This is a genomic window from Prescottella sp. D32 (assembly GCF_037287305.1).
In the GTDB taxonomy this organism is placed as follows: Bacteria; Actinomycetota; Actinomycetes; order Mycobacteriales; family Mycobacteriaceae; genus Prescottella; species Prescottella equi.
Genome location: NZ_JARBSW010000002.1, coordinates 1 through 57671 on the forward strand (window position 1 = coordinate 1; position 57671 = coordinate 57671).

Consider the following 57671-nt stretch of genomic DNA (forward strand, 5'->3'; position numbering starts at 1 on the left):
TCGTCGTCGAGGTCGCCAAGGCCGGCAAGCTCCCGGTCACCCTGTTCACCGCCGGCGGCATCGCGACCCCCGCCGACGCGGCCATGATGATGCAGCTCGGTGCCGAGGGCGTGTTCGTCGGCTCCGGCATCTTCAAGTCCGGCAACCCCGCCGAGCGCGCCGCCGCGATCGTCAAGGCCACCACCTTCTTCGACGACCCCGACGTCCTCGCGAAGGTCTCCCGCGGTCTCGGCGAGGCCATGGTCGGCATCAACGTCGACGACATCCCGCAGCCTCACAGGCTCGCCGAGCGCGGCTGGTAAACGAAGCCCTCTGGCTCGCACTGATCCGCTTCGGCGGCGCGAGCCACCGCTTCTGTCCCTGCCCGGCTGGGGCCACTCGCCTGCTTACTGCGCCCGATGAGGCTCACCGGTCACTGACTCGAGCGCGAAGAGAACGAACTGCATGGGTTGATCAGCGTGCTGTGAATCGTGCGGACGCGAGGTCTGTCGCGGTCTCGATACCCGTGGACTCGATTAGGCAAGTCGATATTCTGGTCAGTCCCGCCAAGAATGCGGCGCCCCGCGCTTCATGTTTGCCGGGCTCTGCGCTGGTCGACATTGCGAGTTCCAGTGACACGATGTGCGATCGCGAACAAAGAGGTCCGAATAACCTGGTCTGCAGCGTACGCATCAGTCCAGTATGACTAGTTTCCGGTTGAGGGCCGGTAGAGTCCCATCCGGGGAGTCTGTGCTTCCCGAATTGCCTTGCAGCTGCCAACAGGAGGACGGGTGCACACCCTAACCAGCAAGCGCGTCACGAAGTTTGCTCGCGATTTCGGCTTCGAGGGCCCGGAGTCTGAGTTGTTCGAGCGTTATGTTGCCGCGAACTACCTCTTCCAGTACCTTCGTGACGACGTAGATTCCATCGAGCGTTCCGTCCTGGGCGGGGGCAATGATGAAGGCATCGACATCGGCGCAGTGATTGTGAACGGGCGAGTTGTGTTCGAGCCTGAAGAAATCGATGAGCTGATCTCTGAGCAAACTGCAAACTCCGCCAACGTCATCTTCATCCAGGCTAAGACGAGCGAATCTTACGACTCTAAGCTTATCGCAAAGTTCCTCCACGGCGTCGAGGCCGTGACTAAATACGCGATGAAGCCGGGAAGTATCGAGCTTCCCCCGCGGCTCGTCGATCTGGGGAACCTGATCGACAGGATCGCCGAGAGCGGCGACAAGTTTCAGGACAGCCGGATTCCTTGTGAAATCTACTACGTTACCACTAGCTCGAACGATGGCAAGAGCGCGCAAGCAGAGCTTCAGATCACCGAGGCTCTCGGCCGCATCCGCGAGATCGGAGCCTACTCTGAAGGCCTGAAGCTTCGAACCCACGGCCATGAAGAACTTGCGGCCAAGCAGAAGGAGCGACACGGCCCGCAGAACATCCAGTTCAATTTCGAAAAGCGCCAGACGATCCCTGCTACGGAACGAGTAAGCGAGGCTTACATCGGTCTGGTCTCGGCGATCGAGGTCATGAAGCTCCTGAAGGACGAGTCTGGAGATATTCGACCCGGCATATTCGACGACAACGTGCGACTAGATCTCGGTCCCCAGAATCCCGTGAACAGTCGAATCCTCGGCACTCTCCAGTCGGGTGAGCGCGAGCATTTTCCGTTCCTGAACAACGGTCTGACAATCATCGCGACCGATCTGCGAGGACTCGGAGACCGGTTCTTCATCTCCGGGTATCAGATCGTGAATGGCGGCCAGACCAGTCACCAGCTGATCAGGTGGTCCGAGTCTGACGAGGTGAGGAACGCGCCGCAACTAATGGCTGACCTTTGGATCCCCGTCAAAATTGTCAGTTCCAGTGATCCCGGCGTTCGAACCAGCGTCGCGATCGCCACCAACCTTCAGACCGCGATCGGCTCGACCGACATCCAGGCGAGCTCGCAAGTCGCCAAAGACGTCGAAGAGTACTTCGCGCAATCCGGCACCGATGGCCTTCGGTATGAACGACAGAATCGTGGCGCTGCACTTGAATTCGCGCGTACGCGGGTCGTCACAACACCGGAACTCAATCGTGCCGTTGCCGCAACGCTGTTCGGGGAGTCATCGCGCGCGATCGGGTCTCCGAAGGACCTCGAGGTCGAAGACTCATTCGTGTGGGGCGAGTACCCTGTCGAGACCTACTATTATGCGGCGTGGATCATCTATCGGATCGATAGGTACTTCGCGCGGACGCCTGAGTCCACCATCCTGAAGGCCGCAAAGTACCACATTGCGATGGTGGTATCTGCGTTGATCAATCCCGAGCTTGTCGCAATCTTTGAGGATGCTGACATTGAGGGCACGAGCAAGAAGCTCAAGAAGCCCAGGAAGCTCAAGTTCCGCGTTATGGAGAAGGCTCTGTCAGAGCAGATTGAAGCGGCCATCGTTACGGCCGCCGAACTTGCCGCCGACGCGTTCAAGGCTCCGCTTTCCGAGGGACGAAGCCTACGGAAGGACGACGTACGAAGCAGACGCAGCCAGGAGTCGCTTCTGGAAATGGCCAAAAACGCCGGCCAGTAGACGCATCCAATGACTGCAAGCCACGCACACTAAAAATGTGCAAAATAGATCACAGCGTCGGGCACAGGGCGGCTGTCAATCCGTGTTACGGCTCGGCAGCGGCTCCCTCGCGAGGGCTACGCCTGGCGGCCGACTCTGTTCCCGACGCGTCCCGCTTACCACACAGATGGTGTCGGTCACGGACCTCGGCCCCATGCCCCGCATCACGCGGCCGGCGGGTCGGCGCACCGTCACTGCTCTCTAGTCATGTGACAGCACCATCCAGATGACTGCGAGCGTCATTCGGAAAGGCCTGCCAGCCCTGCTCAGCCGGCGATGGTTGGTTGCCACAGCGGGCGTGGCAGGCCGTGGACTAGGTCTGCCGAACCCCAAGCACTTCCGACGCTCACCGCTGTGACGTCGGCGGATCTCTAAGCCGTCCGAGCTTTTGAAGCGGTCTTCATTCATTCTCAACCTGATGCACAACCCCTGAACATGCCCTCGCCAGCGATGCTGGCGCTCTAAACGCCATCGACGCGATCCTGACGCTACGCCTGATCAGCATGCGTGGACGATCCACGCGGTTGGGGTACTCCTCAGTCTTGGACCGCGAAGTCAACGTCGACGACATCCCGCAGCCGCACCGCCTCGCCGAGCGCGGCTGGTGATGTAGACCGGCTCGCGGGCGCTGCGCACCCCCGACACGCAGCGCCCGCGGCCTTCCCCCTCCTGACCGAGCATCCGGTCAGCCCGCCGCGCCTGCCAATCGCAGCACGTGCGTGGCCGATACCGGGAGCTCCGGGGGAAGTTCGGCGGAGAGTCGGCCGTCGAGCGTGGAGAAGTCCAATGCGGCGGCGGGGTCACCGAGCAGCTCGACACCGCGCACTCCACGCAGGTCGACGCCACGCAACTGCCCTCCGATGTCGTACCGGCTGCGGTCGTCCACGGCCGACTCCCGATCACCGCGTCGCGGTTGATCGCCATCCACTCCCCCAGTCCTCGCAGCGGGGCCTGCTGTTCCTCCGGCACCGTTCCATCGGCGGCGGGGCCGATTCCGATCAGCAGGTTGCCGTTCTTGCTGACGATGTCGACGAACGAGCGGATCAGTTCGGTGGCGGTGACGATGTCCTCGGGGCGTTCGTTCCGGTTGGCGGCGAACGAATGACCAACGCCGCGAGTGGATTCCCATTTCTCGTCGACGATGGTATCGAACTGGGCATACTCCGGTGTCTTGAAGTCGTAGTGCTCTGATCCGGGGAAGGCGAGTTCCTTCCTGTCATCGGGCACGAAGCGCCAGAACCGCTGCGCAAGCTCACCCGCGCCACGCAGCAACGACTCGGAAGTCCTGTCCCGCTTCACGTCCTGCTCGGCCCACCGGTCGTTGACCACGCCGTCCTCGACGGTGTTGTAGTAGTACGCGAACAACCCCGCCAGGTTGCCGCCGGACGGCCAGCAGATGTCGTTCCACAGCACCGAGGGGCCGTAGCGGTCGATCCGCTCACGCACGTGTGCGGTGGCGTACTCGCGATAGTCGTCGCCCGGAGGGCCACAGCGTGAACCCGTCGTGGTGCTTGGTGGTGAGAACGACGTAGCCGGCGCCGGTCTGCGCACACAACGATGCGAGCGCGTCCAGGTCCGCCGCCGACGACTCCCGATCGAACTGCTCAACGAAATTGTCGTACGGACAGTCGATTCCGTAGGTCTGCGCGTGATGGCGCTGGGTAGGGCTGCCCTCGATACGCATCGTGTTGAGGTACCACTCCGCGTACGGGTTGTTCCGCAGCATCCCTCGTGGCCCGCGCTCGCGCAGCAACTGCTGGATGTCGTCGACCTGCGGCGCCCAGGCCGGCACGGAGTACAGGACCCAACGCACGAAGATCCCCAGTTTGGCGTCGTCGTACCAGCCCGGAAGTGCTCGCCCGGACACCGATTCCCAGGTTGCGTCGAACATCGTCATCTCTCCTCGAATTCGTCGATCGTGCCGTTCGCCCCGAGGGACGGCGATCAGATACCCAGTCGCCGAGCCAGTTCGGAACCCCCGACGCGCGTGATCAGTTCGGGGTCGCCGCACACGACCAACTGGTCACGGGCCCGCGACAGCCCAACGTACAGCCGCTCTCTCGAACGCTCCTGCACCACAGCCTCGTTCACCGCCAGCACGACGGCGCGGCGCTCCAGCCCCTTGAAGCCGAGAACGTGCCCGTAGAAGACCTGGTCGGAGTCCCAGAAGCTCTTCCAGTACTCCTCGCTGCCCTGCTGCTGCCGCGACACCTGTTCGGGATGCCTGCTCCCGGTGGTCAGCAGGGCCACGTCCTCCGGGCGCCACCCCTCGTCGATCAGCGCGTCGATCTGGTCGTCGGCGACCCCGACGGCATCGGCGGACGAGCACGGCACGAACCGCACCTCCGGACCGTCGCCCCCGAGAAGCTTCATCCGCTGTCCCACCAGCGACGTGAACGATCCCGCGATCTGCCGGGTGTTGCGCAGGTTCTGGTCGAGCACCAGCGGAACGAGTTGCACCGGGGGCACACCCTGCCGGTCGAACACTCGCTGACCCTCGTCGCTGAACACGAACATGCCACCGTCGTCCTCATCACTGAGCGCAGCGAGCAACGGTTCCCACCATGCGTCCGCGAAGTCCTGCGCCTCGTCGACCACGACGGCGTCGAACCGCTGCTCCGGGGGAAGCTCCGTGGCGAGCGCCGCCATGTGCCGGGGCAGTTCGTTCTCCCAGAATCGCACGGTGTCGTCGTTGCGGATGCTCTCGTCCGGGCCGTCGGGCGCACCCCACAGTTGACCCAGAGCGTGGAACTCTCCGACATAGGCCGGACGGTGCTTGCGCGGCCACGTCGCGGTGAGCCGTTCGAGATACGACGCGAGGCCGTGCGAGTAGCAGATCAGCGCGACCCGCTCCCCCGACTTCGCCAGCCGCCGCGCCTGCTCCACCGCGAGGAACGTCTTGCCGCTGCCGGCACCGCCCCGCACCTCGACGCGGCGGAGCAACCGGATCGCGTCGAGGATCACGGCCTGCTGGGCGGTGAGCGCGTCTGCGGCATCCTCGTTGGCGATCGCACGTGCCACGACGTCTCGCTGCGGAAGCCCCCTCCCCGACAACGCATCGGCGAGACTGTCGATGCCGGCGGCGGTGAGCTCGGGACGGTCGAGCAGTTGGCCCGCAACGACCTTCCTGATCCTCTCGCCGATACGGTCCAGGTCGGTGCGGTCGACGACCTTCCACCGCGGGCAGTCCGCCACTGCGAAGTCCTGCGAGATCTCGGTGTTCGGGAAGACCACCATGTGATCCCACCGGAGCCGGCCGTGACTCCAGCGCGGATCCGCCTCGACGAACCTGCGCAGCGCGTAACACGATTCCCGCACCTGACGGACCGGGTGGATCGCCCTGGGCCCCTTGCGTTGCTGCTGGATCCAGTCGGTGCCGTCGTGCGAAATCAGTCCGCCCTTGACCTCGAGACACACGATCCCGCCGCCCTCCGTCGCGACGACGAAGTCGACCTCGTGGTCCTTCTGATGATCGGTCACGCGTTGATTGGCGACCACCAGATCTCCGGGGCCGAGCTGCGCGGTCAGCGCGGCCCACACCGCCGCCTCGGCGGTGTTTTCGAGCCTGGGGTTTTCGGGGATCTGTATCGGCACCCGACCAGCTTGGCATGCAAACTGCGCCAAACGGACAGCGGCACACCGGCGGTCGAACACCGGTCTCGATCGCCGTTCAGCGGGACAGCAGGCGCTCCACCTCTGCGACGGCGGGTTCGAGGTCCGTGGCCTGTACCGCGTCCGCGAGTTCGGTCAGGCCGAGGAATCCGAGCATGTGGGGCAGCCTCGATCGCAGGCGGCCGAGGGTCCAGTCCCTGGCGTCGCCCTCCGCGAACTGATCGAACCGCACCACGACGTTCTGCTGATCGGCCTGCCGGATGTAGTGGTAGTGCGGTTCGTTGTCGAAGCAGTCGAACCGCAGGTGCTCCGACCGATCCCCGGCGCTCAACACATGAACGCACGCACCTTCGTCGTCGATGCCGCTGTCGTACGTCGCGTCCGGGCGACCGCGCTCGACCGCGTTGGAATTGATCGCCTCGTCGGTCAGATGCCGAGACTCCACGACGAAGATGAGGGGTCCCGCGGGCACGTCCACGCAGTGCGCGGGGTCCATCGGGATCGGCATGACGTCGAAGCTGCGGCCGAGTCGGTACGCCTCGATTCCACTGGGGTTCACAACGACTCCGTTCGCTCACGGCGCCTCCCGGTGAAGGTCGCGAACGGATCGTAACTTGCAAAAGTTAAGAAGGATGACGCATCCGGTCGTTTCTCCCGTTCGGCGGGAATCGTGCGCCCTTCGGTTCTCGGGTCGACCGAACGGCTACGACTCGCCGCGAGCGGTGAGTTCGGCGATGTCGCCGCCCAGCGCCACGCGATACGTTCCCATCAGCTCTTCGACCCCACCGAACTGGTCTCCCACGTGATGGGTGTTGTCGGCGGACAGTTCCCGATCGCCGGAACGAGCGATGAGCTCGTCGATCCGGGTGTCGAGGCTGGTGGCCCAGCGCATCGATTCCGTTGCGCGCAGATGGGATTCGACCTGGTCGAGCAGATCCCCGATCCTAGCGAGGGCCGCGACCCGCACGACGAGCTGATCCCACACGGGGGTGAGCGCATCCCGGCGGGACTGGACGTGCTCACGCGCCTCCGGGCTGGACTGCACGGCATCGTCGAGTTCACCGACGATGCCGTGCAGTGCCACGGTGTCGACGGCGATCTGGGTGAGCTCCTCCCCCAGATCCAGCTGCGCGCGTTGGATCGCGAAGTGCTCGGAGTGCCAGACCGGCGCTCCTTCGATGCGGTCGTACAGGGTCCCTGCGAGGAACAGCAGCGTGTCGTAGCGGTCGACGAACCGGTCGTCGTCGGGTTCGACGGCGCGCTCCAGGGCCTCGGCGGCGCGGCGTCCCACGTCCTCGGCCCGGGTGAGGGCGGACACGCGCGTCACGCGCTCGGCCGTCGACTCGAGCACGGCGTTACGCAGTTCGTGCAGCTTCCGCCGGTGAACCGGCAACGGCGCGGGCGTCCGCTGCAGCGCCGCGAACAACGCGTCACGCTGCGCGGGATCCAAGTGCACCCCGTCCCGGCGCTCGCGGCGGATGGCCCGGACGCCGCCGCCGTAGTGCGCGGCGGACATCGTCACCGCCGATCGAAGGGCCGCGATTCGTTTCCCCAGTTCGGCGGCCCGGTACCGGTACGCCAGCTGGACCGGGCCGGGCTGCAGCGATGCGGCCTTGGCGGCGACGCCGGCGTACTCGTCGGACAGCAGGCGCAGTCCGCCGAATCCGCCGATCGAGGGAATGGTCCGACCCGCGCGGCGACGGGCTCCCAGGATCTCGCGGGTGGGCGCGTCGACGCGGGCCGCCGCGATCAGCACGGCAGCAGCGTCGGACAGTTGCGGGTGCCGGCCGTCGAGTCGCGCGCGCTCGCACGAGTAACGCACGTGCTCCTCGATCCGAGCCCGCCGCTCGGCCGCGGACGATTCGGGTGCGGGCATGAGGCCTCCTCGAGAGGTTTACGCCCACCACTGTTCCAGAAACCGCGCCTCGGTGTGCTCAGCCGACCAGAGATCGGCGCGACTCGAGGCGTCCGTGCGACTCGGCGCGGATGCGCAGGAGCAGCAACCCCGACACCGATGCGACGATGAGCGCCGCGACGGTGGTGTAGACGTGCAACTCGGCCAGTCCGACGCCGGCGGCGACCAGCCCGGCCAGGAACAGACTCACGAGAACGAACTTGACTGCAGCGGACTCCATGACAACTCCCTCACACGTTCCTGTCGCGTGATTTCGGCTCAGGTGTTCGGACAACGGCGGCTACGCGGTACTTCACGTCCAGCACTTCACGTCAGACGCGAACGGTATCCCCGCCGGTCGCCCCCTCCCTCGGAGCGACACGACGAGGACGACTCGCCGATACCGATCCGATACGAGTCCGCTGCAGATCGGTGTCCGCCGATTCGGCTGTCAGTCGATGACGGCGTCGGAGAACGCCGGCGGATTGCCGAGGAACTGACGGTGCGACGGCGGCTGCTTGCCTTCGAGGTCCTTCACACCGAGTTCCTCCGCGACCTCTGCTCCGACGAGCACCTGACCGCTGCGTTTCATCAGTTGGGGGTCGCGGGCGAGGGCGTCGATGACCCGGCCGGGGAACTCCGCCGACTCCGCCGTCGCGGCGAGCCCGTCGTACGCACCCGGGTTCGCATCGAATCCGGCCTTGGTGCGCTCGGTCATGAGCAGACCCATCCACAGCGAGACGACCGCGACGTTGAACGGTCGGAAGTCGACCGCCATGTCGTGGGCCATCTTGTCGACCGCGGCCTTGCCGGCACCGTACGCGGGACCGTGCATGTAGCAGGTGCCGCCGAACGACGACGTGTTGACGACGAGCCCCTCGCCGTTGGCGGCGAGCAGCGGCGCAGCGTAGTAGCTCGAGACGTAGCTCGACCGCATGCCGACGTCCAGCACGTCGAGCAGCGCCAGCGACTTCTCCCAGAAGGGTCCCTTCTTGGTCAGCTCGTCCGGCACCGCCAGTGCGTTGTTGACGAGGATGTCCAGGCGGCCGTGTTCCTCCTTCAGTCGCTCGAAGAAGGCCGCGACCTGCGCGTCGTCGCTGTGGTCGAGAACCACCGGCACACCCTCGCCTCCGCGCCGGGTGATCTCCTCGGCCGTCGCGAACACCGTGCCGGGCAGCGGGGCGTCGCCCTCGGTCTGCGTCCGCCCCGTGACGTACACCTTGGCGCCACTCTCGGCCAACGCCAGCGCGATGCCCTTACCCGCGCCCCGGCTCGCGCCCGTGACCACCACGATCCGATCCGAACTCAGACCCACCATCCACTCCAACCGTTTGTCGGGAGACCACACGAGCGGTGTGGCCTACGTCTCAGTCAGCACACCGTAGGCGCGACGACATGTGCATGTCACTTCCCGATGGACGGGAAAACCGCGGCCGCCGCGGCAACTGCTTGAATCGACTCATGACGCAGGACAACCCGACGCGGCCCCTCGACGGAATCCGTGTGCTCGAGCTGGGCAACTACATCGCCGCACCCACGGCCGGCCGGCTGCTCGCCGATTTCGGCGCCGAAGTGATCAAGGTGGAGCGCCCGCGCACCGGCGACGAACTGCGGAACTGGCGCCTCTATTCGGGCACGACGTCGATGCTGTACCGCACGATCAACCGGAACAAGAAGTCGATCGTGCTCGACCTGCGGTCCGACGAGGGCCGTCGCCTCGTCCTCGACCTCGCCGCTAAGTGCGACGTACTGCTCGAGAACTTCCGCCCCGGCACCCTCGAGAAGTGGGGTATCGGCCCCGAGCAGCTGAACGAGGTGAACTCCGATCTGGTCATCACCCGGATCTCCGCGTTCGGGCAGACCGGACCGCTCGCCGAACGGCCCGGATTCGCGGCCGTCGCCGAGGCTCTCGGCGGCTTCCGGGAACTGGTCGGTGATCCCGACCGCCCGCCGGTGCGCGTGGGCGTCTCGATCGGCGATTCCATCGCCGGCCTGTATGCCGCGTTCGGCTCGGTGATGGCCCTGTTCCAGAGGCAGTCCCGCGTCGGGGAGCGGCTCGCGCTGTCGCAGCGGACGATCGACGTGGCACTCAACGAGTCGATCATGTCGATGATGGAGTCCCTCGTTCCCGACTACCTCGCGTACGGCGTCAAACGCGAACGGGTCGGCGGCCGGATGGAGGGCATCGCACCGTCCAACGCGTATCCGTGCAACGACGGCACCAGCATCATCATCTCCGGCAACGGCGACGCGATCTTCCAGCGCTACATGGAGACGATCGAGCGACCCGACCTCGCGGCAGACGCGGAACTGCAGACCAACGCGGGACGCTGGGCGCGCCGCGACGAACTCGACGCCGCCATCGGCGCCTGGACGTCGCGTCACACCCGCGACGACGCCCTGCGCATCCTCGACGACGCGAACGTCCCGTCCGGGCCGATCTACACCGCCGCCGACATCGTCGAGGACGAACAGTACAACGCGCGCAACATGATCCAGACGTTCTGGGTGGACACGGGCGAGGACTCCGCCAAGCCGGTCGGATTCCCGGGCATCGTGCCGGTGATCGGCGACAAGTCGCTGCCCATCGACCACGTCGGCCCGGATCTCGGCGCACACACCCGCGACGTACTCGCGGCTGTGCTGGGGCTTTCCGACGTCGAGATCGAACGCATCGTCACCGAGACGGAGTGCTGATGAACTATTCGTATGCGCCCCGGTCGATTCTGCGCGACGTCACCCTGCGTGACGGCCTGCAGCTGACCGGCAAGGTACTCCCGACCGACCGCAAGCTCGAAATCGCGCGGAGCCTGCTGTCCCTCGGCGTTCCCGAACTCGAGGTCGGGTCGATGGCGCGGCCCGATCTGGTGCCGCCGATGGCGAACACTCTCGAGGTGATCGGAGAGCTGACACCCGAGGAGTTGGAGCGGTGCTGGGTGTGGGTCGCCACGCCGCGCCACGTCGAGAAGGCCGCGGCCGCCGGAGCACGCAACTTCCAGTACTGCTTCTCGGCGTCGGAATCCCACAACCGTGCCAACATCGGACGGTCCACCGACGACAGCCTCGCCGCGATGCCCGCGGCCGTCGAGTTGACCCGCGCGGTGGGCGGGCGGATCCAACTGTGTATCGCGACGTCGTTCACGTGTCCGTTCGAGGGTGACGTCCCGGCCGACCGAGTGCTGGCGATCGCAAACGATCCGCGCGGCGACGGGGCCGACGACATCGTCCTCGCCGACACCCTCGGCCAGGCGGTGCCCGCACAGGTGGCCGCACTGGTCGCCCGGGTGAAGACCGAATCGCCGCAGCGCCGCATCGTTTTCCACGGACACGACACGTGGGGGCTCGGCGTCGCGAACACCCTGGCCGCGATCGGCGCCGGGGCGAACGTGGTCGACGGCTCACTCGGTGGGCTCGGCGGCTGCCCGTTCGCGCCCGGCGCCAGCGGCAACACGTCCACGGAGGACATCGCGTTCGCGACCCGACCGGACTGGCTCAGCCCGAGGACACTGACCGGCCTGGTCGACACCGCGGCGCCGATGCTGGCCGAACTGGGCGAGCCCAATCGCTCCCGGACGGCCGAGGGCACCCGCTCGGAGGCACACGCCTTCGAATGGGTGCGCCCGGCCTGAGGAGCTACCGCCCCGCCGGCCCGGCGAGCCGGCGCAGCGCGCCCGGCAGCGGTCCGCGGTGCAGGACGCCGAGGCGTTGCGTGGCCCGGGTGAGCGCGACGTAGAGTTCGGCGGCGCCGCGGGGCCCGTCCGCGAGGATCCGATCCGGATCCACGACCAGCACGGCGTCGAACTCGAGTCCCTTCGTCTCCGACGCCGCCACTGCTCCCGGAACGTCAGGTGGCCCGATCACGACGCTGGTCCCCTCCCTCCCCGCTTCGTCTCGTACGAATTCGTCCACGGCGGCTGCCAGTTCGGTGTCGGTGACCTGCCTGGACCAGGGCTGGACGCCACTGGCTCGAACGGACTCCGGCGGTAAGACATCGGGAGCGAATTCGGCAAGCACGGCCGCGGCGACCGACATGATCTCGGCCGGTGTCCGGTAGTTCACCGACAGCGCCCGGTAGACCCAGCGACCCGGCACGTACGGCGCGAGCATCGCGTCCCACGACGTCGCTCCCGCTGCCGACCGACGTTGCGCGAGATCGCCGACCACTGTGAAGGACCGACTCGGGCAGCGGCGCATCAGCACCCGCCAATCCATCTCGGACAACTCCTGCGCCTCGTCGACGACGACGTGCCGATACGTCCAGTTCCTGTCCGCCGCAGCGCGTTCGGCGAGTTCGCGGGTGTCGTGTTCGACGAAGCGCTCCGCCAGATCCTCGGCGTACAGCAGATCGGTGGCGAACAGGTGGTCGTCGTCGTCCATGTGATCCGCGCGGCCGACCATGAGGTCGAGCACTCCGGCCGCGTACGCCGCTTCGGCCTGCGCCTGCGCCTTCCGCTTCCGTTCGGCAGCGCGTTCGACAGCGGGATCGGCGCCGAGAAGGTCTGCCAACTCGTCGAGCAGCGGAACGTCCGACACCGTCCAGGCATTCCCGTCGGCCCGCCACAACGCGGGGTCCGCGCCCGCCGCACGCAGCCGCTCAGGTGACGTGTACAACTGCGCGAGAAAGGTTTCCGGATCCAGCGTCGGCCACAGCTCGTCCAGCGCCGCCGTGAATCCGTCGTTGTCGGCGAGTTCCGCGAGGAGGTCGCGGCGCAGCCGCTCCCACGCGTCGCGATCCGAGCGGGTGAGCCAACCTCGACCGATGCGTCCGATTGCCCGTTCGGTGAGCACGTACGTGACGATGTCGCGGAACACTTCACGGGCCTCGTTGTGCGGAAGTCCGCTCGCCCGCGCCTCTTCCCGCCCCCACTGTGCGGTCTCCGCATCGATTCGCACGGTGACGTCGGCCAACTCGACGGACAGTGGGTTCTGCGGCAGCCGCTGCCGGTCGGCGACCGCAGCCGCCAGCACGTCCAGAATCTTCGCCGATCCTTTGCAGCGCGCGACGTCGGGCAGGTCCTCGCGGGTCGTGGTCACGTCCGGCACCAGATCGCCGATGGTCGTGAACACCACGTTCGACTCCCCCAGCGACGGCAGTACGCGATCGATGTGGTCGAGGAACGCCGGGTTCGGCCCCACGACGAGCACGCCGTGGTGCTCGACCCGATCGCGCTGGGTGTAGAGCAGGTAGGCGACGCGGTGCAGCGCCACCACGGTCTTCCCGGTACCCGGACCGCCCTCGATCACCAGGACCCCGTCGTGGTCGAGGCGGATGATTCGATCCTGTTCGGCCTGGATCGTCGCCACGATGTCGCGCATGCCGTCGGCCCGCGGCGCGTTGACCGCCGCCAGCAGAGCCGCGTCCACCCGGTCCACCGCGTCGTCGTGTCCGTCCGGGTCCGAGCGGGCGAGGATCTCGTCGGTGAAATCCACGACATCCCTCCCACGCGTGTGGAACTGACGGCGTCGACGCATACCCTCGGGGTGCGCGGCAGTAGCGACGTAGAACGCGCGGGCTGCCGGGGCCCGCCAATCGAGCAGCAGCGGCTCGAACTCGTTCGCCACGTCGAACAGTCCGATACGGCCGATGTAGGACGGTTCCCCGGCGACGCTGTCGAGCCGGCCGAAGCACAGACCGTGATCCGCCACGTCCAGCCGGGTGATCTCCCGGGCCAGCGCCCGCACTCCGGCGTCCCGCTCCACCAGCGTGCCGCCGTTCTCGGCGTCGATCGGCCTTCGCAACGTCGCGCTGTACCGGCGCTTCGCCCGCGCGCGCTCGGCGTCGAGTCGCGCATAGAGCCCCGCCACGTATGTCCGCTCGTCCCGCAATTCTTCTTCGTAGTCCCCTGTTGACACGTGCCCTCGCTTCCCCGTGCCGGACGTCACGCGTAGTCACGCCGACACAGCCGGCATGCTTCTCGACCTGAGAATTCCGGCTCAGAGCAGCGATTCTGCGGCACACCGGGGGCCTTGCCGCAAGCCCCCCGGTGCGTTATAAGTTGATAGTGGAAGGAAGTGGATTTTCCCTTCCGTTCTCACTCCGGCTTCGCACGGTCGGGCCGCTCGCGCATCTAGCGGGGACCGATCGGTCTGCCCAACAAGATCTCGCCCGTGCCGATGTTGGTCGACACGAAGGTGGCGATAGAGAAGTTGCCACGCCTGCGCATTGAACGGCCGCGCGGAGTACGACGCCAGCCGCATGGGACGCTCGCGCAGGATGGTACCGGGAGACGTCGACTCGAATCCGTCAGGCGCACGGTAAAAGTCGTCGACGCCCGGTGGCGCCGGAGCGGCACCTGCAGTCGCGGGAACCGTGACCACGCCCGCCCACACCGCCACCAAAGTCGAAAATGCCCCATTGCCGCCAAGATCGACGATCTGCGCAGCGCATGGCTCGCACACTAGCCGTCCAGCACGCCTACTCGAGTCGTTTCGACAACCAGCGATCCAGCGAGCGATCCGCCATTGACTCGAACATGCGTTCGAGCTAGGCTCGTGTCATGAATCCGGGGGGACTCAACAATTCGGGCATCGCAGCCACCCCGCTGCAACCGGGTGACGTGCGCCGACTCCCCGAAATCTCGCTCCTGCAGGGGACAGTCGACGTCTGCCGCGAGATCGAACGCCTCGAAGCCCTGCGGGTCGCGATGGTCGCCGAAATCGACGAACGTCCCGTCTCTTTCGACACCCTCGGCTTCCGCAGCGTCAAACAGTGGCTTACATCGAATTCGTTATTGGAAGTGCCGGCCGCGGCACGCATCCTCGCGCTCGGGCGCACGCTCAATCGTCAGCGCGAGATCGCCGACGCCTTCAACTCGGGGGCCGTTTCCGCCGAGCACGCTTCTTTTATCGGGAAGTTCTGCGAGACCCCGCCCCGCGGCATGCCCAACGAAGCACTTGATTCGTGCCGGAAAGTGTTGCTCGACAGCGCCGCCGGGCCCACCGCGACAACAACAACGGTCCGCAGCTGCATCGCCCGGCTGGAACGGATCTTCGAATCCGACGAACTCCCGCCCAGCGAGGACAGCGAGCGCAACGAGTTCCAGGCCTCGAAAACCCTGAACGGGCGGGTCGCCGTCAAAGGTGATCTCGACGCAGTCACCGGCGAGATGCTCCTGACCGCACTGTCCGCGTTGACGAAGCCACGCAACCCGATGGACGATCCCGCCGGTACCCGCACCCCGGCACGGCAGCGGGCCGACGCGTTCGCGGAGATCCTGCGCCGCTACCTCGACTCGGGTGAGGCCCCGATCGAAGGCGGCGAACGACCACACCTCTCGCTACACGTGAACGCGCAAGACCTTGCACAATCCGACGCCGATCACGAGTGGGCCGATTCAGACGGCGATCATCCGGACCTGTTCGGCAACAAAGACATCGCACGCCTGCCCCACGCCGGGCCCCTGTCCATCGCGACCACACGCAGGATCGCGTGCGACTGCCACCTCACCCCCATCGTCATGGACGACGGCGTCCCCCTGAATCTGGGGCGCACCAGCAGGACCGTGTCGAAGAAGCAGCGCCGCGCCCTGATCGCCCGCGACCACGGCTGCGCCTTCCCCGGCTGCGCCGCACCACCCGCACACTGCGATGGCCACCACATCACACACTGGGCCGACGGCGGACCCACCGACCTCGACAACCTCGTGATGCTCTGCCGCTACCACCACCAACTCCTCCACCACAGCCACTGGGACGTGAAAATCGGCGCCGACCGGCACCCGTGGTTCACACCACCCAGCACCGTCGACCCCCACAAGAAACCCATCCCCGCCAACGGCCGCGCCGGACCCCGAGCGGCCTGCCCGGCGGCGCCCAGGCTCGGGTCTTCACCGTCTCGAAAGGGGAATTCTGTCAATGCGATTCGGTGACCGGACCCTCGACGAGTTCTCCCAACAGCCGGTTGACTTCCTCGCGGGTCAAGTGGGCACCCATCGCTGCGTACTGCTCGTATTCCTTGTCGTCGAGCGCATCGTGCACCACGGCCGCCTCGATCGGGCCGTCGATCGCATCGATCCAGGCCGGCAGGAACCCCGCATGCGCGCCGAGAGCGTCGACGGCGCCCATCAGCACCGCACCATCGGCGGGACGACCGGCCGCCGCCAACACCGCCGCGGTCGAGTGGATCATCACCAGCCACGACGTGACGTCGCCTTCCTCCTCCAGATCGGCACGCATCACCCGCATCGTCGCGAGGGCGCCCTCGACGTCGCCCGCATCCGCGTCCGCCTTCATCAACGCCCAGGTCGACGACGTCACCGCCCACCGATGGCCACACCGCTCCCCGATCCGAATCGCCGCCCGCAACTCCTCCCGCGCGTCCTCGACCTCCCCCAGCGACCGCAGCTGCATGCCGAGCAACATCCGGGCCTCGGCCTCCGCCCACAAGGCGTCATGTTCGACCGCGAGCTTCACCGCATGGCGACAGATCTCGACCGCCACCTCGGGCCGACCCTGAATCGCCACGAAATGAGCTCGCCACGCCTCGTCGCGCGCCACCTCCCCCATCTCCCCGATCGACGACCACAACTGGGCACCACGCCGCACCGAGTCCTCCGCTGTCGACGCATCACCCGTCAGATACGTCAGCGAGGCCAAACCGTCGAGCGCCCGGGCCATCACCCTCGGCTCCGGCGGCCGCCAATCCCCGGCGACGAGATCCAGCGCTCTCCGCAGGAACTGCAAGCCCTCGCCGATATTGCCGATCCGGTACCAGAACCAGGCCAGACGGCCCGCCAACTCGAGGGCGTAATGGGCATCGTCCACGGCGAACGCCGACTCCAGCGCCGCGCGGTGCTCCGCCTGGTCGACCGCGAGGATGTCCACCGCCTGGCCGGCGCGGGCGCTGCGCAGCAACGGCGAGATCGCCTCCACCCGGCCCAGGACGTAGGCGCGGTGCGCCGCCCGGATACCGATCGACTCCGCGTCGTCGGCCTGTTCCCGCGCGAAGCGACGCACCGTCGCGAGCATGCGGTACCGGGTGGGCGCCGATCCGGGAACGACTCGGAGCAGCCCCCGCCGGACGAGCCCCGTCAGCACCATCGACACCTGGTCCACTGCCCCCAGCACACACACCGCGGCCGCGCCCTCCGCGTCGAAGGAGCCGGCGAACACCGAGATGCGACGCAGCAGACGCGCCTCACCGTCCGACAGCAGACGGTTGGCCCAGTCGATCGTGTCCCACAGCCGCCCACGCGGGCCGATGGCGGGGTTCGGCGTGCCGTGCAGCAGCGTGAAGTGCGTGGCGAGGCGCTCGACGATCTGTCGCTCGGTGAGCCACCGCAGCTGCGCCGCCGCGATCTCGATCGCGAGAGGCAACCCCTCCACCGCGCGGCAGATCGTCCGAACCGCGTCGGAGTTGTGCGAATCCAACTTCCACGACGCGGTCACTCCCGCGGCGCGTTCGGAGAACAACGCGACCGACGCACCGTCCACCGGCAGGGCCGTCACCACCAGGACCGCCTCGCCCTCGACACCGAGCGGGTCCGCACCGGTGACGATGATCCGCACGTCCGGGCACTCGGCGACGATGGCGCGGGCCACGTCGGCCGCGTACCCGGCGACGTGCTCGCAGTTGTCGAGAACCAGGACACACGCCCGCGCGGCCAACACATCCGCGAGATGAGTGGCCGACCCGACGCCGGGGAGCGCCAGCATCGTCGCGATCGTCGACGGAATGAGCGCGCCGTCACTGACTTTCGACAGATCCACCACCCACGGTCCGTCGGGGTCGTCTCGTCGACGGCAGGCCTCGACCGCGAGCCGTGTCCGACCGACACCGCCCGGCCCGACGAGCGTGACCAGCCGCCCCGTCTCGAGAAGTTCCATGAGCTCGGACACTTCCCGCTCACGGTCGATGAGGCGGGTCCGCGGCGCCATCAGGTTCGATCCGCGAGACTTCCGCGGCTCGGACACCCGGGCGGATTCGAGGTACACGGCGTCGTTCGCGAGGATCGCGGTCTCGATGCGCCGGAGGGCGGGACCGATCTCGCAGCCCAGCCGGTCGTCGATGATCGCGCGGCACCTGCGGAGCGCGGCCAGTGCATGCGCGTGCTGTCCCGACCGGGCCAGACCGAGCACCAGCACTTCCCACGCGCGCTCGTCGAGCGGGTGGTCCGCGACGAGCGCTTCGGCCTCCACAGCGGCCGCGGCCGGCGCCCCGCCGTCGAGTTGCGCCGTGGCCAGGGACATGCGCGCCCCGAATCTGAGGGTGGTCAGCCGGAACACTTCGGTTTCGATGAACACCGTTTCGGAGAAGGCCGTCGGCGGGATCCCCGCATAGGCGATGCCCCGCCACAGCCGCAGCCCCTCGCGGTAGGCGTCGGCGGCGGCGTCCGGCGCGGCCGACACCATCGCGTCCCCGCGGCGCACCTCGGCGACGAAACGCCGAGAATCCAACGCATCCGGGTCGACGAGCAACTGCACCCGTGTCCCGTCGCGGACCAGGACCCGCTCCCCCTCCGCAGCACCGGCCTCGAGTCGCTGCTGCAACCCCTCCAACAACCCGACGAGCGGATCGGGGCCTCCCTCGACCTGCCCGTCGCCGGCCGCCGCTGCCCCGGTGTACCGCACCTGCGCACGCAGCCGTTCGATGTCGACCGAGTGCGGGAAGGCGACGAGAAGCGCGGCGAGCAATGCACGCTGCTGGGTGTCGAGCGCGATCGGATTGCCATCGCGACGCACCGTGACGGGACCCAGGACCGCGAACTCGAGCCCGTCCGCCATCGGTGACTCCCTTCGATCCGATCACCCAGTGGTTTCGTCCGCTTGCATGTCCGTCAGTCGGTGACGTTCACCATGTCGTGGCCCGCGACGTCGGCCGCGAGCACCCGGAGGTGGTCGTCGACGGAACCGAGAGTGTGCTCGATCGCAGTCAACCTCGACACGTAGTGCCCCACCGAGTACTCCGCCGTCATGCCGATTCCGCCGTGCATCTGGATCGCTTCCTGCCCGATGTGACGGGCGGATCGGCCGACCCGCAACTTCGCGCGGGACGCCACCATGGGATCGACCACACCGTCAGCGAGAGACATCGTGGCGTACTGACTCATGCTGCGCGCCAGTTCGAGTGAGACGTACATGTCGGCGGCGCGCTGCGTGAGTGTCTGGAAGCTGGCCAGCGGAACACCGAATTGCTTTCTGGTTCTCAAGTATTCGGTGGTCAGGCGCAGCGCCTCCTCCATCGCACCCACGGCCTCCGCACACAACGCCACCTGCGCGCGCACCTGCGCCGCACCGATCGCGGCCACCGCATCGTCACCGCTTCCCAACGGTTCCGCCGGCGCGTCGTGCAGTTCGATCTGTGCGCCGCGGCGCCCGTCGTGGGTCGCGTACGGCTTCCGGGACACGCCCGGGGTGCCGGCGTCGACGAGGAACAGACCGATTGCGCCGTCGGGAAGCTGTGCGGACACCACCACGGTGTCCGCACAGTCGCCGTGCGGAACGGGGTTCTTGGTTCCGCTGACCGTCCACGAATCGCCCTGCCGCACAGCGGTGGTGCGCACAGCCGTGGTCGGCACCCGTTGCCCGGGTTCGGCGTGGGCGAACGCGAGCAGGATCGCGCCGCCCACCGCATCGGGAAGGATCTTGCGGCGCTGGGCCTCGCTGCCGACGTCGGCGATCAGACTGCCCGGCAGCAGCACGGCGTCGAGGACCGGTTCGGGCGCGAGCCGCCGCCCGAGTTCGGTCATGACGATCCCGACCTCCACCGGACCGGCGCCCGAACCGCCGTCGTCCTCGTCGAATCCCAGTCCGAGGAGACCGGTCTCGGCCAGCCGACGCCACACGTCGTCCCGCCAGCCGCGGGGCGTCTCCTGAGCCGCGGTGAGCTGCTCGAGGTCGTAGCTGCGGTCCAGCAGTTCCCGCGTCGTGTCACGCAGTAGCTTCTGCTCGTCGTTCAGATCGAAATCCATTTCGCCGCCTCACAATCCGAGGATCGACGACGCGATGATGCTGCGCTGCACTTCGCTCGACCCGCTGTAGATGGACACCTTGCGGTAGTTGAGATAGGTAGGCGCCGCGCGCTGAGCCCACACCGGGGAGTCGATCTCCTCCCCCGCATCGAACGGCAGCGAGTCCGGGCCGGCGATGTCGACGAGCAGTTCCGTCGCGGCCTGCTGCAGTTCCGACCCGCGCAGCTTGAGCAACGACGACGCCGGGTCCGGTTTGCCGTTCGCGGACGCGGCCACCACCCGGAGCTGGGTCAGCTCGAGCGCGAGCAGTTCGTTCTCCAGCTCGGCCACCCGCGCAGCGAACAGCGGGTCGTCGAGCAGCGACCCCGAACCGAGCGGAGTCTGCGCGGCACGCTCCTTCGCCCGGGCGAGCCGAACCTTGGTGCGGCCCACGCCGGTGACGCCCGTCCGCTCGTTGCCGAGCAGGAACTTGGCGTAGCTCCAGCCCGCGTTCTCCTCTCCCACCAGATTCGCGGCGGGGACGCGGACGTCGTCGAAGAACACCTCGTTGACCTCGTAGCTGCCGTCGATGAGCTTGATGGGCCGGACAGTGACGCCCGGCGACGCGAGATCGATCAGCAGGAACGAGATGCCCGCCTGCTTCTTCGGTGCATTCGGGTCGGTCCGTACCAGACAGAAGATCCAGTCGGCGTACTGCGCGAGTGTGGTCCACGTCTTCTGTCCGCTGACGATGTAGTCGTCGCCGTCACGCACCGCACGAGTCTGCAGTGACGCGAGATCCGAGCCCGAGCCGGGCTCCGAGAAGCCCTGGCACCACCAGATGTCCAGGTTCGCGGTGGCCGGGAGGAAGCGCTCCTTCTGCGTCTCGGATCCGAACGCCGCGATCACCGGCCCCACCATGTTCGCGTTGAACGCGAGCGGTTCCGGGACGGCGGCGAGCTGCATCTCGTCGAGCCAGATGTGCCGCTGAATCGCCGTCCAGTCCCGTCCGCCCCACTGCACCGGCCAGTGCGGTACGGCGAGACCCGCCGCGTTGAGGATGCGTTGCGTCGCGACGAGATCGTCCCGGCTCACCGAGCCGCCGGAGGCCACCCGCTCCCGGATCTCGGACGGAATCTCCGTCCGGAAGAACGTGCGCATCTCGTCCCGAAAAACCCGTTCTTGCGGGGTCAACGCCAAATTCATCGATGGTTACCTCCACGCGCGCGGATCCGGACCGGTCCTCGATGCGAACGTTACCCTCCGGGCATGCGCAAACAGGAGTCTTTGCGTACGCGTCGGCCGATCACCCGGAGAGGTCGCCATTGCACGGTTGGTGACCAACGACCCTGCCCCCACGGCGACCACCGGAGTCGAATGGAGGAGCAGCCGGTTCCGCGGCTGTGAGCCGAGCGAGGAGTAGTGGTCATGTCCGACGTTCCAGCCCGCCGCCGGTCGGTCTTCCCCGACCTGACCGAACTGTTCGATGCCCTACCCGTCACAGGGTTCCGTCCGCCGTTCGGCGGCAATCTGATTCGAGTCGAGGACCGCGTCGAGGACGACAAGTACGTTCTGCGTGCCGAGTTGCCCGGGCTGAACCCGGAAGACATCGAAGTCAGCGTCGAGGACGGACGACTGACGATCGAGGCCGAACGCACCGAGGAGCGATCGGAGAGCGGCCGCTCGGAGTTCTCCTACGGATCGTTCAACCGATCCGTGACGCTGCCGGCCAATGCCGACGAGGACCGGGTCGAGGCCAGTTACGCAAAGGGGATCCTCGAGGTGACCGTCGGTCTGTCGACGTCCGGATCCGGCGCACGGAGCATCGAGGTCAAGTCCGGCGACTGACGGGCATCACTGTCGGCGCCGAGGCGCTGCTCACTTGGCGCTGCTCACTCGGCAGCCGAGACGGTGCGCGCGTGATCGAGGAGAATCCGCCGCTCGGCCGCAGCGACGACGCGGCGGGTACGGACCGCGGAGTCGGGGGTGACCGACACGGAAGTGATCCCCCGACGAACGAGATGCTCGGCGAGCCGCGGATCGGTGGAGACCGCCTGACCGCACAGGGACGTCGTCATACCCACCCGCCGCGCGCGATCGATGATCCGGTCGATCGCATCGAGTACCGCCGGATCCATCGTGTCGAAGAGGTCCTTGCAGACCTCGGAGTCGCGGTCCACCCCGAGCATCAACTGGGTGAGGTCGTTGCTGCCGATGGACACCCCGTCGATCCCGAGGCGGGCGTACTCGGGGATCCAGTACGCCACCGACGGCACCTCCGCCATGATCCAGCGGTGCATGCGGCGGTCGGAGCCCAGTGGATGCGCGTCGAGTTGGGCGAGGCATTCGGCAAGCTCCCAGCGGGTGCGCACGAACGGGATCATCAGGTGCACGTTCGGCAGGTGCTTCCGCACGCGATGCAGAACGTCGAGGTCGAGCGCGAACAGGTCGGGATCGCGCACGTACCGGAAGCAACCGCGGTACCCGATCATCGGGTTGTCCTCGTCGGGTTCGACGTCGCCGCCCTCGAGTTCGGCGAACTCGTTCGAGCGTAGGTCCACCGCCCGGTAGACCACCGGCCGCGGCGCGAAGGCGCCGGCGATGTGCTCCACACCGGCGGCCATCTCGTCCACGTACTCGTCACGTCGCCCCGCGGCGACCATAGCGGTCGGGTGCTTGCCGCCGAGCGCGCCCGTGATCATGAACTCGGCGCGCAGCAGGCCCACCCCGTCGACGTCGGAGGCGGCCACCGACTCGGCGGCCTCGGGCGTCGCCAGGTTGACGTACAGCGCGGTGGCCGTCGGCTCCGACACGGCTCGAGTGGACGCGGTGGGAACGGCGGGCTCGGTGCGAGCGGGGCGGGACGACGTCGCCGCCCCGGCGTACACCGCCCCGCTGTCGCCGTCGACCGTGATCACGGTGCCATCGGTGACGACCTGCGTGGCGTCGTGGGTGCCGACGACCACGGGGCGTCCGAGCTCGCGCCCGACGATCGCCGCGTGGCACGTCACTCCCCCGCCGTCGGTCACGATCGCGGCGGCCCGGCGCAGCACCGGCAGCCAGTCGGGACGGGTCATCGGTGCGACGAGGATGTCACCGTCGCCGAGCCGGCCGGAGTCCTCGAGCGCGGTCAGTACCCGGGCGGTACCCGTGGCAGTGCCCGGACCGGCGCCGAGACCGCGGACGAGTGGTGTCCCGGTTCCACCGGCGGGATCGGCGGACGGCACGCCGTCGGCGTCTCCCAACGTCGTGATCGGTCGCGTCTGGACGAGCCACACGTGGTCGTCCTCGACCGCGAACTCGAGGTCCTGGGGTGCGCCGTAGTGCCGCTCCACGGCGGCGGCGATCTTCGCGATCTCCCGCACCTGTTCCGCGTCGAGCACCTGCCGGGTGCGCTCGTCGGGAGTCAACTCCTCCCGCCGATCGCCGTCGGGACCCGGTCGGATGGCGAACGCCTGCGCGCCGATGTGTTTGTCGGTGAGCGTCGGACCGTCCTTGTCCACCACATAGGTGTCGGGCTCGACCTGTCCGCCGACGATCACCTCCCCCAGCCCGAGCGCGGCCTCGACGACTATCCGGTCCCGGTTGCCGGTGCGGGGGTCGGCCGTGAACGCGACCCCGGAACGGTCCGAGCGCACCATGCGCTGTACGACGACCGCGATGGACGGCTCGTCGGTGTAGCCGCGCAGACTGCGGTACGTCAGGGCTCTCGGAGTCCACAACGACGCCCAGCACGCTCGCACGGCGTCGATCAGGGCCTCGTCGCCGACGACGTCGGTGTAGCTCTCGTGAATGCCTGCGAAGGATGTGTCGGCGGCGTCCTCGGCGGGCGCCGAGGACCGCACCGCGACGGGAACGTCCGAGCCGAGATCGGCGTAGGCCCCGCAGATCTGTGCGCGCATGTCGTCGGGCAGGGCCACGCCCCGAACGAGATCCTGTAGTTCACGCGATTCCCTGGCGAGGACCGCGTCATTCTTCGACCGCGCAGCGGCGTTGCGTTCGACGAGCTCCGCTCGGATTCCCGCGGCGTCGACGGCCTCGAGATACGCCTGGGCGGGAATCGCGAAAGCCGGCGGTACCGGGAAGCCCGCGCGACTGAGTTCCCCGAGATTGGCGGCCTTGCCACCCACGGAGCGGGCGTCCGCCGGCCCGAGTCGGTCGATCGACGCGGTCCACCGCGGTCGGGTGTCCGGGGCCGGCTGCGCAGTCATCTTCGCTCCTCGACGAGGGTGCGGTGTCCTGTCCCTTCCCAGGAAACACCTGTGGCGGGCGGTCGGACAGGGCCCAAGGTCCTCGGCCGTACCGCGACCGCGAGCCCTGGGAGATCGCGCCCTGGGAGATATGGGAGGAGTGGGAACGAAGAGCGGTTCGGTAGGGCCGGAAGTCCCGAGAAGGCTTGTCGAGCGGCGGATCGTCGTACCATCAGGTCGTACGCACCCGGGAGGTGCCGAAGATGCTCACAGTGTTCCTCGTCGACGATCACGAGATGGTGCGCCGCGGTCTCACCCAACTGCTCGAGGCCGACGACGACATGCGGGTGATCGGCCAGGCCGAGAGCCGCTCCCAGGCACTCGCGCGAATCCCCGCACTCCACCCCGACGTCGTGCTGCTCGACGTCCGCCTGCCCGACGGCAGCGGCATAGATGTCTGCCGGCAACTGCGGGCCGACATGCCGGATCTGCGCTGCCTGATGATCACCGCGTTCCCCGACGAACGCGCCGTGCGGGAAGCGGTCGCCGCGGGCGCGAAGGGCTACCTGGTCAAGGACATTCGCGGAATGCAACTCGTGCAGGCCGTACGCGAGGTCGGTGCGGGCCACGAGATTCCGTTTCCCGTGACGCCCACACGACAGCCCGGCGCCCCCGGCGAACTCACGGCGCAGGAACGCAGGTTGCTGGCGCTGCTCGGCGAGGGCCTCACCAACCGTCAGATCGCTGCACGGATGTTCCTCGCCGAGAAGACGGTGAAGAACTACGTGTCACGGTTGCTCGAGAAGCTCGGTGTGGAGCGGCGCGCGCAGGCCGCCGTACTGGCCGCCCGGTCGGGTCTGGACGCGTGCAGCGGTCTCACCCCACGACTGCCCCGCTGAGCGAACCTCACCCGCGGGCACGGATCCGTTTGCTCCAGTAGTCGACCGCGAGCAACACGGGCATCCCCGCGACGGCGATCGTCCAGCCGGCCGTCGACGGGGGCGACTGACCCAGCACCGCCGCCACCGGACCGATCGTCAGCAGGCCGATCAGAATGACGAACTCCGCGACCACCGCCCACACCAGCATCCGGTTGCCGAACCAACCCAACTGCCACACCGGTCGAGTAGCGCTGCGACACGCGAAGGCGTTCGCGATCTGGCCGAGGACAACTGCCGTGAACGCCGCACCGGACGCGGTGACCAGGGCGCTTCCGCCGGGCGCCCCACCGCCCAGATGCCACCCGGAGATCGTGAGCACGGCGAGAAAGGCCGCCATCTCGGTGAGCGACTCGACCGGACCCAGCACCGCGAACACCCGGGTCAGCAGTGCACGATCCATGAGGTGGCGACGCTCCGGTCGACGTTCCATCACGCCCTTGCTGGGCGGTTCCCCACCGAGGGCGAGCGCAGGCAGTAGATCGGTGACGATGTCGAAGCAGAGCACCTGGAGGACGCCGATCGCGAGCGGGATTCGGCCTCCGGACAACGCCCAGACCACGAACGGGGTGAGTTCGGCGACGTTCGCCGTCAGGTGGTACGTGAGGAATCGCCGGATGTTCGCGTACGTGGCGCGCCCCTGTTCGACAGCTGCGACGATCGTGGAGAAGTCGTCGTCGAGCAGCACCAGATCCGCAGCCGCACGGGCCACGTCGGTGCCGCCCCTGCCCATCGCGACACCGATGTCCGCCTCGCGCAGTGCGGGACCGTCGTTGACGCCGTCACCGGTCATCGCGACGACGTGCCCGCGGGCCTGCAACGCGCGGGCGACCGCCAGCTTCTGTTCGGGTGAGACCCGGCTGACGACGGCTCCGTCGTGGTCCAGCAACCGGCCGAGAGCCTCGTCGTCGGCGGGAAGGTTGCGTCCCTCCACGACCACGGGATCGCCCCCGGAGCCCACCAACCCGATCTCCCGCGCCACCGAGACCGCCGTCGCAGGGTGGTCACCCGTGAGCATGACGACCTTGATGTGGGCGCGGCGCGTGGCCTCGAGCGCGTCGGCGACGGTCGGCCGCGGTGGGTCCTCGATCGCGAACAGACCGAGGAGCGTCAAGTCCCGCTCCGTCGTCGCGACCGATCCGGCGTCCCCGGCGCGCGTGGCCGCGGTCGCCGACAGGTCCCGTTGCGCCACCGCCAGCACCCGCAGCCCCCGCCCCGCCATCTCCTCCACGACGTGGCGTGCGGTGTCGAGCGTGGCGGAGTCCGGGTGCGCACAGAGCGGGAGAACGGAATCCGGCGCGCCCTTGAGCATCAGGACGTGGTTGCACACCACCGATTCGCGACGCCGCCGGGGATCGAACGCGTAGCGACGGTCCGCGGATAGGCGGACCGGGTCGGTCCGGCCCGTCGTGCGGCGGGCGAACGCGTCGATCGCGCCCTCCATCGGGTCGCCCACCACCGTCCAGGTACCGCCGTCACGAACGATCCCCCCTTGCGAAGCGGAGACGGCGACCTGCCCGACGTGCTGCGCGGCCTCGCGCGCGGCGGGTGGTCCGGAGACCTGACCGGTGGGCTCGTACCCCTCGCCCACGACGGCGACGGTCCCGGCGGGCGTCCACGCTTCGACCACCGTCATGCGGTTCTGGGTCAGGGTCCCGGTCTTGTCGGTGCAGATCACCGTGGTCGATCCCAGTGTCTCGACCGCTTCGAGGTGACGGACCAACGCGTGGCGACGCACCATCCGTTGGGCACCCATGGCCAACGACAGCGTCACCGTCGGCAGGAGCCCTTCGGGAACCAGCGCCACGGTGACGCCTACCGCGAACAGGAACCCGTTGTGCGCCGTGGACCCGACCGCCAGGGACAACGCGAAGAAGCCGCAACCGACGACGACGGCGAGAACGGCGATCGTCCGCACGACGCGATGGAGTTCCGCGGCGAGCGGGCTCCGAGGGCGACGAACACCTGCGGTCAGGGCCGCGATGCCGGCCAACCGGGTGTCGGAGGCTGTCGCGGTACACACCGCTTCCCCGTGTCCGGACACCACGTAGGTCCCGGCCGACACGCCCGCCCCGGCCGATCGATGCACCGGCTCGCTCTCGCCGGTCAGCGTCGATTCGTCCACCGCGAGATCGTCGGCCACGATCAGCGTGCCGTCCGCGGGGATCCGGTCTCCACCGGACAGCACCAGGACGTCGCCCACCACCACCTCGGAGGCGTCCACGCTGCGCGCTTCGCCGTCGCGACGGACGGTCACCGCCGACGGCAGGAGGTCCCGGAGCCGCTCCGACGCCTTCTCGGCCCGTTCCTCCTGCACGAACGCGAAGACGCCGTTGACGACGATCACCACGACGATCGCGACCGCCAGCTGCGGCATGCCGGCGAACAACGCCAGGACGGCCGCCACCCAGAGCATGAGCGCGAAGAAGTGGGTCAGTTCGGCCAGCAGTTTGCGCCACGCGGCCGCCGGACGGGCGATCGGCAGGACGTTGGGTCCGTCCGCGCGCAGACGGTCCGCCGCGGCGGTGGAGGTGAGCCCGGACGCCGCGGTGTCGCGAGCGAGTTCAGTAGCGGAGGCTCTCGCCATCGTCCGCTCCGGATTCCGCGGGGCCGGGTTCCACCGGGTCACGGTCCACGGGTTCGCAGTCCACGGGTTCGCAGTCCACGGGTTCGCGGTCCACGGACACACCCGCGCCGCCGTCGTAGAACGCCTCGATGTCCTCACGGCGGCAGGCACGGGTGCCCGGGGTGGTGAGCATCGCGGCCCCCGCGGCGATCCCGAGGCGCACCGCGTCGTGCAGGGACCGGTTGCGGACGAGGCCGACGGCGATTCCCGCGAGCATCGCGTCCCCGGCGCCGACTCCGCTGCGCACCGCGACGGGGATCGCCGGAAATCGGGTGGCGGTGCTCTGCGTGACCATCAGGGCGCCCCGCGCGCCCAACGACACGATCACCACCTCGCACCGTCCCGCGGTGACCAGTCCGCGGGCCGCGGCGATCTGCTCGGATTCCTGCCCCAGGCTCCGCCCGGACAGCTCCCGCAGCTCACGAATGCTCGGTTTGAGGAGGTATACGCCGGAAGTGCTGTGCCGCAACGACTCTCCAGAAGTGTCGAGCAGGCATCGCGCACCGACGTCGCGCGCCGTCGCAGCCACCCGATCGTAGAAGTCCGGAGAGGTACCCGGGGGCAGCGATCCACTTGCGACGACGTACCTGGCGTCTCGGGCCACTTCCGCGAACGAGGACAGGCACTGCTCCTGCTCGACACGGCTCAGGTGCGGGCCCGGCAGGACGAACCGATACTGCTCACCGGAGGAACGTTCGTCGACGGTGAAGCTCTCGCGCGTGGCGCCGGCGATCGGAACCCGGCGGTTCCACACGCCCTCCCGGTCCAGCAGCGCGCCCAGGACCGCGCCGGTGGCCGATCCGACCGGGAACACCGCGACGACCGTTTCGCCCAGGACCCGCACGATGCGGGCGACGTTGATGCCCCCGCCGCCGGGGTCGTAGCACGGTTCGCCGCAGCGGACCTTGTCGGTGGTCCGCACCCGTTCGGCAGTCGTGGAGATGTCCACTGCCGGATTCATGGTGAGTGTGACGATCGCCGGCATCGCAAGGCGCCTCCTCGGACCCGGACGGTCGGCGCCCGCATCCTCCCATCCGATCGTGAGTGGCCCGCGGAACCGCGAACAGGGCCGAAGGGCCCTTCACACGCAGGGACGGACCTGAACCAATGGACGGGAGGAGTGTCATGAACCCGATGGAGACGGTGGTCGTCGACAGACACGGTCTCGACGACCTGATCCGGGTACTGCGCGACGACGGACGCTGCGTGGTGGGTCCGACGGTGCGGGAGAGCGCCGTCGTCCTGGGCGACCTCGAATCCGGTGCGGATCTTCCCGACGGGTGGGGTGTGCGGACCGCGCCGGGCGAGTACCGACTCGAGCGCCGCGGCGACGGTGCCGTGTTCTCGCACTCGGCCGGGCCGATGTCGTGGAAGACATTCGTCCACCCGGCGAAGCAGGTGCTGTGGTCCGAGCGCGGTGGAACGTTCTCCGCCCCGGAACCCGCGGACCGACGATTCGCGTTCGTCGGGGTGCGCGGCTGCGATCTCGCAGCGATCCGCACCCTCGGCACGGTGCTGGGCGCCGATCCGGGCAGCGTCACCGCGCGCGTCCTGGCGGATCTGGTGATCGTGGCCGTCAATTGCATCGAGCCGGGCGGGGTGTGTTTCTGCGCGTCGATGGGCACGGGACCCGACGTGGGCGGCGGCTACGACCTCGCGCTCACCGAACGCATCGACGAGGCCGGGCACCGGTTCGTCGTCGACGTCGGCACCGAAGCCGGGGCCGACCTGCTCGCGCGCATCCCGCACGCCACCGCCGACGCGGCCGACACCGCCGGCGCCCGCGCGGCCGTCGACGAGGCCCGGGGACGGATGGGGCGCGCCATGCCCGACGTGGATCTGCGGGCTCTGCTGCGCGCGGCCCGCGACGAGCCGGTGTGGGACGACGTCGCCGACCGGTGCCTGACCTGCGGAAACTGCACGATGGTGTGTCCCACCTGCTTCTGCACCACCGCAGAGGACGTGAGCGAACTGGGCGGCGAGGGCACCGAGCGGCGGCAACGGTGGGCCTCGTGCTTCGAACTGGACTACTCCCACCTGCACGGCGGAAACGTGCGCACCAGCGGCGCGGCACGCTACCGCCAGTGGATGACCCACAAGCTCGGCACCTGGTTCGACCAGTTCGGTTCGTCGGGCTGCGTGGGCTGCGGGCGCTGCATCGACTGGTGTCCGGTCGGGATCGACATCACCGCCGAGGCCGCGCGGCTCACCGGCGCGCTGCCGGCTTTCGACCCGGAGGACCAGGGGCCCGGGCCGTGACGGGACCGCTGTTGCTGCCGGGCCTGTCCGATGCGGCGCGGGCCCGGCTCGCGGAGTTGTCCACTCCCGCGTTCTGGGTGCCGGACGAGATCGTCTTCCACGAGGGAGAGCCCGCCCGGCGCTGCTGGGTGCTCCGAAGCGGGCGGGTACTGCTGAGCACGGCGGTGCCAGGCCGAGGTGACGTGGTGATCGAGACGCTCGGCGGCGGCGACGTGCTGGGCTGGTCCTGGTTGCAGCCCCCGCGGGTGTGGAGTTTCGGAGCGCGCGCGGCACAGTCGACCGAGGCGCTGCAACTCGACGTCGCGGACCTGCAGGAGGCGGCCGAACGCGACCCCGCTTTCGGCTACGCGGTCGTACGGGCGATGTCCGGTCTGCTGCTCGATCGGCTGCAGGCGACACGCGCCCGGTTGCTCGACCTCTACGCGAACCCGGGCGCGTCGTGACGGGCCCGTCGTCGACGTCGGTTCCCACCGCGCACCGGGTGGTGCGCCGGACCGTCGAGACGCACGACTCGGTCACGCTCGAACTGGAACCGACGGCCTCCGCGCTGCCCCGCTTCCGGCCGGGACAGTTCATGATGCTGTGCGCGCCCGGGATCGGCGAGATTCCGATCTCGGTGTGCGGGGACCCGAACCGGGCCGACGGCATCCTGGTGCACACGGTCCGGCGCGTGGGGCCGGTGAGCGCGGCGCTGCACGACGCGCCCCTCGGCACCGTCGTCGGTGCGCGCGGGCCGTTCGGAACCACCTGGGAGCTGGGCGATTCCGCGGGGGGTGATCTGGTGATCGTGGCGGGCGGTGTCGGTCTCGCGGCGGTGCGAGCACCGGTACTCGCGGCCGTCGCGCACCGACAGCGACACCGCAACGTCACGCTGGTGGTGGGGGCCCGCAGCCCGGGCGAGATCCTCTACCGTCGTGAGCTCGACGGGTGGCGGTCCGCCGGAATCGACGTCGTGGTGACGATCGATCAACCTGCCCGGGACTGGAACGGTCCGGTCGGGTTCGTCACCGAGGCTCTCGCACGCCTGACGCTCGAACCTGCGCGCACCCGGGCCCTGGTGTGTGGACCCGAGGCGATGATGCGGTTCGCCGTTCGCGTCCTCGAGGGCCGGGGGGTGGACCGCCGACGCATCCAGGTGTCGCTCGAACGGAACATGCAGTGCGGGGCCGGCGTGTGCGGACACTGTCAGCTCGGGGAGCTGCTGCTGTGTCGCGACGGACCGGTGGTCGACTACGCCGTCGCCGGCCCGCTCCTCCACACGAAGGAGTTGTGATGAGTTCTGTGCCCGGCCCCCGGACACCGCGGCCGACCCTGGCCGTGTGGAAGTTCGCGTCGTGCGACGGATGCCAGCTGTCCCTGCTCGACTGCGAGGACGAACTGCTCACGGTGGCAGACGAACTCGACATCGCGCACTTCCTGGAGCTGTCGAGTGCGACGGTCGAGGGGCCCTACGATCTGTCCCTGGTCGAGGGATCGGTGACCACGGAGGAGGACGTCGAACGCATCCACCGGATCCGCGACGCCTCCGAACACCTGGTCACCATCGGCGCGTGCGCGACCGCCGGCGGGGTGCAGGCGTTGCGCAACTTCGGCAACGTCGCCGAATTCGCGGCGGCGGTGTACGCGAGCCCCGAGTACATCGACACCCTCGCGACGTCGACTCCGATCTCGGCACACGTGCGGGTGGACTTCGAGCTGCACGGCTGCCCCATCGACCGGCGGCAGCTCCTCGAGGTGATCGCAGCCTTCCTGGCCGGACGCCACCCCGACGTGCCGAACACCAGCGTGTGCAACGAATGCAAGAGGCGTGGATTGACGTGCGTCATGGTCGCCGACGGCACCCCGTGCCTCGGCCCGGTCACGCATGCCGGCTGCGGCGCACTGTGTCCGGCCCATTCCCGCGGCTGCTACGGCTGTTTCGGTCCCACCGAGAATCCGAACATCTCGTCGCTGGCCGGATGGTTGCGCCGCTGCGGCATGGACGACGCCGGCATCGGACGGGTCTTCTCGACGTTCAACGTCGCCGCCCCAGGATTCGCGGAGGGGCGACGACATGGCCGCTGACGCTCCGGGCCCTCCCCACGACGCTGAACGGCGGCGGTTGACCGTCCGGGCCCTGGCCCGGGTGGAGGGCGAGGGCCGCCTCGACGTCACCGTCCGGTCGGGCGCGGTCGAACACGCGCGACTCGACATCTACGAACCGCCCCGGTTCTTCGAGGCTTTTCTTCGTGGCCGCGACTTCCGGGAGCCACCCGACATCACGTCCCGGATCTGCGGAATCTGCCCGGTCGCGTATCAGGTGAGCGCGTGCAACGCTCTCGAGCAGGCGTGCGGCGCGATCGTGGATCCGCGGGTGCGGGCGCTGCGCCGGTTGCTGTACTGCGGCGAGTGGATCGCCTCCCACACACTGCACATCTATTTCCTGCACGCACCGGATTTCCTGGGGGTCGCGGACTCGATCGAACTCGCCCGCCGTGACCGCGCCGCCGTCGAACGAGGGCTCGCGCTGAAGAAGGCCGGCAACGCGATCCTCGAGACGATCGGGGGACGTCCGATCCATCCGGTCGACGTGCGCGTCGGCGGGTTCTATCGGGCACCCACCCGGGACGAGCTCGCCCCGCTCGCCCGGACGCTGCGGCGCGCCCTCGACCACGCGCTCGACACCGTCCGGTGGGTTGCCGGGTTCGACTTCCCCGACGTGCACCTCGATCCGGTTCTGGCGGCGCTGCACGATGATGCGGGTTACGCCATCGAGGACGGTGTGGTCCGCACCAGCGCCGGCGACCGGTTTCCCGCCGCCGAGTTCGGCGACCACGTGCGCGAGCGCCAGGTCCCGGAGTCGACGGCACTGCACGCCCGGCTCGACGGCGCCCCGTACCTGACCGGGCCGCTGGCCCGGTACTCCCTCAACAGCGGACAACTGACCGGCGCCGCACGGGACGCGGCGAGCGCAGCCGGACTCGGCCGGGAATGCCGGAACCCGTTCCGCAGCATCGTCGTTCGGTCGGTCGAGGTGACGTTTGCCATCGAGGAGGCGCTGCGGATCATCGATGGCTACGAACGTCCCGACCCGCCGTGCGCACCGGTCACGGCGCGCGCAGCCACCGGGCACGGCGTCAGCGAGGCACCTCGGGGACTGCTGTACCACCGGTACGAACTCGCCGCCGACGGGACGATCCGCTCGGCCGACATCGTTCCCCCGACGGCACAGAACCAGGACGTCATCGAGGCCGATCTCACCGCCCGGATCGGCGAGCATCTGGGGCTCTCCGATCAGGAACTGACCGCGCTGTGCGAACGGATCATCCGGAACCACGATCCCTGCATCTCGTGCGCCACGCACTTCCTCGATCTGCGGGTGTCGCGTCGGTGACCGGGCCGGGCAGTGTCGTCGTCGGACTCGGCAACGAGTACCGGCGGGACGACGGCTTCGGTCCCGCTGTGGCGCGGGCACTGCGCGCACGGATTCCGGTCACGATCCCCGTCACGACCGTCACGGACACCGCCGACCTGCTCGACGTCTGGGCCGGGGCGCGGTTGGCGATCGTCGTCGATCTCGTCGTGCCCGCACTGCTCCCCCCGGGCCGGGTGCGCCGGTGGACGCTCGACGACACCCCCGGCCCGCTGGACACTCACGGCGTCGACGTCGCGGCCGCGCTCGCCCTCGCGCGGGTGCTCGGTACCGCACCGAAACGGGTGATCGTGTACGCGACGTCGAGTGACGACGTGGGGTTCGGGGTTCATCTCTCCGGGGCTGTCCGGCGAGCCGTGGAGGTCACGGTCGGCGCCGTCTCAGCGGAAGTGACCGCAGCTGCCCGGACCGGCCCCGGCGCGGTCAGCGAGTCTCGAGCACCAGCAGGTACCCGCCGCCACCCGCGTCGATGCGGGTGGTGACATCGAGATCCGGGGCGAACCGGGACAGCCGGTCCACCAACCAATCGCCGGCAGCCTCGGCGTCCGACTCGCCGGGGCAGCGGGCCACCGCGACCCGACCACCCTTGCGGCCCAACTGTTCCACGACGCCGACGATCGGCGCGGGGTCGACGACGAAGAGGTGGTCGGGCCACGGCACGACGGGCTTGACCGCCCCCTTCCTGGTGTTGCACGCCCGGTGCGCGAGGCGCTCCTGGACCGCTTTGGCCTTGCTCTTCTTCGCGGTCGCGACGCCGTCGACGCTCGGGCCGCGCGGATCGTTGACGGACATGTCGGGGTCGACCGGTTCGTCGCACAGCCAGCATCGCCAGCCGTCGCGGTCACCGATCTCCTGCAGGTTGCTCACGCGAAAACGGTACCTTCGCCGCCGAGGCCGCGAAGGTACCGTCTGCTGTTCCTGCCGGAGCACGACCGCCTACATGTCGGAGATCGCCTCCAACGGCTTCGTCCGCGCGGCGCGGGACGCCGGCCACAGCGCGGCCAGCACACCCACGACACCCGAGCCGATCAGCATCGCCAGCACCTGCCCCCACGGCACCGAGATCTGGTCGAGCCCCTGGTCGGCGAGAGTGCGTACGAAGCCCCAGCCGAACACGACACCGAGCAGCACGCCCACCAGCGCACCGAACACCGCGATGAGCACCGATTCGAGGTAGATCGTGCGGCGCACCTGGGCCCGCTGCATTCCGACTGCGCGGAGCATGCCGATCTCCCGGCGGCGTTCGACCACCGACAGCGCGAGGGTGTTCACGATGCCCAGGATCGCGATGACGACGGCCAGTGCCAGCAGCCCGTAGAGCACCGAGAGCAGCATGTCGATCTGCTGGCCCTGCGCACCCTTGAACTGCTCCCGGTCCTGGACCTGCACGACGACGAACGGGTCCGTCGCGGTGGCGAGGTCGGTGGCCATCGCGGTCAGGTCCGCGCCCGGGGTCGCCTTGATCAGCACGGCCCATTCGGCCCGCATGTTCGTCGGCGTCATCGCCTGATAGACCTCGTCCGACACCATCCACGGACCCAGAAGCTGGTTGTCCTCGTAGATGCCGGTCACCGTGACGGTCGTCTGTTCGCCGTCACGATCGGTGAGGGTGACGGGCGTACCCAGCTTCCAGCCGTTGTCGGTGGCCTCGCTTTCGCTGACCATCATGTCGGTGCCACGGACGGAAGCGGAGCCCTCCTTCATCGTGTAGTCGAGCACGCCGTCCGGGGGCCCACTGAGTGCGGTGCCGAAGACGTCGTCGTCGTCGATCTTCGCGGCCACCCCGTGCAGCGAGACGGCCTCGGCCACACCGTTCACGCGGCCGGCGGCACCGGCCGCGCCCGCCGGCACCCCGATGCCTTGCGGCCCGGTGAGCACGAAGTCCGCCTCGACGCCCTTGTCGACGAGCGAGTTCACGCTCGACTTGGCCGACGCGCCGAACACGCCGATCACCGACACCAGCATCAGGCCGAGGGTGAGCGCGAACGCGGTCGCGGCGGTGCGCTTCGGGTTGCGGACCGCGTTGGTGCGCGCCAGACGCCCCACCGGGCCGAACGGCTTCGCGAAGATCGCGCCGAGCCCGCCGACGATCGGGCGGGACAGCGCCGGTGCCGCGAGCAGCACCGCGAGGACGAGTGCGAGGGCGCCCAGTCCGACGATCGCCGCGGCACCACCACCGGTGGACTGCGCGCCGACGACGAGGGCGAGCACACCCAGCACTGCCGCGATCGCGCCGATCAGCGTGCGGACCTTCAGCGTGTCGCCGGTGGACGCGAACTCCTCGCGCATCGCCGCGACCGGAGGCACCTTCGCCGCGCGGCGGGCCGGCGCGTAGGCGCTGACGACCGTGACGACGATGCCGAGCACGAGCGCGACGACGATCGTGCGCGGCGCGACCTGCAGCGACCCCTCGGGCAGGCCCAGGTCGAAGGCATTGAGCAGGCTGCGCAGGCCGTACGCGAGGCCGACGCCGGCCGCCAGGCCCAGTGCACTGCCGATGGCTCCGACGACGAGCGCCTCGAACACCACCGAGCGACCGACCTGCTTGCGGCTGGCACCGATCGCACGCAGCAGCGCCAACTCGCGCAGCCGCTGCGCCACGATCATCGAGAACGTGTTGTAGATGATGAACGTGCCCACCAGCAGCGCGATCGCACCGAACGCCAGCAGGAAGTAGTTGACGAAGCTGAGGGCCTCGCCGATCTCGTCCTTGGTCTCCTGCTTCACTTCGGCGCCGGTCTGCACCTTGGTGTCGGGCAGGGCCGCCGCGATCCGGTCGCGAAGCTCGTCCTGCGACGCCCCGGTGCCGGCGACGTCGATGTAGCCGACGTGGCTGCCGTCGGTGAACAGCTCGCGGGCCTGCGGATCGGTGAACAGCGCGCCGACGTATCCGCCGGTGTCGGTCTCCGGTGCGTAGATACCGGCGACGGTGACGTCGCTCCAGCCGCGCATCGTCAGCACCCGGGTGGCCGAGCCGACGTCGAGACCGGCGCGGGTAGCGGCGCTCTCGTTGAGCGCGATCTGACCGGCCCGCTCCGGCGGGGTGCCGGCAACGAACTTCGTCGGCTCGCCGAGCGTCTGCTCCGGGGGGAGGTACGACGCCCCGATGCTCGGGGCACCGCCGTTCTGCATCGGCTTTCCGGCCGAGTCGAGGACGACCACCTGTCCGCCCACCGACGGCGCGACGGCCCGCACGCCGTCGATGTTGCGGAGGACGTCGACGTCCGCGATCGGGACGCCGCTCGAACCTTGTTCGACGGCGCTGACCCGCACGTCGACGCCCTGCGCGGTGCCGTCGAAGATGCTGTCGAACGTCTTCTGCAGCGTGTCGGTGAACACGAACGAGCCGGCGACGAACGCGGTGCCGAGCACGACCGACAGCACGGTCAGGACGAGCCGCACCTTGTGGGCGGCGAGGTTGCGCAACGACACCTTGCGCATCGGTGAATTGGTCACGGCCATGGCGTCAGACCGTCTCGAGGTTCTTCATGCGGTCGAGCACCGACTCCGCGGTCGGCTCGCGCAACTCGTCGACGATCTGCCCGTCGGCCAGGAACACCACGCGGTCGGCGAAGCTCGCGGCCCGCGGATCGTGCGTGACGATCACGACGGTCTGGTGGAACTCGTCGACCGCCGCTCGCAGGATCGAGAGCACCTCCCCGGACGAACGCGAATCGAGATTGCCGGTCGGCTCGTCACCGAAGATGATCTCCGGCTGCCCGGCGAGCGCCCGCGCGCACGCGACTCGCTGCTGCTGACCGCCCGACAGTTCACCGGGGCGATGGTCGAGGCGGTCGCGCAGACCCAACCGATCGACCACGGTGTCGAGCCACTGCTGGTCGGCCTTCCGGCCGGCGATGTCCAGCGGCAGCGTGATGTTCTCCAGTGCCGTGAGCGTCGGCACCAGGTTGAACGCCTGGAACACGAACCCGATCCGGTCGCGGCGCAGCTGCGTCATCTGCTTGTCCGAGAGCGTGGTCAGATCCGTGGCACCGATCAGCACCGCACCCGACGACGCGGCGTCGAGACCGGCGAGGCAGTGCATGAGCGTCGACTTACCGGAGCCGGACGGCCCCATGATGGCGGTGAACTCCCCCCGCGCGAACTCCGCGGACACGCCCGCGAGCGCGTGGACCTGGGTGTCCCCCGACCCGTAGACCTTCGTCAGGTTGACCGCGCGGGCGGCCACTGTGGTTTCGGTGGGCATCTCGGTTTCGGTTGGCATGCCCACCATCCTCACCCGTGGACACGACAGAAACCATCGGGGTCTTCCCTGATCTTGGGCGGCTTCGCCGCCCGTGCGCCTTTCTGGTAGCCGGCCCCACCAGAAAGGCGCACAGGGCGCAACCCTCAGTCGTGCGAGAAGGCCCGCGCGATCTCACGCACGATGTCGAGATAGGGTTCGCCGGACACGTCGGCGACGACCTTCGCGATGGTTCCGCCGCGGAACCGGAACGGGGCGCGATACGCCGCGGACACCGACTGACCGGGGTCGCGTCCGATCCGGATGCCCTCGCCGACACCCGAGAACATCGCCGGCTGCATGCGAACCCCGGAGCGCGATCCCACCGCCCGGTCGTCGATGTGCAGGGTCACGTCTCCGAGCGGCGTGAACCCGTCGTCACCGACGCCGGTGCGCTCGAACCGCACCCCGAGGACGTGGGAGCCGGCGGCGACGTTCTCGGTCGACACGACGACCTGCTCCTCCTCACCGAGGAAGTTGTAGACGTACGTGAGTCGGCCGTCCTGCACGAAGAGCGTGTGCCCGCCCAGCCGGCCGCCGTGCGCGAACAGCACGCCCTCGACGTCGTCGGCCGACTCGACGGTCACCTCCGCCAGCAGCGAGAAGGACCTGCCCCGCATCTCGAGCGCGGCCCCCGGGCCCACCACCGCGGCGTCCGGGTAATACACGAACGACGCCCGCTCCCCCGTGAGATAGGGCCGGTAGCGCAGGAACGCCGACAGGATGTCCAGGTCGTTGAGCGGTAGACCGCCGTACTTGTCGGCCTCCGCGAACCACAGCGCCCGCATCTCGTCGAGTTTGTCGGGACGTGCGGCGGCGAGGTCGTGGACCTGGCTGCGGTCGCGCTCGATGTGGAACAACTCCCAGCGGTCGTCGTCGAAGTGCGACCAGTTCGACGGCGCGGCCGGGTGGACGGTGTTCGCGAACCAACCGTCGTGCCAGACCCCGCGGGTGCCGAGCATCGAGTAGAACTGGGTCGTCTTACCGGTGGCCGCGTCGGGATCGTCGAGGATCGGACGGAAACTCACTCCCTCGAGGGGACGCTGAGGGACGCCGCCGACCAGCAGCGGCGGGTCGATGCCGAGCAGTTCGTAGACGGTGGGGGTGATGTCGCAGACGTTCACGTAGCGGTCGCGGACCTCGCCTCGCGCGGCGATACCGGCCGGCCACGAGATCAGACACGGGTCCGCGATCCCGCCCTCGTGCGATGCGTACCGTTTGAACAGCTTGTACGGGGTGTTGAACGCCATCGCCCAGCCCAGGCAGTAGTGGTTGTACGTCTCGGGCCCGCCGAGTTCGTCGATCTTCGCGAGCCCGTCCTCCACCTCGTCGGGGTAGCCGTTGAAGAACTTGTACTCGTTGACCGAACCGTTGGGTCCGCCCTCGCCGCTGGCACCGTTGTCGGAGAGCAGCACCACGATCGTGTTGTCGAGCTGGCCCGATTCCTCCAGGTAGTCGAGAACCCTGCCGATCTGCGCGTCGGTGTAGCTCTGGAAGCCGGCGAACACCTCCGCCATCCGGCAGAACAGCCGCTTCTCGTCGTCGCTCGTCGAGTCCCACGGACGCACGGTGTCGAGCGGAGGCCACGGCAGCCCGTCGGCGCTCACCTCGTCGGCGTAGGGGTTCATCGGAGACAACTCGGTGTCGGCCGGGACCAGCCCGAGGTCCTTCTGGTTCTGCAGGACGATCTCGCGGTACTTCTCGTACCCCATGTCGAACCGTCCCGCGTAACGGTCGGCCCATTCCCGGGACACGTGGTGCGGCGCGTGGCCGCAGCCCGGACACAGGTACATGAACCACGGTTTGTCAGGTGCGATCACCTTGGAGTCGCGGATGAACTCGATCGACTTGTCCGCCAGATCCTTCGACAGGTGGTACCCGTCCTCCGGCGTGTACGGCGGCTCCACCGGATGGTTGTCGTAGATCAGGTTGGGGTACCACTGGTCGGCCTCGCCGCCGAGGAATCCGTAGAAGCGCTCGAAACCCCGCGAAAGCGGCCAATTACGCTTCGTCGCAGCAAGATTGGATTCCTCGAGCGGCGTGAGGTGCCATTTGCCGACCGCGTAGGTGTTCCAGCCGCGTTCACCGAGCACCTCGGACATCAGCGCGCAGTCGGCGGGGATCCGGCCGCTCGCGTTGGTGAATCCGTCGGTGAACTCCTCGACGGTCGCCATACCCACCGACGTCGGGTTCCGGCCGGTCAGCAGCGCAGCCCGGGTCGGCGAACACAGGGCAGTCGTGTGGAACTGGCTCAGCAGCACACCGCGATCCGCGATGCGCCTGAGGTTGGGCATCTCGACCAGACCGCCGTACAGGTCCCACGTCCCGATGCCGGTGTCGTCCCACACCAGGTACAGGACGTTGGGGGCGCCTTCGGGCGCACGGGGCTCGGCGAACGGCGCCCAGTCCGGCGTCGAGTCCCGGATGTCGACCGAGACCTTGCCGGTGAAGTCCTTGCCCGTGAAACCCGTGCCCGTGAAATCCGCAGCCATGACGGGGTCCTCCCGATGCGCGTGAGATTCCCATCATCACACGCACCGGGAGGCGCCGGGGGCGGTTCGAGTTACCGGCGCCGGGGCTCCATCATCACGTTGAAACCCCTGGTGAAGTCCAGATAGTCCACGACGTCCGTTCGCACGACGTCGGGGCTGCCGGGCCCGGCGTAGTAGTGCTGGCGGTAGTCGTCGACGGTGTCGAACCACAGTTCCGAGATCGCCTCGATCGCGCCGGCGCCGTCGCCGTGGGCTTCCACGACGAGGTTCTGCACGTACCTGCTGACCGCGGGATGATGCACCCGCGCGATGTCGGTGTGCGCGGCGTAGCGCCGCTCGAACTCGGCGCGCGGAACGTCGGCGCGGCGCGCGACGAAACACACCTGTTTGATCGCACCGGCCGCGGTTGCACCGGCGTCGCGGCGGTCCCAGCGGACCGACTCGGCGAGCGTCAAGACCGCATCCGGTTCGACACCGACGTCGACCGCGGCATCGCCCCACGACCACACGACGGTCCGCAGCGCCACGTCGTCCGACTGCGGTGCAACCGAATTGGCGCGGAAGATGCCGGGACGGTGGACGTCGACGGCCGAGCGGCCACCGACGTCGACGGCACCGAGTACGTCGGCGAACGCGAACGCCCGCTTGACCGAGGTCACGACCAGCGGGCCTGGCCGCCGTCGAGCGGGATGGTCGCACCCGTCAGGTAGGCCGAATCCGGGCCGACGAGGAACGCCACCGCGTTACCGATGTCGGTCTCGGGGTCACCGATGCGGCGCATCGGGATGCTCGCGACGAATGCCGCGGCCTCCTCCGGGCGCGCGTCGGCCCAACGCTGCAAGCCCGGCGACATGGCGTGCGGAGCAACGGCATTGACCCGGATGTTGTCGACACCCCATTCGCACGCCGCCGCGCGGGTGAGGGACCGCACCGCTTCCTTCACCGATGCGTACCCGCCGTACCCGCTCGCGTCCCAGCGGACCGCGACGGACGACACCATGTTCACGATCGCACCGCCGCCACGCTCCTTCATGGACGGGTAGCAGGCCTGCATCGTGCGCAGGGCCGCGATCGGACCCGACGTGTAGGCGCGTTCGAGAATGTCCGCCTTCAGTTCGTTGATCGGCCCCAGGGGGTTGAGGCTCGCGTTGTTGACCAGGATGTCGACGCCGCCGAACAGCGCGGTGGTCGTCTCGACCGAACGCGCGATGTCGTCGGCGTCCGAGACGTCCGCGACCACCGGCTCGGCGATCCCGCCGAACGCCGCGATCTGCTCGCACGTCTCGATCAGCTTGGACTCGGTCCGGCCCGACACCGCGATCCGCGCGCCCTCCTTCGCGAGCGCGAACGCGACGCCCTGACCGACTCCCTGACCGGCACCCGTGATGAGTGCGACCTTTCCGTCCAGCTTGCCCATGTGGTTTCAATCTCCCGCAGTATTCGATGTGCCGACCGACACACAACCAGGAACGGACGGCCGTCGGGTCGCGTTTCCCGTTGATCGGGACCGCTCCACCGCTACGCTCGACGTCATGCGGATCGGAGCCCATGTCCGGCAGGACGCCGACCCCATCGGGGCCGGCGAGCGTCTCGGTGCCGACATCGTCCAGTTGTTCCTGACCGACCCCCAGAAATGGGACAAGCCGGAGCGGCACCCGCAGACCGATCGGATCCTGGCCAGCCCCATCGACGTCGTCGTGCACTCGTCGTACGTCATCAACGTCGCGAGCCTCAACAATCGACTGCGCATGCCGTCCCGCAAGGCCGTGGCGGACCAGGCCGCCGCGGCCGCCGAGATCGGCGCGGTGGGACTGGTCGTGCACGGCGGTCACGTGCGCGACGGCGAGGATCCGGCCGCCGGAATCGCGAACTGGCGCAAGCTCTTCGAACGGCAGCAGGACAAGGGCGGCTTCCCGGTACCGATCCTGGTGGAGAACACCGCAGGCGGCGATTTCGCGATGGCCCGCCATCTGGACGCGATCGCGCGCCTGTGGGACGCGATCGGCGAGTTCGACGCCGGGTTCTGCCTCGACACGTGTCACGCGTGGGCGGGCGGCGAGGAATTGCTCGGCATCGTCGAACGGGTCAAGGCGATCACCGGCCGGATCGACCTCGTGCATCTGAACAACTCCCGCGACGAGTTCGACTCCGCGCGCGATCGGCACGCCAACCTCACGACCGGCCTGATCGACCCCGCGATGCTCACCGCGGTGGTGTCCGCCGCCGGCGCCCCCGTCGTCCTCGAGACGCCGGCGGACGGAATCGCGGACGACCTGGCGTATCTGCGCGACGCCCTCGCCGGCGATTGAACGCGTCGGACGTCACATACCGAAACGGACACGACGCCGCGTCGGACCGCGACGGTGTCGCAGGCCCGCCCTACCATCGCCACTCATGACGTACCTTCGGTCCCGCCGCACGCTCGCAATCTCCTCCGTCGCTCTCGCGGCGATCGCTCTGGCCGGCTGCTCCAGTACCGATTCGGAGCCCACCGCCTCCTCGACGTCGATCACCGCGTCGACGTCGACGTCCTCGCCCGTCAAGGCCGCCCCGCTGGCCGCCGACGAGGGCACACTGACCGCGGCGCCCACCGCGCAGGACGCCCAGACCGGCACCGCGTCCGAGGATGCGGCGCTCACGATCAGCGACATGAGGATCGGCACCCACGACGGTTTCGACCGGGTCGTGTTCGAGTTCGGCGGAACCGGCACCCCGGGCTGGCGTTCGGAGATCGTCTCCACCGCCAACCAGCAGGGCAGTGGCAACCCGCTCGCCGTGAGCGGTCAGGCGATCCTGCAGGTCATGATCACCGGTGCGTCGATGCCGTACGCGACCGGCGTCGAGGAGTACTCGGGCCCCAACCCGCTCGAGGCGGCACCCGGCGGCATCGTCACCGAGGTTCGTGACGCCGGCATCTTCGAGGGCACGAACCAGACGCTGATCGGGCTCTCCCGTCCCGATGCCGACTACCGCGTGTACACGCTGGACAATCCCACGCGCCTGGTGGTCGACGTCGCCCGTTGACCTGAGGCTTCCGCTCACTCATTGACCTCAACCATTGTCGAGGTCTTACCGTCGTGTCGTACCCCGGTCGTAGCGTGACCGGGCGACGGGAGGGTGCACACCATGAGCATGGAAGTCACCGCGTGGAACGCGATGTACAACGCGATGCACGCGCAACAGGACAGTCGGCCGTTCTCGCGGGCGACACTACGGCGCGTCGGGGGGTACGCGCGGCCGCACCGGCGCCACATCGCGTGGTATCTGGTGCTGAGCGTCGTGACCGCCGCCCTCGCGGTGGCCACGCCGATCCTCGCGGGCCGCGTCGTCGATGCGATCGTGGCCGGCGACGAGACCTCGGTGGTGGTGCGTCTGGCACTGCTGATCGCGGCGATCGCGCTGCTCGAGGCTGGCCTGGCGATCGTCACCCGTTGGCTCTCCGCGAGCATCGGCGAGGACCTCATCCTCGACCTGCGCCGGGCGGTGTTCGACCATGTGCAGCGCATGCCGGTCGCCTTCTTCACCCGCACCCGCACGGGCGCGCTGGTCAGCCGGCTCAACAACGACGTGATCGGCGCGCAGCGGGCCTTCAGCGACACGCTGTCCGGCGTGGTCGGCAACCTCGTGACCCTGGTCATCACGCTCGTCGTGATGATCGGGATCTCGTGGCAGATCACACTCCTGTCGCTTCTGCTGCTGCCGGTGTTCGTGCTGCCGGCCCGGCGCATGGGCGCGCGCCTCGCCCGGCTCAACCGCGAGGCCGCCAACCACAACTCGGTGATGAGCACCCAGATGACCGAGCGGTTCTCGGCACCCGGCGCGACCCTGGTCAAGCTGTTCGGCCGGCCCGCCGACGAGTCCGCCGAGTTCGCTGTTCGCGCCCGCCGGGTGCGCGACATCGGCGTACGCACGGCCATGCTGCAGTCGGTGTTCGTCACCGCCCTCACATTGGTGTCGGCTCTCGCGCTCGCCCTCGTCTACGGTCTGGGCGGGTTCTACGCGCTGCGCGGCCAGCTCGAGGCCGGCGCCGTGGTGTCGCTGGCGCTGCTGCTCACCCGGCTGTACTCGCCGCTCACGTCGCTCGCCAGCGCCCGCGTCGACGTCATGAGCGCGATGGTCAGCTTCGAGCGCGTGTTCGAGATCCTCGATCTGAAGCCGCTCATCGCGGACAAGCCCGACGCGGTCGAGGTGCCGTCCGGTCCGGTGTCGGTGGAGTTCCGGAACGTGGGCTTCGCGTACCCCGCGGCCGACAAGGTCTCCCTCGCGTCGCTCGAGGAGGTCGCGACACTCGACACCCGCGGCGGATCCACCGTCCTGCACGACGTCTCGTTCCGCGTCGAACCCGGCCAGATGGTGGCGCTCGTCGGGTCGTCCGGTGCGGGCAAGTCGACCATCGCGAGCCTGCTCCCCCGCCTCTACGACGCCGATTCCGGTGCGGTGCTGCTGGCCGGCACCGACGTGCGCGACCTGAAGTCCGACTCGATCCGGCGCACCGTCGGAATGGTCACCCAGGACGGTCACCTGTTCCACGAGTCCGTTCGGGCGAACCTGCTACTGGCCCGCCCCGGGGCTTCCGAGGACGAACTGTGGGAGGTGTTGCGCCGGGCGCGCCTCACCGAACTGATCGAGTCGCTACCCGACGGCCTCGACACCGTGGTGGGCGAACGCGGCTACCGACTGTCCGGAGGTGAACGCCAGCGCCTGACCATCGCCCGGTTGCTGCTGGCGCAGCAGCGCGTGGTGATCCTCGACGAGGCCACCGCACATCTGGATTCGACGTCGGAGGCAGCGGTCCAGGAGGCACTCGGCGAGGCACTCGAGGGTCGGACGGCCGTCGTGATCGCGCACCGGCTGTCCACCATCCGTGCGGCCGATCTGATCCTGGTGATCGAGGACGGCCGAATCGTCGAGCGCGGCAACCACACCGAACTTCTGGGGCGCGGCGGGCGCTACGCCCAGCTGTACCGGACGCAGTTCGCCACCGCCACTCCCGTGTTGACGGAGGTGCTGACCTGATCCGCCGGTCCCCACCGGTGACGGCTCAGAAGAACCGCCGGATGTTGTGAATCCTGAAGTCCGACAACGGCCGTAACCCGGTGGGGACTCCGGTGCCGTAGGCGTTGAACACCATGCCGTTGCCGGCATAGATCCCGACGTGACCGGCGATGTCGTAGGTGTCCATCGTGATGACGTCGCCCGGCTGGAGCGCAGACAGCGGCACGAGCATGCCGCCGGTGTAGCGGGCCATCTCCTGGCTGGTGCGCGGCAGGCTGATCCCGACGGTGCGGAACGCCCACTGGACCAGCCCCGAGCAGTCCCACGCGTCGGGACCGTTGCCACCCCACAGGTACGGCTTGCCGGTCTGCGTGGTGGCCGCAGCGAGCGCCGCGAGGCCGCGCGGGCTGGGAATCGGCAGCGGGATGGCTATCTCGCCGCTCCCGGCGAACAGGCTGGCGCTACCCGATCCCCCGCTGCTGCCGGACCCGACCGACGACACGACGGTGGCGAGACTGTCGGTGAGGTCGGCGGCGTTCGAGATGGAACCGACGATGTCCGGCTGCGCCATCGCGGGTGCCGCCAGGCCGACGGATGCGCCGGCGATGAGTGCTGCTGCGATCGATCCTCGACGAAGCGTGTGGGCCACGTTCGTGCCTCCTTGATGAGATTGCGCGGATCCCCCGACCGGCAAACTGCGAGGCACGTTACAGAGCAGGCGTCACTCCCGTCACAGAATTCAACTCATTCACAGAAACGGGCGCCGGCGAGTCGAATGACTCACCGGCGCCCGTTTCGATGGCGCGTAACTGCCGGGTGGGGGTCAGTCGCGCGGACGACGCTTCGCGAATCGGTCACCCCGGTCGCCCCGATCACCACGGTCACCACGATGACCGCGGTCGCCGCGGTCGCGGCTGAACTTGCCGCCCGCGCGGTCCTCGCGTCCCCCGCGGCCCTGCCGTCCCGTCGGCGCACCCTGGTCGAGTTGCAGCTGGATCAGCACACCCGAGATGCGGGTGGCCCGCAGCGCCTCGACGGTCTCCTTCGGCAGGTTCGCCGGCAGCTCGACCAGGCTGTGGTCGGGTCGGATGCTGATGTGCCCGAAGTCGCTGCGGCGCAGCCCACCCTCGTTGGCGATCGCACCGACGATCGCACCCGGGACGACCTTGTGCCGCTTGCCGACCGCGATCCGGTACGTCGCGAACTCCTGGCCGTCACGACCGACGCGCGGGCCACTCGGACCGCCGTCGTCGAATCGGCGGGCCGGCCGCTCCCGCGGCTCACGCTCGCGGCGCGGCGGGGCCGGCGGCTCCGGCGCCATGAGGAACGACTCGCCGTCGCGCGACTGCACCGCCAGCGCGGCGGCGATGTCGGCGAGCGGGACGTCGTGCTCGCGCTCGTAGTCCTCGATGAGCTTGCGGAACAGCGCCAGGTTCTCGGAGTTCAGGCTCTCGGTGATGGAGTCGCCGAACTTCGAGACGCGCTGCGCGTTGACATCCTCGACGGTCGGCAGCTGAATCTCGGTGAGCGGCTGCCGCGTGGTGCGCTCGATCGACTTGAGCAGGTGCCGCTCGCGGGGCGCGACGAACAGCAGCGCATCACCGGTGCGGCCCGCGCGACCGGTGCGCCCGATGCGGTGCACGTAGGACTCGGTGTCGTGCGGGATGTCGTAGTTGACGACGTGCGAGATCCGGTCGACGTCCAGGCCGCGAGCCGCGACGTCGGTGGCGACGAGGATGTCGAGCGCACCGGACTTGAGCTGACCGATCGTGCGCTCGCGCTGCGCCTGCACGATGTCGCCGTTGATCGCGGCGGCCGAGAAGCCGCGGGCCCGCAGGCGCTCGGCGAGATCCTCGGTGGCCTGCTTGGTCCGGACGAAGATGATCATCGCCTCGAACGACTCGACCTCGAGGATGCGGGTGAGCGCGTCGAGCTTGCGCTGATGCGCGACCTGCACCCAGCGCTGGGTGATGTTCGACGCCGTCGCGGTCTTCGCCTTGACGGTGATCTCGACGGGATCGTGCAAGTACTGCTTGGAGATCTTGCGGATCGCCGGCGGCATCGTCGCGGAGAACAGTGCGACCTGCTTGTACTCGGGCGTGTCGGCGAGGATCCGCTCGACATCGTCCTGGAAGCCCATCTTGAGCATCTCGTCAGCCTCGTCGAGCACGAGGTACTCGAGGTTGGAGAGGTCGAGGGTGCCCTTCTCGAGATGGTCGATCACGCGGCCGGGCGTACCGACGATGATCTGGGCGCCGCGCCGCAGGCCCGACAGCTGGACGCCGTACGCCTGACCGCCGTAGATCGGCAGCACCTGCAGACCCGGTATGTGTGCCGAGTACTTGCCGAACGCCTCCGCGACCTGCAGCGCGAGCTCGCGGGTCGGCGCCAGGATCAGCGCCTGGGGCACCTTCCGGTCGACGTCGAGGCGGGACAGGATCGGAATCGCGAACGCGGCCGTCTTGCCGGTACCCGTCTGGGCCAGGCCGACGACGTCCTTACCTTCGAGCAGCGTCGGGATGGTCGCGGCCTGGATCGGCGAGGGCGACTCGTAGCCGACGTCGGAAAGGGCCTTCAGCACCCGTTCGTCGATCTGGAGGTCGGCGAAGGTGATGGGATTGTCGTCGGTCTGCGGGTCGCGCTCGGTGTCACTCATTTGACCAGTGAGTTTAGTCGATGCATGGTATGGCCCTCGATCCGAGTGCCCTCCACGTGCGTCGACGGACCCCGAGTGCGGCCCGGCAATGACCGCGATCACAATGTGGACGACCGTCCTGCCACTCTCCGAGAGGAACCAGCAGTGTCCGACACGACACCCATCCCCACCCACTGGTACAACATCGTCGCGGACCTGCCGGTCGCCCCGCCGCCCCACCTGCACCCGGGCACCAAGGAGCCGGTGACCCCGGCCGACCTCGCCGCGCTGTTCCCGAGCGCACTGATCGAGCAGGAGGCGACCACCGAGCAGTACATCGAGATCCCCGAGCCGATCCGTGAGGCGTACCGCACGTGGCGGCCGGCGCCCCTGATCCGTGCCCGCGAATTCGAGAAGGCGCTGGGGACGCCCGCTCGGATCTACGTCAAGTACGAGGGTGTGAGCCCGGTCGGCAGCCACAAGACCAATACCGCCGTCGCGCAGGCCTACTACAACGCGCAGGACGGCGTGAAGAAGATCACGACCGAGACCGGCGCCGGCCAGTGGGGCAGCGCGCTGTCCTTCGCGTGCGCGAAGTTCGGCATCGATCTCGAGGTGTGGCAGGTGCGCGCGTCGTACGAGTCCAAGCCCTACCGCCGGCACCTGATGGAGACGTACGGCGGCACGGTGCATCCGAGCCCGTCGGATCTGACCGAGTCGGGTCGCAAGATGCTCGCCGAATTCCCCGACACCCCGGGTTCGCTGGGCATGGCGGTCACCGAGGCCGTCGAGGTCGCCGCGAACGATCCCGACGCGCGTTACGCGCTGGGCAGCGTGCTCAACCACGTCGTGCTGCACCAGACGGTGATCGGGCTCGAGGCCGTCGAGCAGCTGCGGAACGCGGGCGAGGCCAACGCCGACGTCGTGTTCGGTTGCGCCGGTGGCGGTTCCAATCTCGCCGGGCTCGCGTTCCCGTTCATTCGCGAGGTGCTGCACGGCAAGGCACAGACCCGTATCGTCGCGGCCGAGCCTGCCGCGTGCCCGTCGATCACCAAGGGCGAGTACCGCTACGACCACGGTGACGTCGCCGGCCTCACGCCGCTGCTGAAGATGCACACGCTCGGCCAGGACTTCGTCCCGGATCCGATCCACGCCGGCGGCCTGCGCTACCACGGCATGGCGCCGCTGCTCAGCCACACCGTCGAACTCGGCTACGTCACCGGCCAGGCCGTGGACCAGCGGGATTCGTTCGACGCGGGCGTGCTGTTCGCGCGCACGCAGGGCATCGTGCCCGCTCCCGAGTCGGCTCACGCGATCGCCGCGGCCGCCGACTACGCGCGGGGCCTCACCGAGCCCGAGGTGCTGGTGATCGGCCTGTCCGGGCACGGCATGCTCGACCTGCCCGCGTACCAGTCACACATCGACGGCAACCTGGTCTCCACCGCGTAGCCGCACCACCGAGACGGCGTCGTGGGGTCGGGGCAACCCGCCCCACGACGCCGAATCAGCCTTCCCGTCAAAGGATCTCGGGGCCCAGGCGACGGATGTTCTCGCGTACCGCGGCGACGTCCGGGTACCCGTTGACGCCCATCAGCAACTCCGCCTCGGCCAGGAGCATGCGCAGCACGTGGACGAGGCCCGGCACTCCGCCCATCGCGAGGCCGTAGACGTAGGGGCGACCGATCCCGACCATCGTGGCCCCCAGCCCGAGCGCCTTCACGACGTCCGAACCCGAGCGCACTCCCGAGTCGAACAGCACCGGCACCCGGTCGTCGCACGCCTCGACGACCGCGGGGAGGGTCTCGAGCGCGGCGATCCCCCCGTTCGCCTGCCGCCCACCGTGATTCGAGCAGTAGATGCCGTCGACGCCGGCGTCGATCGCGCGCCGCGCGTCCTCCGGATGCGAGATCCCCTTGAGGACGATCGGCAGTGTCGTCAGCGAGCGCAACCAGTCCAGATCCGCCCACGTGAGCGAGTTCCCGAAGGTCTGCACCCAGTGCAGCACCGTCAACTGCGGATCGTCCGACCCGACCAGGTCCCGGAACACCGGGTCGGACGTGTAGTTCTTCAGGACCTGACCGCGCAACTGCGGAAAGTTGCCGGTGCTCAGGTCGCGCGGGCGCCAGCCCGGGACCCAGGTGTCGAGGGTGACGGTGATTCCCCGGTAGCCGGCGGCTTCGGCCCGCTTGACGAAGCTCTCGGCGAGGTCCCGGTTCTTCGGGGTGTAGAGCTGGAAGAAGCTGGGAACGTCACCCGCATGCGGGACGACGTCCTCGAGCGGGTCCTCCATGAGCGTCGAGAACATCGCCGGTACGCCGGTCTGCGCGGACGCCTGTGCGACGGCGATGTCGCCGTGCCGATCGCGGTCGCACAGTCCGATGACGCCGACCGGCGCCATGAAGACGGGGGACGCGAACGTGTGACCCCAGGCCTCGACCGTGAGGTCCGGGGTCTCGGCACCCACCAGCATCCGCGGGAGCAGCCCCCACTGTTCGAACGCCTCGACGTTGCGCCGCTGGGTGGTCTCGTCGCCCGCGCCGCCCGCGATGTACGAGAACAGCGACTCCGACATCGCGGCGGTGGCCCTCGCCTCGAGCGCGCCGTACTCCATCGGGAACTCGGGCACCCGCCCTCCCAGCGCCGCGAGGTAGATCTCGTTCTGATAGCTGCCGAACTGCATGATGGCTCCATCCTGGTGCGAAATGATCGGCGCCGGCGAGGGATTCGATTCCCGACCCGCTGCGCGGCACAGCGTAACCATGCATCGGCGTATCGTCGAGGACGAGGCGAACCATTTCGACGGAGCACGCGAATGCACTACGCAACGCGAGCGAGAGCCGGTCGGGCGCTGACCAAGTCGCTCGGCCACCTACGCGGATCCGATCCGGTCGTGCTCGGACTCCCCCGCGGCGGCGTCCCGGTCGCCTTCGAGATCGCAGACGCTCTCGCCGCGCCACTCGACGTGCTGCTGGTCCGCAAACTGGGCGTGCCGTGGCAGCCGGAACTCGCCATGGGCGCGATCGCCGAGGGCGACTTCGAGGTCCTCAACGAGGACGTCGTCCGCCTCGCGCGGGTGGCGCCGGAGGCCGTGGACGCGGTCCGCGCCGCCGAACGTCAGGAACTGACGCGGCGCGCCGACGTCCTGCGGGGCGGGAGACCGCGGATACCGCTGCGAGGGCGCACCGTGGTCCTCGTCGACGACGGCATGGCGACCGGCGCGACGGCGGCCGTCGCCTGCGTGGCCGCGCGGGCGGAGGGCGCCGAACGAGTTGTCGTCGCGGTTCCGGTCGCGTCGACCGAGGCAGTCGCCCGGCTCGGGGTGACCGCGGACGAGGTGGTCTGCCCCTTCGTCCCGGCCGACCTCGGAGGGGTCGGCGGGGCCTACACCGACTTCCACCAACTGGACGACAGCGAGGTCACCGATCTGTTGTCCCGCGCCGGGCACCGTTGACCGTCCCGCGCCGGGCACCTGTGCCGCGACGGGTGCAACATTCGCCACGGTCCCGCCGATACACGTGTCACCAGGCCTCGCACTGTCAGGGAGGAACCGTGAGCGTCTCGCAGCAGCAAGTGCAGACGGTGGCCGCCGCTTGCCGGAGCCGACTCGGTGATCCGTCGGGCTGGGTGGCGCCGGACCAGTACCGGCGCAGCCTCGCACTGTGCATCATCGAGTCCGTGCAGGCCGCCGGTTCGCGCTATGCCGACGCGGGCACGGTCATCGACCGCTACATGGCCTACCGTCGCACGCACACTCCCGGCCCGGTCGACGACGGCGCCCGCGAGCTGCTCCGCACCTTCGAGGAGGCCGGCAGCTCCGACCAGTGGGCCGGGAAGATCGGTAACTACAAGCGCCGGTACTCGGACGGCGCGGCCCCATTACGGGCCGCCGAGATCCAGCGCACGGCCGAGCGCCTGTACACACTTCGCATCGACTCGGTCGGCGATCTGCTCGACGCCACCCGCGACGAGCGCGCCCGCACCGACCTGCACGACGCCTGGGTCGAGTGCAGCGGCGCGCACGACGACACCACGTGGGAACACCTGCTGCTGCTCGCGGGCGCCCCGCACGCTCAGCGCACCGGCGCGATCGACGAGTTCGTCGACTCGGCGCTGGCGGACGGTCCCGGGCTCGCCGACGCCTCCGAAGCGGGCGAACCCTCCGTCCCGCCCACCGAGATCCTGGCCGCGGCGGCGGACACTCTCGGAGTCGCGCCGCCGGCGCTCGAGCACGCCGTGCGGCGCTGGAAGTGCGTGCACGCACATGCCTGCGACACCGTCGCCTGACGCGACACGCCCGCTACCTGCAGAAAGTTAGCAGGACTTACGGTTACAGTTATTTCCGCAGGTGGGGGCACCCAAAGCGGCAAATCGGGCACTTGACCTAGTGCAAAGCGCCTCCGAATGTGATCCAATGCACATCCATCATGTCATTTTCTTGGAGGGGTCAAAGTGCGTGAGTATTCGGTTCCACAGTCGTTCACCATTCCGGAAGACGCGTCCATGGCCGACACTGTGTTCCGGTACGAAGCCGAGTGTCCGAACCTCGTGCCCTTCAAGAAGCCCGGCAACGGCGGCTGGGTGGACGTCACCGCCGCCGAGTTCGCCCAGCAGGTCAAGGCCGTCGCGAAGGGGCTGATGGCGTCCGGCATCGAGCTCGGCGACCGCGTCGCGATCCTCTCGGGTACCCGTTACGAATGGGTCGTTCTCGACTACGCGATCTGGACCGCCGGCGGCTGCACCGTCGCCATCTACGACACGTCTTCCGCGGACCAGGCCCAATGGATCCTCGAGGACTCGGCGACGTCGTTACTCGTGGTCGAGAATTCGAGCCACGCGGAAACGGTCAAGGACGTCGCCGAGGCCGCCCCCTCTCTCCGCGAGGTTCTGCAGATCGAGGCCGGCGCGCTCGACGAACTGATCACCCGTGGCAGCGGTATCAGCGACGACGAAGTGCACGAGCGCCGACACCAGGTGCGCGCGTCGTCCCCCGCGACGCTCATCTACACCTCCGGCACCACCGGTCGTCCCAAGGGCGTCCAGCTGACCCACTCCAACTTCTACGCGGAATCCGCGGCCGTGCAGATCGCACTCGGCGACGCGATGCAGGAGGGCCGGCGCACCCTCATGTTCCTGCCGCTCGCGCACGTGTTCGCCCGGGCGATCTCCTTCGGAGCCTTCGACGCCAAGGTGACCGTCGCCCACACCTCCGATCTGACGACGCTGCTCGACCAGTTCGCGGTGTTCAAGCCGAACTTCATCCTGTCCGTGCCGCGAGTGTTCGAGAAGGTCTACAACTCTGCCAAGCAGAAGGCCGAGGACGGCGGCAAGGGCAAGATCTTCGCCAAGGCCGCCGCGACCGCCATCGCGTGGAGCGAGGCGCAGGACAACGGCGGGGCCGGGCTGGGACTGCGGCTGCGCCACGCGCTGTTCGACAAGCTCGTCTACTCGAAGCTGCGGACGGCACTGGGCGGCGAGTGCGACCGCGCCGTGTCCGGCGGGGCGGCGCTCGGCGCGCGCCTCGGCCACTTCTTCCGCGGCGTCGGTGTCCCCGTGTACGAAGGCTACGGTCTCACCGAGACCAGCGCGGCCATCACGGTCAACACCACCCGCGACCAGAAGGTGGGCACGGTCGGCAAGCCGATCAACGGGCACGCCGCGAAGATCGCCGAGGACGGCGAACTGCTGGTCCGGGGTCCGGTGGTGTTCGGCGGCTACTGGCACAACGAGCAGGCCACCGCGGATGCGATCCGCGACGGCTGGTTCCACACCGGTGACCTCGGCTCGATCGACACCGAGGGCTACGTGTCGATCACCGGACGCAAGAAGGAGATCATCGTGACCGCCGGCGGCAAGAACGTCGCTCCGGCAGTGCTCGAGGACGCCCTGCGCGCGCACCCGCTGATCAGCCAGTGCCTCGTGGTGGGCGACTCGAAGCCGTTCATCGGTGCGCTCATCACCCTCGACCCGGAGGCGCTGCCGGGCTGGAAGGAGCGCAACGGCCTGGCCGCGGACACGCCGATCTCCGAGCTGGTCAAGCATCCCGAACTGATCGCCGAGATCGACTCCGCCGTCGTCGAGGGCAACCGGAAGGTGTCCAGCCCCGAGCAGATCAAGAAGTACCGGATCCTCGAGGTCGACTTCACCGTGGAGACCGGCGAGTTGACGCCCACCCTGAAGCTCAAGCGCAACATCATCCACCAGCAGCATGCCGAGATGATCGAGCGGATCTACACGTAAACCGCGGCAACGATTTTGCGGCCCGGACGCGGTTTCTCCCCGCGTCCGGGCCGCTCTCGTTCCGAGAGCCCTGCAGCGCTACAGCGCCGCGGCACCCAGCAGCGCCCGGGCGACAGCGGCGTCGCCGACGACGTCGAGTCCGTCCAGGGGCCGCCTGCGCCACAGTGTCAGCAACAGTTCCTGCGCCGACCCCCGTAGCGCCACGTCGCCCTTGCGGTGTTCTCGAGTCACCGCGACCGTTCCGCCATCGAATTCGAGGTACCACTCGGCCGCTACCGCGTCGGTTCCGTGGAGGTGGATCGAGTGGCCGTTCACGGTCTCGGGCATGCGCCCCGCATCGGCGAGACGAGCGAGGAACACCGAGACCCACTCGTCGACACCGTCGGCGGCCACCTGCGGATCCAGCGGCGGCACGTCCGGCCCGCCACCCGCGCTGATCGCGTCGGAGACGTCGATTCGATGGACCGCCACCTCGTGCGCCTGTCGGCGCACCCACCACGCGACGGGTGCGGGCCCGACCATCGTGGGAACGATGCGATCGGCACCGAGCCGATCGAACTCCGCGAGCACCAGGTCCAGCGCCGCACGGTAGGCGGCGACGCATTCCGGTCCGCGGGGCATGTCGCCGATCCGCCGGATCTCCGACGGCGGCGTCTGCGGGTCCGAACGCAGCGCCGCCGCGACCCACAGGTGCACCTTGCCGGTGTGCCGCAGCACGTGCTCGACGGTCCACTCCGGCACCGTCGGAACCGGTTCCGCGAGTGTCTCGGTCGGGGTGTCTGCCAGCAGGTCGCCCTGAGTGCGTAACGCGGACAGCAGTTGTGGGGTGTCCATCAGCCCACGGTAGCGTCGACGACGAACGCCGCGACGTCGTCGGCGACGACGCGGTGGATCTTTTCGTGCAGCAGGTCGTGGCCGGCGTCGGCGTATTCACGCAGTTCGAGTCCGGGCACCCCCGCCGCCCACGGACGGACGCCGTCGATCGGGGCCAGCCGGTCGTCGATGCCGTGCACCACGAGCACCGGGAACCCCGGATCCGCGAAATCCGACGTCTCGCGGTGCTGCACAACCGACTTGGGTGTTCCGCACAGCACGGCCGCGCGGAACGGCGCACGGCCGCGTCGAAGCAGGGTCACGGCCACCGCGGCACCGAGGGAATGCCCCATCACCACCAACGGCAGACCCGGCCGATCGGCGACGGCCGACTCGGTCAGCCGGGCCGCGTCGTCCGCCAGATCGGCGAGAAGTCCGGGCGCGCCGGGGGTCCCCTCGGACAGCCCGTGCCCGGCCTGGTCGAGGCCCCACATCTCGATGTCGTGGTGTGCGAGTCGTGCGGCGAACCGGTGGTAGTGCCCGGTGTGCTGGCCCATTCCGTGCAGGAACACCACTCCGGCCCGGGGCCGACGATCCCCGGCGAGCGGCCAGCGGCGGTAGTGGATCTGTCCGGTAGCCCCGGTGAAGAACGGCATGGGTCCATTGTCCCGGCACGGTTCGCGCGTCCGCGCGCCCCTCCCCCACCTGTCGGTGCGTGGTGACACAATCGCCCGAACCGACCGGGGAGGGAGCGCGATGTTCCTGCAGGGCGACGCAATCGTGTACAGCACCGGGGACCTGACTGCGGCGGCCGCGTGCGAGTTCGCACTGCTGCGCCGGCTCGACGGGCTGCTCGGGTTCGCCACCGGGTCACCAGAGCCGATAGCCGATCCCGTGCTCGAGCGCGCGTCGCGACTCGGCGCGGCACACGAACGCCGGGTATTCGACGAGTTCGCTGCCCGCCACGGGCGGATCGAGACCATCGCCCGGCCCGAGTTCACGGCCGCCGGGTTGTACGACGCCCACCGCGACACGATCGCCGCGGCCGTCGCGGGAGCACCGGTGATCCATCAGGGCACGTTCTTCGACGGACGGTTCCTCGGGTTCTGCGATTTCCTGGTCCGGGAGGACGAGCACGGGGACGACGGCACGTACACGGTGTACGACGCGAAACTGTCGCGCCGCGTCGAGGTTTCCGCGCTGCTCCAGTTGGCGGCGTATGCCGACGCGCTCGACGCCGCTGGTGTCCGTCCCGCGAGAGAAGTGCATCTGCTGCTCGGGGACGGCTCGGACTCGGTGCACGCGCTGGCCGATCTCGTCCCGGTGTACCGGGCACGTCGGGCGGCGCTGCAACGAGTCCTCGACGAGCACCGTGCCGACGACGCCCCTGCCGCGTGGGGTGACGACCGGTTCTCGGCGTGCGGCCGGTGCGAGACGTGTGCCCGCGAGATCGAGAGTCGTCGAGATCCCCTGCTGGTGGCGGGCATGCGCGTGGCCACGCGGGACAAGCTCGTGTCAGGTGGCGTGACCACGATCGACGCGCTGGCTACCCGGAACGCACCCGTCCCGGGCCTGTCCGCGGCGACGCTGGACACCCTGCGGTCCCAGGCCGCCCTCCAACTTCGCCAGGAGACGTCGGGCACCGCCGAGTACGAGATCTTCGATGCCGCCGCGCTCGCCGCGCTGCCGCCACCCGATCCGGGCGACATCTACTTCGACTTCGAGGGCGATCCACTGTGGGCGGAGCCCGGTGAGGCCGAGTGGGGCCTGGAGTACCTCTTCGGTGTCCTGGAGGAGCCCACGGCGGGCGGCGCGCCGCTGTTCCGTCCGTTCTGGGCGCACGATCGAGCCGAGGAGCGAAATGCGCTGTCCGCCTTCCTCGAATACATCCGGGCGCGACGCATCGCGCATCCCGGAATGCACGTCTACCACTACGCGGCATACGAGAAGTCGGCGCTGCTGCGCCTGGCCGGGCGTCACGGCGTCGGCGAGGAGGAGGTCGACGAGTTGCTGCGCGCCGGGATCCTCGTGGACCTCTATCCGATCGTCCGCGCGTCGCTTCGGATCGGCGAACGGTCGTACAGCATCAAGAAGCTCGAGCCGCTGTACCTGGGAGAGGACCTGCGCGACAACGACGTGACGACCGCGGCCGACTCCGTCGTCGCGTACGCGCGCTACTGCGATCTGCGTGATCTCGGTCGGCCGGACGACGCCGCCGACGTGCTCCGTGAGATCCGCGACTACAACGAGGACGACTGCGTCTCCACCCGGGAACTGCGCAATTGGCTGCTGGCCCGTGCCGCCGACCACGGCATCTCGCCCCACTCACGCGAAATCACGCCTCCCGCGTCCGAGCCCGAAGAGGACAGCGCCGCCGAACGCGTCCTGCGCCGTTTCGCCGGTGAGGGACCGGCCTCGGCCCGGACCGGCGAGCAACAGGCTGCGGCGCTCGCGGCCGCCGCAGTCGGGTATCACCGGCGCGAGCGGAAACCGTTCTGGTGGGCGCATTTCGCGCGACTCACCGAACCGGTGGACGACTGGCCCGACATCCGGGACGTGCTTGTCGTCGACCACGCGGAAGTGGTGCAGGGCTGGCACAAGAGCACGTCCCGACAACGGAAGCTGCGCCGACACGTCCGGCTCACCGGTACCTTCGGCACCGGCAGCACGATACGACCCGGCGCCGAAATGTTCCCGCTGTACGAGCGGCCGGTGCCGGGAGCCAAGACCTCGGAACACCCTGGCGGGCGCGCGTGGTCGACGGCCGTCGTGTCGTCGGTGGACACGAACGCGGACTTCGACGACGTCGTGGTCGTGGAGGAGACACTCACCGGCGACGTCGAATACGA

45 protein-coding genes and 1 pseudogene (1 of these 46 running past the window's edge) are annotated in these 57671 nt (G+C 68.8%); 21 read left to right on the forward strand and 25 right to left on the reverse strand.

What is annotated here, in order from left to right:
• Together PSS76_RS09575 and PSS76_RS09580 are read left to right on the forward strand one after the other, a co-directional pair.
• Positions 1-302: pseudogene (locus PSS76_RS09575) on the forward strand (pyridoxal 5'-phosphate synthase lyase subunit PdxS); the annotation flags it as partial.
• A gap of 468 nt (positions 303-770) precedes the next feature.
• Positions 771-2549, forward strand: a complete 1779-nt coding sequence (locus PSS76_RS09580) for an AIPR family protein (RefSeq protein ID WP_337456151.1) — start codon at positions 771-773, stop codon at positions 2547-2549.
• A gap of 594 nt (positions 2550-3143) precedes the next feature.
• Here the strand turns inward: PSS76_RS09580 and PSS76_RS09585 are convergent.
• The 7 genes from PSS76_RS09585 to PSS76_RS09615 all read right to left on the reverse strand — a co-directional run bounded on the left by PSS76_RS09585 (position 3144) and on the right by PSS76_RS09615 (position 9412).
• Positions 3144-4034, reverse strand: coding sequence for an alpha-L-fucosidase (locus tag PSS76_RS09585; protein WP_337456152.1), 891 nt, complete (start codon positions 4032-4034; stop codon positions 3144-3146).
• Positions 4027-4479 (reverse strand): alpha-L-fucosidase, encoded by a 453-nt coding sequence (locus PSS76_RS09590; RefSeq protein WP_337456153.1) that lies wholly within the window; start codon positions 4477-4479, stop codon positions 4027-4029. Before PSS76_RS09590 ends, PSS76_RS09585 begins: the two co-directional genes overlap by 8 nt.
• A gap of 53 nt (positions 4480-4532) precedes the next feature.
• Positions 4533-6182 carry a nuclease-related domain-containing DEAD/DEAH box helicase gene (locus tag PSS76_RS09595; RefSeq protein ID WP_337456154.1) on the reverse strand — a complete coding sequence of 550 codons (1650 nt, stop codon included), beginning with the start codon at positions 6180-6182 and terminating at the stop codon, positions 4533-4535.
• A gap of 76 nt (positions 6183-6258) precedes the next feature.
• Positions 6259-6759, reverse strand: coding sequence for a DUF7700 domain-containing protein (locus tag PSS76_RS09600; RefSeq protein WP_013415464.1), 501 nt, complete (start codon positions 6757-6759; stop codon positions 6259-6261).
• Positions 6760-6903: 144 nt separating this feature from the next.
• The gene (locus PSS76_RS09605; RefSeq protein ID WP_337456155.1) at positions 6904-8076 is read right to left on the reverse strand and encodes a hypothetical protein; all 1173 of its coding nucleotides are present in this window, start codon (positions 8074-8076) and stop codon (positions 6904-6906) included.
• A gap of 58 nt (positions 8077-8134) precedes the next feature.
• On the reverse strand, positions 8135-8335 hold the full coding sequence (locus PSS76_RS09610) for a hypothetical protein (RefSeq protein WP_013415462.1): 201 nt from the start codon (positions 8333-8335) through the stop codon (positions 8135-8137).
• 210 nt (positions 8336-8545) lie between these two features.
• On the reverse strand, positions 8546-9412 hold the full coding sequence (locus tag PSS76_RS09615) for an SDR family NAD(P)-dependent oxidoreductase (RefSeq protein ID WP_022594954.1): 867 nt from the start codon (positions 9410-9412) through the stop codon (positions 8546-8548).
• 143 nt (positions 9413-9555) lie between these two features.
• Here PSS76_RS09615 and PSS76_RS09620 point away from each other — a divergent pair, with 143 nt between their 5' ends.
• Both PSS76_RS09620 and PSS76_RS09625 read left to right on the forward strand, forming a co-directional pair.
• The gene (locus PSS76_RS09620) at positions 9556-10791 is read left to right on the forward strand and encodes a CaiB/BaiF CoA transferase family protein (RefSeq protein ID WP_041674075.1); all 1236 of its coding nucleotides are present in this window, start codon (positions 9556-9558) and stop codon (positions 10789-10791) included.
• Entirely contained in the window at positions 10791-11723 is a 933-nt protein-coding gene (locus PSS76_RS09625) for a hydroxymethylglutaryl-CoA lyase (RefSeq protein ID WP_013415460.1), read from the forward strand. Before PSS76_RS09620 ends, PSS76_RS09625 begins: the two co-directional genes overlap by 1 nt.
• A 4-nt stretch (positions 11724-11727) precedes the next feature.
• Here PSS76_RS09625 and helR read toward each other — a convergent pair whose 3' ends face one another.
• Positions 11728-13947, reverse strand: a complete 2220-nt coding sequence (helR, locus tag PSS76_RS09630; protein WP_175272121.1) for an RNA polymerase recycling motor ATPase HelR — start codon at positions 13945-13947, stop codon at positions 11728-11730.
• 644 nt (positions 13948-14591) lie between these two features.
• Between helR and PSS76_RS09635 the strand changes: the two genes are divergently transcribed.
• A complete protein-coding gene (locus tag PSS76_RS09635; RefSeq protein WP_337456156.1) occupies positions 14592-15962 on the forward strand; it encodes an HNH endonuclease signature motif containing protein in 1371 nt (456 codons plus the stop codon).
• Here the strand turns inward: PSS76_RS09635 and PSS76_RS09640 are convergent.
• The 3 genes from PSS76_RS09640 to PSS76_RS09650 are packed head-to-tail and all read right to left on the reverse strand — an operon-like array spanning position 15946 to position 21188.
• Positions 15946-18816, reverse strand: a complete 2871-nt coding sequence (locus PSS76_RS09640) for an AfsR/SARP family transcriptional regulator (RefSeq protein ID WP_064078819.1) — start codon at positions 18814-18816, stop codon at positions 15946-15948. The genes PSS76_RS09635 and PSS76_RS09640 overlap by 17 nt on opposite strands.
• 53 nt (positions 18817-18869) lie before the next feature.
• On the reverse strand, positions 18870-20003 hold the full coding sequence (locus PSS76_RS09645) for an acyl-CoA dehydrogenase family protein (RefSeq protein WP_081122795.1): 1134 nt from the start codon (positions 20001-20003) through the stop codon (positions 18870-18872).
• Between the two features lie 9 nt (positions 20004-20012).
• A complete protein-coding gene (locus PSS76_RS09650) occupies positions 20013-21188 on the reverse strand; it encodes an acyl-CoA dehydrogenase family protein (protein ID WP_064078821.1) in 1176 nt (391 codons plus the stop codon).
• Positions 21189-21410: 222 nt separating this feature from the next.
• On the opposite strand from PSS76_RS09650, the gene PSS76_RS09655 reads away from it, so the two are divergent.
• A complete protein-coding gene (locus tag PSS76_RS09655) occupies positions 21411-21830 on the forward strand; it encodes an Hsp20/alpha crystallin family protein (RefSeq protein WP_005514353.1) in 420 nt (139 codons plus the stop codon).
• A gap of 44 nt (positions 21831-21874) precedes the next feature.
• On the opposite strand, the gene ppsA is transcribed toward PSS76_RS09655, so the two are convergent.
• Positions 21875-24193 carry a phosphoenolpyruvate synthase gene (ppsA, locus tag PSS76_RS09660; RefSeq protein WP_064078822.1) on the reverse strand — a complete coding sequence of 773 codons (2319 nt, stop codon included), beginning with the start codon at positions 24191-24193 and terminating at the stop codon, positions 21875-21877.
• 242 nt (positions 24194-24435) lie between these two features.
• On the opposite strand from ppsA, the gene PSS76_RS09665 reads away from it, so the two are divergent.
• Positions 24436-25071, forward strand: a complete 636-nt coding sequence (locus PSS76_RS09665) for a response regulator (protein WP_005514356.1) — start codon at positions 24436-24438, stop codon at positions 25069-25071.
• Between the two features lie 7 nt (positions 25072-25078).
• Here PSS76_RS09665 and PSS76_RS09670 read toward each other — a convergent pair whose 3' ends face one another.
• Both PSS76_RS09670 and PSS76_RS09675 read right to left on the reverse strand, forming a co-directional pair.
• The gene (locus tag PSS76_RS09670) at positions 25079-27697 is read right to left on the reverse strand and encodes a cation-translocating P-type ATPase (RefSeq protein ID WP_242420343.1); all 2619 of its coding nucleotides are present in this window, start codon (positions 27695-27697) and stop codon (positions 25079-25081) included.
• Positions 27675-28721: a 1-phosphofructokinase family hexose kinase gene (locus PSS76_RS09675; protein ID WP_084979244.1), complete on the reverse strand. Its 1047-nt coding sequence runs from the start codon at positions 28719-28721 to the stop codon at positions 27675-27677. The genes PSS76_RS09670 and PSS76_RS09675 overlap by 23 nt, the downstream gene beginning before the upstream one ends.
• A gap of 140 nt (positions 28722-28861) precedes the next feature.
• Here PSS76_RS09675 and PSS76_RS09680 point away from each other — a divergent pair, with 140 nt between their 5' ends.
• From PSS76_RS09680 to PSS76_RS09705, 6 genes are read left to right on the forward strand one after another with little or no spacing between them, the layout of a single operon-like run.
• Positions 28862-29995 carry a 4Fe-4S dicluster domain-containing protein gene (locus PSS76_RS09680; RefSeq protein ID WP_414056651.1) on the forward strand — a complete coding sequence of 378 codons (1134 nt, stop codon included), beginning with the start codon at positions 28862-28864 and terminating at the stop codon, positions 29993-29995.
• Positions 29992-30438, forward strand: a complete 447-nt coding sequence (locus tag PSS76_RS09685; RefSeq protein WP_005514360.1) for a Crp/Fnr family transcriptional regulator — start codon at positions 29992-29994, stop codon at positions 30436-30438. The genes PSS76_RS09680 and PSS76_RS09685 overlap by 4 nt, the downstream gene beginning before the upstream one ends.
• On the forward strand, positions 30435-31268 hold the full coding sequence (locus PSS76_RS09690; RefSeq protein WP_081185633.1) for an FAD/NAD(P)-binding protein: 834 nt from the start codon (positions 30435-30437) through the stop codon (positions 31266-31268). The genes PSS76_RS09685 and PSS76_RS09690 overlap by 4 nt, the downstream gene beginning before the upstream one ends.
• The gene (locus tag PSS76_RS09695) at positions 31268-32059 is read left to right on the forward strand and encodes an NADH-quinone oxidoreductase subunit B family protein (RefSeq protein ID WP_013415447.1); all 792 of its coding nucleotides are present in this window, start codon (positions 31268-31270) and stop codon (positions 32057-32059) included. Before PSS76_RS09690 ends, PSS76_RS09695 begins: the two co-directional genes overlap by 1 nt.
• Positions 32049-33368, forward strand: coding sequence for a Ni/Fe hydrogenase subunit alpha (locus PSS76_RS09700; protein ID WP_221286071.1), 1320 nt, complete (start codon positions 32049-32051; stop codon positions 33366-33368). The genes PSS76_RS09695 and PSS76_RS09700 overlap by 11 nt, the downstream gene beginning before the upstream one ends.
• Complete coding sequence (locus tag PSS76_RS09705; RefSeq protein WP_064079252.1) at positions 33365-33889, forward strand: hydrogenase maturation protease; 525 nt, start codon at positions 33365-33367, stop codon at positions 33887-33889. Before PSS76_RS09700 ends, PSS76_RS09705 begins: the two co-directional genes overlap by 4 nt.
• On the opposite strand, the gene PSS76_RS09710 is transcribed toward PSS76_RS09705, so the two are convergent.
• The 6 genes from PSS76_RS09710 to PSS76_RS09735 form a co-directional block, all read right to left on the reverse strand.
• Complete coding sequence (locus tag PSS76_RS09710) at positions 33831-34274, reverse strand: hypothetical protein (RefSeq protein ID WP_064079251.1); 444 nt, start codon at positions 34272-34274, stop codon at positions 33831-33833. The genes PSS76_RS09705 and PSS76_RS09710 overlap by 59 nt on opposite strands.
• Before the next feature lie 69 nt (positions 34275-34343).
• Positions 34344-36869 carry an ABC transporter permease gene (locus PSS76_RS09715; protein WP_337456157.1) on the reverse strand — a complete coding sequence of 842 codons (2526 nt, stop codon included), beginning with the start codon at positions 36867-36869 and terminating at the stop codon, positions 34344-34346.
• 4 nt (positions 36870-36873) lie between these two features.
• A complete protein-coding gene (locus tag PSS76_RS09720) occupies positions 36874-37641 on the reverse strand; it encodes an ABC transporter ATP-binding protein (protein ID WP_005514369.1) in 768 nt (255 codons plus the stop codon).
• 116 nt (positions 37642-37757) lie between these two features.
• Positions 37758-40142, reverse strand: a complete 2385-nt coding sequence (locus PSS76_RS09725) for a sulfatase-like hydrolase/transferase (RefSeq protein ID WP_337456158.1) — start codon at positions 40140-40142, stop codon at positions 37758-37760.
• Positions 40143-40213: 71 nt separating this feature from the next.
• A complete protein-coding gene (locus PSS76_RS09730; RefSeq protein ID WP_064079248.1) occupies positions 40214-40801 on the reverse strand; it encodes a hypothetical protein in 588 nt (195 codons plus the stop codon).
• The gene (locus PSS76_RS09735; protein WP_005514372.1) at positions 40798-41559 is read right to left on the reverse strand and encodes an SDR family NAD(P)-dependent oxidoreductase; all 762 of its coding nucleotides are present in this window, start codon (positions 41557-41559) and stop codon (positions 40798-40800) included. Before PSS76_RS09735 ends, PSS76_RS09730 begins: the two co-directional genes overlap by 4 nt.
• A 115-nt stretch (positions 41560-41674) precedes the next feature.
• On the opposite strand from PSS76_RS09735, the gene PSS76_RS09740 reads away from it, so the two are divergent.
• From PSS76_RS09740 to PSS76_RS09750, 3 genes are all read left to right on the forward strand, one after another.
• Entirely contained in the window at positions 41675-42451 is a 777-nt protein-coding gene (locus tag PSS76_RS09740) for a deoxyribonuclease IV (protein WP_013415443.1), read from the forward strand.
• A gap of 85 nt (positions 42452-42536) precedes the next feature.
• Positions 42537-43166, forward strand: a complete 630-nt coding sequence (locus PSS76_RS09745; protein WP_064075863.1) for an AMIN-like domain-containing (lipo)protein — start codon at positions 42537-42539, stop codon at positions 43164-43166.
• Positions 43167-43268: 102 nt separating this feature from the next.
• On the forward strand, positions 43269-45158 hold the full coding sequence (locus tag PSS76_RS09750; RefSeq protein WP_084870818.1) for an ABC transporter ATP-binding protein: 1890 nt from the start codon (positions 43269-43271) through the stop codon (positions 45156-45158).
• Positions 45159-45183: 25 nt separating this feature from the next.
• Here PSS76_RS09750 and PSS76_RS09755 read toward each other — a convergent pair whose 3' ends face one another.
• Positions 45184-45786, reverse strand: coding sequence for an NlpC/P60 family protein (locus PSS76_RS09755; protein ID WP_233282352.1), 603 nt, complete (start codon positions 45784-45786; stop codon positions 45184-45186).
• A 174-nt stretch (positions 45787-45960) separates the two neighbouring features.
• The gene (locus PSS76_RS09760; protein ID WP_013415439.1) at positions 45961-47793 is read right to left on the reverse strand and encodes a DEAD/DEAH box helicase; all 1833 of its coding nucleotides are present in this window, start codon (positions 47791-47793) and stop codon (positions 45961-45963) included.
• Positions 47794-47937: 144 nt separating this feature from the next.
• Between PSS76_RS09760 and PSS76_RS09765 the strand changes: the two genes are divergently transcribed.
• Positions 47938-49221 (forward strand): TrpB-like pyridoxal phosphate-dependent enzyme, encoded by a 1284-nt coding sequence (locus tag PSS76_RS09765; RefSeq protein ID WP_005514380.1) that lies wholly within the window; start codon positions 47938-47940, stop codon positions 49219-49221.
• A 67-nt stretch (positions 49222-49288) separates the two neighbouring features.
• Here the strand turns inward: PSS76_RS09765 and PSS76_RS09770 are convergent, their stop codons facing one another.
• Complete coding sequence (locus tag PSS76_RS09770; RefSeq protein ID WP_064079245.1) at positions 49289-50452, reverse strand: alpha-hydroxy-acid oxidizing protein; 1164 nt, start codon at positions 50450-50452, stop codon at positions 49289-49291.
• 132 nt (positions 50453-50584) lie between these two features.
• On the opposite strand from PSS76_RS09770, the gene PSS76_RS09775 reads away from it, so the two are divergent.
• From PSS76_RS09775 to PSS76_RS09785, 3 genes are all read left to right on the forward strand, one after another.
• Complete coding sequence (locus tag PSS76_RS09775; protein WP_084870817.1) at positions 50585-51223, forward strand: phosphoribosyltransferase; 639 nt, start codon at positions 50585-50587, stop codon at positions 51221-51223.
• A gap of 98 nt (positions 51224-51321) precedes the next feature.
• Positions 51322-52056, forward strand: coding sequence for a DUF8548 family protein (locus PSS76_RS09780; protein WP_064075858.1), 735 nt, complete (start codon positions 51322-51324; stop codon positions 52054-52056).
• A gap of 165 nt (positions 52057-52221) precedes the next feature.
• A complete protein-coding gene (locus PSS76_RS09785; RefSeq protein WP_005514385.1) occupies positions 52222-54009 on the forward strand; it encodes an AMP-dependent synthetase/ligase in 1788 nt (595 codons plus the stop codon).
• A 78-nt stretch (positions 54010-54087) separates the two neighbouring features.
• On the opposite strand, the gene PSS76_RS09790 is transcribed toward PSS76_RS09785, so the two are convergent.
• Positions 54088-54843 (reverse strand): maleylpyruvate isomerase N-terminal domain-containing protein, encoded by a 756-nt coding sequence (locus PSS76_RS09790; protein WP_064058089.1) that lies wholly within the window; start codon positions 54841-54843, stop codon positions 54088-54090.
• Positions 54843-55478 carry an alpha/beta hydrolase gene (locus tag PSS76_RS09795; RefSeq protein ID WP_084968164.1) on the reverse strand — a complete coding sequence of 212 codons (636 nt, stop codon included), beginning with the start codon at positions 55476-55478 and terminating at the stop codon, positions 54843-54845. Before PSS76_RS09795 ends, PSS76_RS09790 begins: the two co-directional genes overlap by 1 nt.
• Before the next feature lie 100 nt (positions 55479-55578).
• Between PSS76_RS09795 and PSS76_RS09800 the strand changes: the two genes are divergently transcribed.
• Positions 55579-57671, forward strand: the 5' portion of a protein-coding gene (locus tag PSS76_RS09800; protein ID WP_084968165.1) for a TM0106 family RecB-like putative nuclease. Its footprint extends 1438 nt past the window's final position; 2093 of the gene's 3531 nt are visible here — the first part of the coding sequence; the start codon lies at positions 55579-55581; its stop codon lies off the right edge, out of view.

Excerpts from the sequence above, each read along its gene's own strand:
- PSS76_RS09590 (WP_337456153.1), bottom strand. The coding sequence starts at position 4,479 with ATGTTCGACGCAACCTGGGAATCGGTGTCCGGGCGAGCACTTCCGGGC.
- PSS76_RS09605 (WP_337456155.1), bottom strand. The coding sequence starts at position 8,076 with ATGCCCGCACCCGAATCGTCCGCGGCCGAGCGGCGGGCTCGGATCGAG.
- PSS76_RS09610 (WP_013415462.1), bottom strand. The coding sequence starts at position 8,335 with ATGGAGTCCGCTGCAGTCAAGTTCGTTCTCGTGAGTCTGTTCCTGGCC.
- PSS76_RS09615 (WP_022594954.1), bottom strand. The coding sequence starts at position 9,412 with ATGGTGGGTCTGAGTTCGGATCGGATCGTGGTGGTCACGGGCGCGAGC.
- PSS76_RS09620 (WP_041674075.1), top strand. The coding sequence starts at position 9,556 with ATGACGCAGGACAACCCGACGCGGCCCCTCGACGGAATCCGTGTGCTC.
- PSS76_RS09625 (WP_013415460.1), top strand. The coding sequence starts at position 10,791 with ATGAACTATTCGTATGCGCCCCGGTCGATTCTGCGCGACGTCACCCTG.
- PSS76_RS09635 (WP_337456156.1), top strand. The coding sequence starts at position 14,592 with ATGAATCCGGGGGGACTCAACAATTCGGGCATCGCAGCCACCCCGCTG.
- PSS76_RS09640 (WP_064078819.1), bottom strand. The coding sequence starts at position 18,816 with ATGGCGGACGGGCTCGAGTTCGCGGTCCTGGGTCCCGTCACGGTGCGT.
- PSS76_RS09645 (WP_081122795.1), bottom strand. The coding sequence starts at position 20,003 with ATGGATTTCGATCTGAACGACGAGCAGAAGCTACTGCGTGACACGACG.
- PSS76_RS09650 (WP_064078821.1), bottom strand. The coding sequence starts at position 21,188 with ATGAATTTGGCGTTGACCCCGCAAGAACGGGTTTTTCGGGACGAGATG.
- PSS76_RS09655 (WP_005514353.1), top strand. The coding sequence starts at position 21,411 with ATGTCCGACGTTCCAGCCCGCCGCCGGTCGGTCTTCCCCGACCTGACC.
- ppsA (WP_064078822.1), bottom strand. The coding sequence starts at position 24,193 with ATGACTGCGCAGCCGGCCCCGGACACCCGACCGCGGTGGACCGCGTCG.
- PSS76_RS09665 (WP_005514356.1), top strand. The coding sequence starts at position 24,436 with ATGCTCACAGTGTTCCTCGTCGACGATCACGAGATGGTGCGCCGCGGT.
- PSS76_RS09670 (WP_242420343.1), bottom strand. The coding sequence starts at position 27,697 with ATGGCGAGAGCCTCCGCTACTGAACTCGCTCGCGACACCGCGGCGTCC.
- PSS76_RS09675 (WP_084979244.1), bottom strand. The coding sequence starts at position 28,721 with ATGCCGGCGATCGTCACACTCACCATGAATCCGGCAGTGGACATCTCC.
- PSS76_RS09680 (WP_414056651.1), top strand. The coding sequence starts at position 28,862 with ATGAACCCGATGGAGACGGTGGTCGTCGACAGACACGGTCTCGACGAC.
- PSS76_RS09695 (WP_013415447.1), top strand. The coding sequence starts at position 31,268 with ATGAGTTCTGTGCCCGGCCCCCGGACACCGCGGCCGACCCTGGCCGTG.
- PSS76_RS09700 (WP_221286071.1), top strand. The coding sequence starts at position 32,049 with ATGGCCGCTGACGCTCCGGGCCCTCCCCACGACGCTGAACGGCGGCGG.
- PSS76_RS09715 (WP_337456157.1), bottom strand. The coding sequence starts at position 36,869 with ATGGCCGTGACCAATTCACCGATGCGCAAGGTGTCGTTGCGCAACCTC.
- PSS76_RS09720 (WP_005514369.1), bottom strand. The coding sequence starts at position 37,641 with ATGGTGGGCATGCCAACCGAAACCGAGATGCCCACCGAAACCACAGTG.
- PSS76_RS09725 (WP_337456158.1), bottom strand. The coding sequence starts at position 40,142 with ATGGCTGCGGATTTCACGGGCACGGGTTTCACGGGCAAGGACTTCACC.
- PSS76_RS09735 (WP_005514372.1), bottom strand. The coding sequence starts at position 41,559 with ATGGGCAAGCTGGACGGAAAGGTCGCACTCATCACGGGTGCCGGTCAG.
- PSS76_RS09740 (WP_013415443.1), top strand. The coding sequence starts at position 41,675 with ATGCGGATCGGAGCCCATGTCCGGCAGGACGCCGACCCCATCGGGGCC.
- PSS76_RS09745 (WP_064075863.1), top strand. The coding sequence starts at position 42,537 with ATGACGTACCTTCGGTCCCGCCGCACGCTCGCAATCTCCTCCGTCGCT.
- PSS76_RS09750 (WP_084870818.1), top strand. The coding sequence starts at position 43,269 with ATGAGCATGGAAGTCACCGCGTGGAACGCGATGTACAACGCGATGCAC.
- PSS76_RS09760 (WP_013415439.1), bottom strand. The coding sequence starts at position 47,793 with ATGAGTGACACCGAGCGCGACCCGCAGACCGACGACAATCCCATCACC.
- PSS76_RS09770 (WP_064079245.1), bottom strand. The coding sequence starts at position 50,452 with ATGCAGTTCGGCAGCTATCAGAACGAGATCTACCTCGCGGCGCTGGGA.
- PSS76_RS09775 (WP_084870817.1), top strand. The coding sequence starts at position 50,585 with ATGCACTACGCAACGCGAGCGAGAGCCGGTCGGGCGCTGACCAAGTCG.
- PSS76_RS09790 (WP_064058089.1), bottom strand. The coding sequence starts at position 54,843 with ATGGACACCCCACAACTGCTGTCCGCGTTACGCACTCAGGGCGACCTG.
- PSS76_RS09795 (WP_084968164.1), bottom strand. The coding sequence starts at position 55,478 with ATGCCGTTCTTCACCGGGGCTACCGGACAGATCCACTACCGCCGCTGG.